Origin of the sequence: Acidithiobacillus sp. IBUN Pt1247-S3 (genome assembly GCF_041146875.1) — a bacterium.
Classification (GTDB): domain Bacteria; phylum Pseudomonadota; class Gammaproteobacteria; order Acidithiobacillales; family Acidithiobacillaceae; genus Igneacidithiobacillus.
This window is the reverse complement of the sequence record NZ_JBFRXP010000006.1, coordinates 56975-114645: the sequence shown is the minus strand read 5'-3', so window position 1 is coordinate 114645 and position 57671 is coordinate 56975. Positions and strand designations below refer to the sequence as shown.

General features: G+C 56.0%; 52 protein-coding genes, 3 tRNA genes and 1 pseudogene (2 of these 56 running past the window's edge). 44 read left to right on the top strand and 12 right to left on the bottom strand.

Annotation, left to right across the window (positions count from 1 at the left end):
- A protein-coding gene (locus AB4090_RS06085) for an ATP-binding protein (protein ID WP_369572974.1) crosses the window boundary here: on the top strand, positions 1–449 show its final stretch. It extends 868 nt beyond the left edge of the window; 449 of the gene's 1317 nt are visible here — the last part of the coding sequence; its start codon lies off the left edge, out of view; the stop codon is at positions 447–449.
- An 8-nt stretch (positions 450–457) separates the two neighbouring features.
- On the opposite strand, the gene AB4090_RS06080 is transcribed toward AB4090_RS06085, so the two are convergent.
- From AB4090_RS06080 to gnd, 3 genes are all read right to left on the bottom strand, one after another.
- Positions 458–751: an ArsR/SmtB family transcription factor gene (locus AB4090_RS06080; protein ID WP_369572973.1), complete on the bottom strand. Its 294-nt coding sequence runs from the start codon at positions 749–751 to the stop codon at positions 458–460.
- Positions 752–952: 201 nt separating this feature from the next.
- Positions 953–2419, bottom strand: a complete 1467-nt coding sequence (gene zwf / locus AB4090_RS06075; protein WP_369572972.1) for a glucose-6-phosphate dehydrogenase — start codon at positions 2417–2419, stop codon at positions 953–955.
- Entirely contained in the window at positions 2416–3339 is a 924-nt protein-coding gene (gnd, locus tag AB4090_RS06070; RefSeq protein ID WP_369572971.1) for a phosphogluconate dehydrogenase (NAD(+)-dependent, decarboxylating), read from the bottom strand. Before gnd ends, zwf begins: the two co-directional genes overlap by 4 nt.
- A 79-nt stretch (positions 3340–3418) precedes the next feature.
- Between gnd and purT the strand changes: the two genes are divergently transcribed.
- From purT to AB4090_RS06020, 10 genes are all read left to right on the top strand, one after another.
- A complete protein-coding gene (gene purT, locus AB4090_RS06065; RefSeq protein ID WP_369572970.1) occupies positions 3419–4612 on the top strand; it encodes a formate-dependent phosphoribosylglycinamide formyltransferase in 1194 nt (397 codons plus the stop codon).
- A gap of 97 nt (positions 4613–4709) precedes the next feature.
- Entirely contained in the window at positions 4710–5396 is a 687-nt protein-coding gene (locus tag AB4090_RS06060) for a hypothetical protein (RefSeq protein ID WP_369572969.1), read from the top strand.
- A gap of 338 nt (positions 5397–5734) precedes the next feature.
- Complete coding sequence (locus AB4090_RS06055; protein WP_369572968.1) at positions 5735–6928, top strand: tyrosine-type recombinase/integrase; 1194 nt, start codon at positions 5735–5737, stop codon at positions 6926–6928.
- Entirely contained in the window at positions 6925–7668 is a 744-nt protein-coding gene (locus AB4090_RS06050; protein ID WP_369572967.1) for a hypothetical protein, read from the top strand. Before AB4090_RS06055 ends, AB4090_RS06050 begins: the two co-directional genes overlap by 4 nt.
- Before the next feature lie 660 nt (positions 7669–8328).
- A complete protein-coding gene (locus AB4090_RS06045) occupies positions 8329–8538 on the top strand; it encodes a helix-turn-helix domain-containing protein (RefSeq protein ID WP_369572966.1) in 210 nt (69 codons plus the stop codon).
- Between the two features lie 243 nt (positions 8539–8781).
- Positions 8782–11799 carry a DUF927 domain-containing protein gene (locus AB4090_RS06040; protein WP_369572965.1) on the top strand — a complete coding sequence of 1006 codons (3018 nt, stop codon included), beginning with the start codon at positions 8782–8784 and terminating at the stop codon, positions 11797–11799.
- Positions 11800–12223: 424 nt separating this feature from the next.
- Complete coding sequence (locus tag AB4090_RS06035; RefSeq protein ID WP_369572964.1) at positions 12224–12553, top strand: IS66 family insertion sequence element accessory protein TnpB; 330 nt, start codon at positions 12224–12226, stop codon at positions 12551–12553.
- Positions 12544–12930 carry an IS66 family insertion sequence element accessory protein TnpB gene (tnpB, locus tag AB4090_RS06030; RefSeq protein ID WP_369572963.1) on the top strand — a complete coding sequence of 129 codons (387 nt, stop codon included), beginning with the start codon at positions 12544–12546 and terminating at the stop codon, positions 12928–12930. The genes AB4090_RS06035 and tnpB overlap by 10 nt, the downstream gene beginning before the upstream one ends.
- 291 nt (positions 12931–13221) lie before the next feature.
- Positions 13222–14856 carry an IS66 family transposase gene (locus AB4090_RS06025; RefSeq protein ID WP_369572962.1) on the top strand — a complete coding sequence of 545 codons (1635 nt, stop codon included), beginning with the start codon at positions 13222–13224 and terminating at the stop codon, positions 14854–14856.
- 169 nt (positions 14857–15025) lie between these two features.
- Positions 15026–15439: a hypothetical protein gene (locus AB4090_RS06020; RefSeq protein WP_369572961.1), complete on the top strand. Its 414-nt coding sequence runs from the start codon at positions 15026–15028 to the stop codon at positions 15437–15439.
- A gap of 149 nt (positions 15440–15588) precedes the next feature.
- Here the strand turns inward: AB4090_RS06020 and AB4090_RS06015 are convergent, their stop codons facing one another.
- The 6 genes from AB4090_RS06015 to AB4090_RS05990 form a co-directional block, all read right to left on the bottom strand.
- Entirely contained in the window at positions 15589–15843 is a 255-nt protein-coding gene (locus AB4090_RS06015; protein ID WP_369572960.1) for a hypothetical protein, read from the bottom strand.
- Positions 15844–16072: 229 nt separating this feature from the next.
- On the bottom strand, positions 16073–16438 hold the full coding sequence (locus AB4090_RS06010; protein ID WP_369572959.1) for a hypothetical protein: 366 nt from the start codon (positions 16436–16438) through the stop codon (positions 16073–16075).
- A gap of 16 nt (positions 16439–16454) precedes the next feature.
- A complete protein-coding gene (locus AB4090_RS06005; RefSeq protein WP_369572958.1) occupies positions 16455–17819 on the bottom strand; it encodes a hypothetical protein in 1365 nt (454 codons plus the stop codon).
- Positions 17761–18579: a hypothetical protein gene (locus AB4090_RS06000; RefSeq protein ID WP_369572957.1), complete on the bottom strand. Its 819-nt coding sequence runs from the start codon at positions 18577–18579 to the stop codon at positions 17761–17763. The genes AB4090_RS06005 and AB4090_RS06000 overlap by 59 nt, the downstream gene beginning before the upstream one ends.
- 2 nt (positions 18580–18581) lie before the next feature.
- Positions 18582–19529 (bottom strand): YqaJ viral recombinase family protein, encoded by a 948-nt coding sequence (locus tag AB4090_RS05995; RefSeq protein ID WP_369572956.1) that lies wholly within the window; start codon positions 19527–19529, stop codon positions 18582–18584.
- A 70-nt stretch (positions 19530–19599) separates the two neighbouring features.
- Positions 19600–20535 carry a DUF932 domain-containing protein gene (locus AB4090_RS05990; protein WP_369572955.1) on the bottom strand — a complete coding sequence of 312 codons (936 nt, stop codon included), beginning with the start codon at positions 20533–20535 and terminating at the stop codon, positions 19600–19602.
- 506 nt (positions 20536–21041) lie between these two features.
- Between AB4090_RS05990 and AB4090_RS05985 the strand changes: the two genes are divergently transcribed.
- The 9 genes from AB4090_RS05985 (at position 21042) to AB4090_RS05945 (ending at position 31351) form a co-directional block, all read left to right on the top strand.
- Positions 21042–21650, top strand: coding sequence for a hypothetical protein (locus AB4090_RS05985; RefSeq protein ID WP_369572954.1), 609 nt, complete (start codon positions 21042–21044; stop codon positions 21648–21650).
- A 71-nt stretch (positions 21651–21721) separates the two neighbouring features.
- The gene (locus AB4090_RS05980) at positions 21722–23590 is read left to right on the top strand and encodes an N-6 DNA methylase (RefSeq protein ID WP_369572953.1); all 1869 of its coding nucleotides are present in this window, start codon (positions 21722–21724) and stop codon (positions 23588–23590) included.
- Positions 23587–24471 (top strand): GIY-YIG nuclease family protein, encoded by an 885-nt coding sequence (locus tag AB4090_RS05975; RefSeq protein ID WP_369572952.1) that lies wholly within the window; start codon positions 23587–23589, stop codon positions 24469–24471. Before AB4090_RS05980 ends, AB4090_RS05975 begins: the two co-directional genes overlap by 4 nt.
- Positions 24468–25793, top strand: a complete 1326-nt coding sequence (locus AB4090_RS05970) for a restriction endonuclease subunit S (protein ID WP_369572951.1) — start codon at positions 24468–24470, stop codon at positions 25791–25793. The genes AB4090_RS05975 and AB4090_RS05970 overlap by 4 nt, the downstream gene beginning before the upstream one ends.
- A gap of 52 nt (positions 25794–25845) precedes the next feature.
- Positions 25846–26787, top strand: coding sequence for a DUF4268 domain-containing protein (locus AB4090_RS05965; RefSeq protein WP_369572950.1), 942 nt, complete (start codon positions 25846–25848; stop codon positions 26785–26787).
- 16 nt (positions 26788–26803) lie between these two features.
- Entirely contained in the window at positions 26804–27415 is a 612-nt protein-coding gene (locus AB4090_RS05960) for a plasmid pRiA4b ORF-3 family protein (RefSeq protein ID WP_369572949.1), read from the top strand.
- A 76-nt stretch (positions 27416–27491) separates the two neighbouring features.
- Positions 27492–27737: a type II toxin-antitoxin system Phd/YefM family antitoxin gene (locus tag AB4090_RS05955; protein ID WP_369572948.1), complete on the top strand. Its 246-nt coding sequence runs from the start codon at positions 27492–27494 to the stop codon at positions 27735–27737.
- Entirely contained in the window at positions 27734–28144 is a 411-nt protein-coding gene (locus tag AB4090_RS05950) for a type II toxin-antitoxin system VapC family toxin (protein WP_369572947.1), read from the top strand. The genes AB4090_RS05955 and AB4090_RS05950 overlap by 4 nt, the downstream gene beginning before the upstream one ends.
- Before the next feature lie 3 nt (positions 28145–28147).
- Entirely contained in the window at positions 28148–31351 is a 3204-nt protein-coding gene (locus AB4090_RS05945) for a type I restriction endonuclease subunit R (RefSeq protein WP_369572946.1), read from the top strand.
- A 33-nt stretch (positions 31352–31384) separates the two neighbouring features.
- Here the strand turns inward: AB4090_RS05945 and AB4090_RS05940 are convergent, their stop codons facing one another.
- A complete protein-coding gene (locus tag AB4090_RS05940; RefSeq protein WP_369572945.1) occupies positions 31385–31858 on the bottom strand; it encodes a hypothetical protein in 474 nt (157 codons plus the stop codon).
- Here AB4090_RS05940 and AB4090_RS05935 point away from each other — a divergent pair, their 5' ends adjacent.
- Positions 31859–32227, top strand: coding sequence for a hypothetical protein (locus AB4090_RS05935; RefSeq protein WP_369572944.1), 369 nt, complete (start codon positions 31859–31861; stop codon positions 32225–32227).
- A gap of 468 nt (positions 32228–32695) precedes the next feature.
- Here the strand turns inward: AB4090_RS05935 and AB4090_RS05930 are convergent.
- Both AB4090_RS05930 and AB4090_RS05925 read right to left on the bottom strand, forming a co-directional pair.
- Positions 32696–32771, bottom strand: a tRNA-Thr gene (locus AB4090_RS05930).
- A gap of 78 nt (positions 32772–32849) precedes the next feature.
- Positions 32850–34052, bottom strand: coding sequence for a class I SAM-dependent rRNA methyltransferase (locus AB4090_RS05925; RefSeq protein WP_369572943.1), 1203 nt, complete (start codon positions 34050–34052; stop codon positions 32850–32852).
- A 47-nt stretch (positions 34053–34099) separates the two neighbouring features.
- Here AB4090_RS05925 and mtnA point away from each other — a divergent pair, with 47 nt between their 5' ends.
- From mtnA to AB4090_RS05810, 23 genes and pseudogenes are all read left to right on the top strand, one after another.
- On the top strand, positions 34100–35179 hold the full coding sequence (mtnA, locus tag AB4090_RS05920) for an S-methyl-5-thioribose-1-phosphate isomerase (RefSeq protein WP_369572942.1): 1080 nt from the start codon (positions 34100–34102) through the stop codon (positions 35177–35179).
- A gap of 65 nt (positions 35180–35244) precedes the next feature.
- The gene (gene gyrA, locus AB4090_RS05915; RefSeq protein WP_369573025.1) at positions 35245–37788 is read left to right on the top strand and encodes a DNA gyrase subunit A; all 2544 of its coding nucleotides are present in this window, start codon (positions 35245–35247) and stop codon (positions 37786–37788) included.
- The gene (serC, locus tag AB4090_RS05910) at positions 37788–38873 is read left to right on the top strand and encodes a 3-phosphoserine/phosphohydroxythreonine transaminase (protein ID WP_369572941.1); all 1086 of its coding nucleotides are present in this window, start codon (positions 37788–37790) and stop codon (positions 38871–38873) included. Before gyrA ends, serC begins: the two co-directional genes overlap by 1 nt.
- Positions 38866–39951 (top strand): prephenate dehydratase, encoded by a 1086-nt coding sequence (gene pheA / locus AB4090_RS05905; RefSeq protein WP_369572940.1) that lies wholly within the window; start codon positions 38866–38868, stop codon positions 39949–39951. Before serC ends, pheA begins: the two co-directional genes overlap by 8 nt.
- Positions 39951–41036 carry a histidinol-phosphate transaminase gene (hisC, locus tag AB4090_RS05900; RefSeq protein WP_369572939.1) on the top strand — a complete coding sequence of 362 codons (1086 nt, stop codon included), beginning with the start codon at positions 39951–39953 and terminating at the stop codon, positions 41034–41036. Before pheA ends, hisC begins: the two co-directional genes overlap by 1 nt.
- Positions 41037–41039: 3 nt before the next feature.
- The gene (gene aroF / locus AB4090_RS05895; RefSeq protein ID WP_369572938.1) at positions 41040–42056 is read left to right on the top strand and encodes a 3-deoxy-7-phosphoheptulonate synthase; all 1017 of its coding nucleotides are present in this window, start codon (positions 41040–41042) and stop codon (positions 42054–42056) included.
- A gap of 1 nt (position 42057) precedes the next feature.
- Positions 42058–42939 (top strand): prephenate dehydrogenase, encoded by an 882-nt coding sequence (locus AB4090_RS05890; RefSeq protein ID WP_369572937.1) that lies wholly within the window; start codon positions 42058–42060, stop codon positions 42937–42939.
- A gap of 8 nt (positions 42940–42947) precedes the next feature.
- On the top strand, positions 42948–44246 hold the full coding sequence (gene aroA / locus AB4090_RS05885) for a 3-phosphoshikimate 1-carboxyvinyltransferase (RefSeq protein WP_369572936.1): 1299 nt from the start codon (positions 42948–42950) through the stop codon (positions 44244–44246).
- Positions 44243–44947 (top strand): (d)CMP kinase, encoded by a 705-nt coding sequence (gene cmk, locus AB4090_RS05880; RefSeq protein ID WP_369572935.1) that lies wholly within the window; start codon positions 44243–44245, stop codon positions 44945–44947. Before aroA ends, cmk begins: the two co-directional genes overlap by 4 nt.
- A gap of 60 nt (positions 44948–45007) precedes the next feature.
- Positions 45008–46720, top strand: coding sequence for a 30S ribosomal protein S1 (gene rpsA, locus AB4090_RS05875; RefSeq protein WP_369572934.1), 1713 nt, complete (start codon positions 45008–45010; stop codon positions 46718–46720).
- A 69-nt stretch (positions 46721–46789) separates the two neighbouring features.
- Positions 46790–47086 (top strand): integration host factor subunit beta, encoded by a 297-nt coding sequence (locus AB4090_RS05870; protein ID WP_369572933.1) that lies wholly within the window; start codon positions 46790–46792, stop codon positions 47084–47086.
- Positions 47087–47102: 16 nt separating this feature from the next.
- Positions 47103–48245 (top strand): tetratricopeptide repeat protein, encoded by a 1143-nt coding sequence (locus tag AB4090_RS05865; RefSeq protein ID WP_369572932.1) that lies wholly within the window; start codon positions 47103–47105, stop codon positions 48243–48245.
- Entirely contained in the window at positions 48242–48943 is a 702-nt protein-coding gene (gene pyrF / locus AB4090_RS05860; RefSeq protein WP_369572931.1) for an orotidine-5'-phosphate decarboxylase, read from the top strand. The genes AB4090_RS05865 and pyrF overlap by 4 nt, the downstream gene beginning before the upstream one ends.
- A 27-nt stretch (positions 48944–48970) precedes the next feature.
- Positions 48971–49576, top strand: a complete 606-nt coding sequence (gene pyrE, locus AB4090_RS05855) for an orotate phosphoribosyltransferase (protein ID WP_369572930.1) — start codon at positions 48971–48973, stop codon at positions 49574–49576.
- Positions 49577–49613: 37 nt separating this feature from the next.
- On the top strand, positions 49614–50930 hold the full coding sequence (gene tig, locus AB4090_RS05850; protein WP_369572929.1) for a trigger factor: 1317 nt from the start codon (positions 49614–49616) through the stop codon (positions 50928–50930).
- Positions 50931–50956: 26 nt separating this feature from the next.
- A complete protein-coding gene (gene clpP, locus AB4090_RS05845) occupies positions 50957–51601 on the top strand; it encodes an ATP-dependent Clp endopeptidase proteolytic subunit ClpP (RefSeq protein WP_369573024.1) in 645 nt (214 codons plus the stop codon).
- 20 nt (positions 51602–51621) lie between these two features.
- Complete coding sequence (gene clpX, locus AB4090_RS05840; RefSeq protein WP_369572928.1) at positions 51622–52896, top strand: ATP-dependent Clp protease ATP-binding subunit ClpX; 1275 nt, start codon at positions 51622–51624, stop codon at positions 52894–52896.
- 126 nt (positions 52897–53022) lie between these two features.
- Positions 53023–55431 (top strand): endopeptidase La, encoded by a 2409-nt coding sequence (lon, locus tag AB4090_RS05835; RefSeq protein WP_369573023.1) that lies wholly within the window; start codon positions 53023–53025, stop codon positions 55429–55431.
- A 120-nt stretch (positions 55432–55551) separates the two neighbouring features.
- Positions 55552–55839: pseudogene (locus tag AB4090_RS05830) on the top strand (HU family DNA-binding protein); the annotation flags it as partial.
- A gap of 11 nt (positions 55840–55850) precedes the next feature.
- Positions 55851–55926 (top strand) — tRNA-Val (locus tag AB4090_RS05825).
- A gap of 10 nt (positions 55927–55936) precedes the next feature.
- A tRNA-Asp gene (locus AB4090_RS05820) sits at positions 55937–56013 on the top strand.
- An 83-nt stretch (positions 56014–56096) separates the two neighbouring features.
- Positions 56097–57575 carry a SurA N-terminal domain-containing protein gene (locus tag AB4090_RS05815; protein ID WP_369572927.1) on the top strand — a complete coding sequence of 493 codons (1479 nt, stop codon included), beginning with the start codon at positions 56097–56099 and terminating at the stop codon, positions 57573–57575.
- Between the two features lie 51 nt (positions 57576–57626).
- Positions 57627–57671, top strand: partial view of a flagellar brake protein gene (locus AB4090_RS05810; RefSeq protein WP_369572926.1) — the start only. 765 nt of this gene lie beyond the right edge of the window; only the first 45 of its 810 coding nucleotides appear in the window; its start codon is at positions 57627–57629; its stop codon lies off the right edge, out of view.

Sequence of the window (57671 nt, the reverse complement as noted above, 5' to 3'; positions counted from 1 at the left end):
ATCTTGATCTTGTTGCCTTACTTGCGGTGACAGGAGAGGCGTTTACGCGGGCTGGTGGTGACTGGCAGGCGAAACTGCCGCGCCGTTACCCGTTTCGCGGTGATTACGAGGCCTTGCGCCGTCTGTTTGATAACCTGCTGGATAATGTGCGCCGGTATGCCGGTGAGCGGGTAGAAGTGACGTTGCGCAAAAAGGATGGGCGTGGGGTACTGTCGTTTTGCGACTTTGGCCCAGGCATCCCAGAGGACCGTGTAGAGGCGCTTTTGGAACCTTTCAGTCGCGGTGATAGTGCGCGAGGGCACAGTGAGGGTAGCGGCCTGGGTTTAGCTATCGCGCGTCAGATAGCGGAAGCACAGGGCTTGCAACTGCGCCTCTATAATCGAAGGGAGCCTGCCGGGCTTTGCGCGGAACTCTCTTGGGAGCTGCGCGCAGAGCCGCGAACACGATAACTATGTGGTCAGACGAGTACCTGACGGCTTTGCGCAAGAAGCTCAAGGGTGCGCCGATCTGCAAGGCGGTAGTAAACCTTCGTTGTTGCCTTGCGCATCATCACCAGTCCCTGTGCTTGTAGCAGGGCAAGGTGTTGCGCGGCGTTGCTGTGGCTTGTATGCACCGCGCGCGCAAGATGTTGTAGATTCATTTCTCCGCGACTGAGTAGGCACAGCATGTGGTAGCGAAGAGGGTGGGCGAGGGCGCGCAGCGCATTTGCCAAACGGTACATTTCTGTCTCGTTGAGAAGTCTTTCGGTCATGACAGTTGCCTCGTTAGGGAATAGGTATCAGACCGGTGAGCAAAACGCGTGCCACTTAAGAACTCGTTAGTATTTAACTGATTTATATCATATATAATTCCAGGCGTGCGCGTTCTCTGTCGACTTGCGGCTACATGTTTTCGCGCTGGGGGCATCTTTCCCATGGAGCAGCGTGCGCAAATGTCGTTTGCCGGCGACAGGCTACAACTGGTTACGCCAATATTGATCCTCCTTGTCCATAATGCGCGTGGCTTCTTCCGGCCCCCAGGTTCCCGCTGGATAGGTGATGATATAGTCCATTTCGCGCGCCCATCGTTTGATGAATGGGTCAACGGCACGCCAAGCCCACTCGACCTCGTCAAAGCGAATGAACAAGGCCTTGTCACCTTCCATTACATCAAGTAACAAGGCTTCATACGCATCTAGCTCCTTTTCTCCATCCTTCCGATAACTAGCGTTGAGTTGCGTGGGACGAATACGCATCTCCAGCCCTGGTTCTTTCACGTGCAGCTCAATCTTCAGGCTCTCGGGCTCGAGCGACAGGAGTATCCAGTTTGGCTCAATACGGTCGATGGGGGTTTCGCGAAAGAGCTGTTGTGGCGTGTGACGGAAGCGAATAGCGACGCTGGAACTCTTCGCAGGCATGCGCTTGCCGGTACGCAAATAAAAGGGCACACCACGCCAGCGCCAGTTGTCGACATAAAACTTGGCCGCGACAAAGGTCTCGGTGATGGAGTTGGGTGCCACGCCGGGTTCATCCGCGTAGCCTGGCACGTGCTGATGATCGACTACACCTGGACCATATTGGGCACGAATGGCATGGGCATGGATCGCCGTTTTCGGGATCGGCCTGATCGAACGCAAGACCTTCACCTTTTCATCCCGCAAGGCATCGGCCTCCAGGGATGGCGGGGGTTCCATGGCAACCAGGGTGAGGATCTGCATCAAGTGGTTCTGCACCATGTCGCGCAGGGCCCCGGCCTGATCATAGTAGCCAGCGCGGTTTTCCACCCCCAACTCTTCGGCTACGGTAATCTGCACATGGTCGATGAAGTTGCGATTCCATACCGCTTCGATCGGCAGGTTGGCAAAACGAAATACCATCAGGTTCTGGACGATTTCTTTGCCTAAATAGTGGTCAATGCGGTAGATCTGCTCTTCGCGGAAATGCCGATGCAATTGTTCGTTGAGCTGAATGGCACTCTCAAGGTCGTTACCAAAGGGCTTTTCGATAACGATACGGTAATCGCCATCGCGATTGAAGCCGGCCGCCGAGAGGTTCTGCATCACTGGAAAAAAATCCTGGGGACGGATGGCTAGATAAAAAATGCTGCGCTCCGGTTGCTGGGCACCCTCACGCGTAAGTTGCTTGGCGAGATTTTGGTAAAGCTCCGCTTCGTGCAATTCGCCCCGTACGTAGTGAAAGCGTGCGGCAAAGTTATCGAATTGTTCTTGCTGAAAATCTCCGGCAAAAGACTCCAGCTGTTCTTGTAAGAATTCCAGCCAACCCTGGTCATCCCAAGGTCTCCTTCCAACTGCTTGAATTTGCAGTTCTTTTGGCAACAACCCTGCACATTGTAAATGATAGAGCGAGGGCAGGAGCTTGCGCGAGGCGAGATCGCCGGTGGCGCCGAAGATAACAAACTGACAGATACAATCGTCGCTCATTTCGACTCCTTTATCACGGCATGGCCGCCAAATTGGTTGCGCATCATGGCCAAAAGCTTGGCTGCGTAATCGTCCTTGCCTTGACTGGCCCAGCGCATTTGTAGTGCCAGGGTGATCACCGGGGCGGGAATTTTTTGTTCCAATGCCGCTTGTGCGGTCCACAGACCCTCGCCAGAATCGGCCACGACCGGCGCAATATCATCCAATACCTGGTCTTTTTGTAGCGTGTCGGCGGTCAGGTCCAACAACCACGAACGTACCACGCTACCGTAGCGCCACATCTCCGCTACTGCTGCCAGATCGAGGCCGAATTCCGTCTTACCCTGCAGGATAGCAAAACCCTCGGCTAGCGCCTGCATCATTCCGTATTCGATGCCGTTGTGGACCATTTTCACAAAGTGTCCGCTGCCCACTGGCCCACAATGGAGCCAACCTTTGTCGGTGCCTGGGGCAAGTATTTTTAAGAACGGCTCGACCTTTGCCACTGCTTCCGGATTGCCACCCACCATAAGGGCATAGCCTTCTTGCAGGCCCCAAACGCCGCCAGAAACGCCGGCATCCACATACTCTACGCCATGGGCTTCAACTTCCTTGGCCTGGGCCATGGAATCGCCATAGAAGGCGTTGGCACCATTTACCAGGACATCGCCTTTGCCCAGTAGAGGAAGAACCTCGGCAATGTGCTCCGCGGTTGGCACACCCGCCGGTAGCATCAACCACAACACGCGCGGCGTGGGGAGTTGATCCACTAGCTCCTTCAGTGTGTTAGCGGCTTGCATCCCGGTTTCTTTGGCAAGCTCCTGAGCTTTTTCCACATGCCGATTGTAGGCCACCACCTCGGCACCATCCCGCTGTAAGCGGCGTGCCATATTGCCGCCCATCCGCCCCAAGCCCACCATACCGATCTTGCCGACTGTCATTGCCCACCTCCTGACGTTTGCCCCGTTACACTGCTATTCTCTCAGTATAGTCAGAAGATAAGAGTAGGGAAGGTTAGTAATGGAGATTTCATTAGGCACGCCCCTCGCGGCGGGGGCAACACGGCTCTTGCTGCTTGGCGCCGGGGAGTTGGGGAAGGAATTTGTCATCGCGGCCCAGCGCCTGGGGGTCGAGACCATTGCCGTGGATCGCTATGCCGATGCGCCCGCCATGCAGGTGGCGCACCGTAGCCATGTGATCGATATGACTGATGCCGAAGCGATTTTGGCATTGGTGGGGCGAGAGCGACCAGATTTCGTGGTGCCGGAGATTGAGGCGATTGCTACCCAGGCGCTGGCGCAAATAGAAGAGCGGGGTATCGCTACCGTGATTCCCACCGCGCGGGCGGTACGCTTGACCATGGACCGCGAAGGGATTCGCCGTCTTGCTGCCGAGGAACTCGATTTGCGGACTTCGCCCTATGCGTTTGCTGGCTCGGCTGCGGAGTTGGAATCTGCTGCGGCGAATATCGGCTTTCCCTGCGTGGTGAAGCCGGTAATGTCCTCCAGTGGCAAAGGGCAGTCGCTGCTGCGTAGCCACGAGGACGTTGTTGCGGCTTGGGAGGAGGCGCAGAGCGCTGGACGGGTGACTGGTCAGCGGGTCATTGTCGAGGGCTTTGTCGATTTCGATTTTGAAATTACGTTGCTTACTGTGCGCGGCTCAGGCGAGACGGTATTTTGCGAGCCCATCGGCCATCGGCAGGAGGCTGGGGATTACGTTGAATCCTGGCAGCCGCAGCCCGTGGCGGAGAGCACTTTGCAAACGGCGCAAGGAATGGCACGGCGGGTGACAGATGCCCTAGGCGGACGGGGAATATTTGGCGTTGAATTTTTTATTCGTGGCCAGGAAGTATTTTTCAGCGAATTGTCGCCGCGCCCGCATGATACGGGCATGGTGACGCTTATCAGTCAGCGTCAGAACGAATTTGAACTCCATCTGCGCGCTATTCTCGGCTTGCCCCTAGACCCCGGTTTTCGTCGGCCTTCCGCTTCGGTGGTGATTCGCGCGGCCAAGGTTGGCTGGGGGCCGAAATATGAGGGACTTTCCGCCGCGTTGTCGGTGCCAGAGAGCGACCTGCGTCTGTTTGGCAAACCACAGGCAGAGAAACTACGTCGTCTGGGTGTTGCCTTGGCCAGTGCTGATACGGCAGACGAGGCGCGACAGCGGGCGGAAAAGGTGGCGTCGGCAATACAGGTCACTAATTTCGCTGGATGAGCGCCGGGTTATTCGACGGTTGCTTTGTTTTGTTGATATCTTCATGTTTCTGGGCCAGTTTGTTGTGCGGAATGAGTTTTTATTGGGAGAATGGCAGATGAGCACGATTCACTTTGTTGGTGGTGAGAAGGGTGGCGTTGGAAAATCTGTTTTGGCACGCTTGTTGGCGCAGTATTTTATTGATCACGAGATGGCATTTGTTGCCTTCGATAGCGACCGCTCCCACGCTGCGCTGATGCGTTTTTACGCCGATTATACGACGAAGGTTTCGGCAGATAACTATGTCAGTCTGGACCGCATCATGGAGGCGGCTGCTGCCAGTGATCAGATGGTCCTGGTCGATCTCGCGGCACAAACCCGGGAATCGCTCACTACCTGGATGGACGAATCGGATTTGCTTGGGCTGGCAACAGAAGTGGGAGTGAATATCCGCTATTGGCATGTAATGGACTCTGGTAAGGATTCTGTGGACCTGTTGCGCAACCTGTTAGATCGCTTTGACGTTCGTATGCACTATGTGCTGGTCCTGAATCATCTGCGCGGTGATGATTTTAGCCTGCTGCGCGATTCTGGTTTATTGGCTCGGGCTCGCGAGCTTGGCGCTCAGGCGATGGAGCTAAAACGCTTGCACGCCAGCACTATGAATAAGATCGATGCCAAGAGCAGCAGTTTTTGGGCGGCGCGGCAGTCCGACCCAGAAGCAGGTCTCGGCCTCCTGGAGCGGCAGCGCGTAAAGACTTGGCTGCAATCCGGCTATCACGAGATTGCCCGGGTGCTGGCGTAGACCACCCTTGGCTCTGATAGCATCACTATATCCGGCGTATCGTTAGGGTGGGCAGCGGGATGACCCTGCTCAATCTGCATCAATGGCCTAGACTTTCGCCTAAGACCTTGTGTTATATGGTGCCGTTGAGGGGAATCGAACCTCTGACCTACTGATTACGAATTAGCCGTTAGCATGTTTTACCTTGTTTGACGCTCTTGCATGCTCTTGCAAATAATCATTATAAACATCCTGTTACAGAGCAGTCTTCTTGCACGGAGTTGGACATCGTTGGTTGTGTTTTCCTCCCAACCGTCTACTATGTGTCTACTACCCTGGATAGTCAGTAGGTCACAAACATGCCTGAACTCACTCGTCTCACTAAGCGTGCCGTTGATGCCGTTCCCTTCCAGCCCAAAGGCAAGCCCCCCGCGTTTTACCGTGACGGCGAGCTGACCGGCTTTGGTCTGAAGGTCACGTCCGAACGAAAAATCTTCATCGTGGAACGCCGGGTCAACGGCAAGCCCAAGCGGATTACGATTGGCGCCTACGGCCCTTGGACACCAGACAACGCCCGTACAGAAGCCCAGAAGCTCCTGGCAGAGATGGCGGGTGGGAGGGACCCCCTTCAAAAGAAACGGGAAGCTCGGCAGCATCGTGTTACCTTACGAGAAGCGCTGGACGCTTACCTGCAAGGGCGGGAACTGAGCCCTAAAACGGTCACGGAATACCAGCGGGTGGGGGTACTCTACCTCAACGACTGGGCCGACAAACCCATCACCCAGATCAGCCGAGAGAAGGTCAGCCAACGTTTTCAGTCACTCACCAGCAACAACGGAGCGGCCACCGCCAATGCCGTGATGCGGGTGCTGAAGGCGGTGCTGAACTTTGCCCAGCACCAGTACGGGACCGAGGAACATCCCCTTTTCATCAATAACCCCGTACAGATCCTCTCACAAACCCGAGTCTGGAACCGAATCCCCAGAAGACAGGGCCACCTAGGGCCAGCCGACCTGGGTCCGTGGTTTCGTGCTGTGCAAGACCTCCCCAATCCGGTGCTCCGGGACTATCTCCTGTTCCTGCTCTTTACCGGGATGCGTAGAGAAGAAGCAGCGGGGCTCCGGTGGTCCCAGGTGGATTTTGCCAATCATCTGCTCACGGTCACCCAGACCAAGAACCACGACCCGCTGGCGTTACCGTTGTCTTCCTTTCTCTACGGCTTGCTCCAGCAGCGGCAAGTCCAGGCCAACCCCGACAGTCCCTATGTTTTTCCTGGAAATGGTCAGACCGGCTATATTCAAGAACCCCGCAAAGCACTGGAAGCGGTGGGGAGACAGACCGGCATTCTCATCACCCCACACGACCTCCGGCGGACGTTCATCACGGTGGCCGATAGCCTGGAGATCAGCCCTTATGCTGTTAAACGGCTCGTGAACCACCGGCAGGATAGAGGAGACGTCACCGCTGGGTATATCATCACGGACGTAGAACGGCTACGGGAGCCGATGGAACGGATTAGCCAGAAGATTCTGGAAAGGGTAGAGGAAGGATGACTGATGCGGATGATGTATTGAGCGTTTATCAGTTGGCTCGGGATAACACATGGATACCTCCTATCCTGCTCACCTTATGGGAATTCGCCTGTTACCTGTCTGAGTTAGATCCTAATCGTCTGCAGATCGTCGCTGCCCCACCGTATCCTGGCGCTCTTCCCTCTGAGTATCGGTTTCTCTATGATTCCGCAGCAGATTTTGCCGATGTGATCTACGAAAGCGAAGAAGGAAACGTTGGTGATCACAATGAGTTCGTGGATCTCACGAGATCTGCATGGCAGCCGGTAACCTTTCCGGACCATCGGGAGAGAACGGTGATAACCAGGTACTCGGCGCTTATGGATGCCAGAGATGCTGAGCTCATACGGCCTCTACCCACCAGACCAAACCATTACCGGTATGAGGTTCTTCAGGCGTATGCCCGGACTCAGGGTTGGGAGATACCCAGCTATCTGGATACCCGGCAACGAGTGCTGGACCCTGCGGACGTGGGTTACACCGCCCCACTGTTAAGAATGCTCTTGAAAGTGTATGACACGCACTTTTCGAACCTGACGGACGATTCTCCCCACCCGGACTTGGGTGCCATTGAGGAGGAAATTCAAGAAATGTGGAACGACCCTAGATGGCTCAGACAATTTAGCCAACCTATCCATCCCTACACCAGCACCGATGCCCGCCACATCCTACAGGTACTAAAGCGTGAATCGGAGCGCCGGTCTGGAAGAAGGCCTGATTGATCTGGCGATGACGGCGGGGACGAAGCCCATTCCTGGCGGTAAACGAGGGCACTGATCTCCCCAGGGTGAACGGGGGGCGCCTTTCGCACTTTTGCTGTATAAATATACAGTCTTACCTGCGGTCTGGAACCCTCTCCATCCCCTCAGCCCAGAAAGCCAAAGTCTGCTGCAAAACCACTCTGCCAAGGCACGGCTGACCTGGCCGTGGTATGTGTGACAGGAACCCTTTTTTGCACTTGAAAAAGCCATCCCGTAAGGGAGAGTTGCGGCATAGAGCTAAGGGGAACTCAGCAAGAGCATAGTGGCGGACCAGGCGTGTGTCTGTCCCAACGCTTCCACCAAACAACCACTTCAAAGCAGCCAATCCTGTGGCGTACAGGTAGCAGATCAGGAACCTCTGCAGCAAAACCCTCCCCAGCACCCCCTCCCTTCATCTGTATATACAATATCTACTTTAAGACCATTCCTAATAGGTTGCGGATTATCTTGCATCTTATTGATTATACAGCATTTCCCCTTATAGCTCTTTCCGTCACGGAAAGCGCGCATTGCATAATATATATAACCTTTTCATATAGTTAGCTCTTTGTATTATGGCACACGATCAGCACGGTGCTGACCACAGCGCCCGCAAGGGCCAATGGATATGGAGATCATGAAATGGGTTTGCTAACAACATCGGAAGCAGCAGTAATGCTGGGGATTTCCCAGAGCTGGTTGGAAAAAGACCGCAGCCTGTACGGAAGGGTGCCGTTCATCAAGATCGGGAGGCGTGTTCGCTACGATAAAGACGACATTGAAAGATTCATCAAGCATCACAGATTTTCTTCTACTTCAGAGATAAGCGCTGCAACGTCTGGTGGTAAATAGCCGCAGAAAATAGCGAATGCAGCATTCACCTAAAATTGGTACAGATCTCCATGGATAATGATTTATTTTATGGATCTATTGTGATTGTATCTTGGCCAGGCTTGGCACAATCCACCAGGCAAGCTGAGCTTATTTGAATGTAACCAACGAGGACATAACGGTAATGAACGAAGCATATATTCAATTTTTAACAATGATGTACGAGACTGAATGTTTTTTTGATATGCGCAACGGAGATACAGAATGAGCCTGAAACTAACCGTCCTGGAAACTGCTTCACGCAACAAACTCTGCAAGACCTTCACCCTTAATGATGAGGGAAAGATTGCCGCAAAACCGTATGATATGGTGAAAACCTTTGACGTTGTTGCTCCGCCATGCAACACCATAGAGATCATTGACGATCTTTTTGCGCTCCTTTCGGTTCTGGCGATCCAGCCCAGAAGAGCTGTTATCCGGGGGGTTTACAAAGGTGGAGGTGATGGTAAAAAGGTAGCGCGAACACTGGATAATTTCGCGGAACCCGCTGAAGGTACGCGCTGGGTGATGCTGGACATTGATGGCGTTGAACCCCCAGAAGGCATGAATCCCCAGAGTTCCGAAGCGTTTGACTGGCTGATCCAGGAAAAGCTACCCGCATGCTTTCATGATGTCAGCTATGTGGCGCAGGTCAGCAACTCTGCGGGTATTCTGAATCCTGACGGAACCCCTTACCGGTCGGGGGTGCGGGTGCACTTGTGGTTTTTGCTTCAGCAACCCGTTCAGGGCGTGCTATTGTCCGCGTATCTGGAGGGATTTTGTTACGATACGGGATTCTACTCCCTTCGGGAGCGCGCTGGCATTGTTCCTTTGCCGGTAACAGGTATTGACCTGTCAGTCATCAAGAGCGCGGTACAACTTCACTATACGGCTAATCCGATTGTTGATAAGGCGATACGCACCAGCATCAGCGGCAGTGATCGGGTACGTTTGGTACCGCATGCACGTCCTGCTGTTGATCTACCAGACCTGCGGAGTTTGGATCCTCAGTCCGTTAGCGCGAAAAAGAAAGGGATTCGTGACGACTGGGCGAAGAAAAATGGTTATGAAACAGAGAAGATGCGGATTCGGGCCAACAAGAAGATCCAGGACCAGGAGTATTGGGCACCCCCTGCGGGTGAGCTGAAGACCGGCAGGGAACTGGTGAGCAACCGGCTAAAAATGGGAAAGACGGTGGTGCAACTTTTCTTTACCGATGAGAACACCCCTGGGTCCTGGTACGTGAAGAAGTCTGATCCGTGGTTTTCGTACCGGTACGGAGACGATGCTTGCATCCCGCTGAAGGAGCTGTCTGAGGGCGCTTACGCTTTGGTCCGGGACCAGCTGGGGTGGATCACAGAGGTGGACGTTGGGGTTGATGCTGAGTCTTACTTCCCCGACGGGATTAATTGGCCGGAGAACTTTTATCCATTTCAGGCTTACGCAGACAGGATATGGTTTATAGAGGATAGAAAGGACGGCGTCATATACCATCCGATGTGCTCGCCCATTTATGTACGGGACCGCTGGGAGCAGATGGGCAATGGCGCGTGGGGGTTAACGCTCACCTTACAAACCCCCACAGGAGAGTGGAAAAACCTGTTTTTGTCTAAAGGAGCCTTGTATGGACGCGAAGACTTCCGCAAAACACTGGCAGAGGCAGGTGCAAGTTTTTATGAGAAAGGGGACAAAGGCACCATCACCAATTATCTGGAGCGGTACTCTGTGCAAACACTCCGGCGCGTCTCAGAGCGTATCGGCTGGATAGGACAGCAATACGTCCTTCCCGCTGTGACCATCGGCACGCCTGATGGGGAGGAGTCCATTGGCTTTGCCGGAACCTTTCAGCCCGACCCCTTTGCCACAGGTGGGGAATTGGCCGAGTGGCAGCGGCTGGTATTCGAGACCTGTCAGGGAAACAGCAATTTCTTGTTGGCGCTTGCTGTGGCCTTTTGCGGTCCTCTGCTCACACCGCTACGCTTGCTGGAAGACAACATTGGCGTGTACCTCAGGGGCTCTTCAAGCTCAGGCAAAACGACCGCTCTGCGCCTGGCGGCTTCTGTCTGGGGGGACCCTGGGATCTTTGTCCAGAGTTGGCGGGCCACCAGTAATGCCCTGGAATCCATGGCCGAGGGGCGGAATGACAGCCTTCTGGTATTGGATGAGTTGGGGCAAGCGGGTCAGGACATTGGCGCGGCTGTCTATCTCTTAGGCAATAAGCAAGGCAAGGTCCGGCTCCGGCAAGATGCTAGCCAGCGTCCGGTGGCCCAGTTTCGGCTTGCATTTTTGGCCAGCGGTGAGGTGCTCTTAGCGGACTTGATGGAGTGGGCTGGTGACAAAGTGATGGCCGGGCAAGAGCTTCGCTTCCTGGACGTGGACGTGACCAATGGACGGTCTACAGGGGTGGTTCAGGCATTAAACGGTATGGGTAGTTCCAAGGAGCTCATTGACCGGATCAATGCTGGGGTGAGGATGCATCATGGTTGGGCGGGGCGGGTCTTCTTGGAGCGGTTTTTACAACTGCCGGAGGAGCGGAATCTGATGGACGAATACCAAAGCTTTCAGCAAAACTGGGCCACAGCGGAGCTGGGAGAGGCGGAGGTGGATGGTCAGGTCCGACGAGCAGCTTACAACTTCGGGGCTCTGGCTTTTGCTGGAGAACTAGCCATTGATTTGGGAGTGCTGCTGCTACCTGGTGGGAGCATTCGCTCAGCCTGCGCGGAACTCTTTCAGCTCTGGCGGGAAAATCGGGGCGGAGACGAATCGTCCGACCTTCTCCGGGCAGAGCTGGAGCTGAAACGAAAGCTCTTGGCCCAAGGACAACTTAAGTTCACATTTCCCGGCTATGGCAAACTAGCCGAGCAACGGCTCAGCGGGGAAATGTGGGGAGATTTCAAGTTCTACGACAAGGGAAAGGAAGACGGTCCAGAAGGCTGGTTCCGGATCCCCACGGAGGTCTTTCGGCGGGAATTTTGCCAACGGGTAGACCAGCGTGCCTTCACCAAATACCTGGCCGATAAAGGCATCCTCGAAAAGAGCACTGCAGAAACAGCCACCATAACCATCTTCGGTTCCGTTCGGTGTTTTAGGGTCCGGTCCTGGATGCTAGGTGATGTAGCCGAGGGCGAGCCGAAGGGAGAGACTAACGAGGATTGGCAAAAACAGGACCAGTTTGATCCTTTGCTAGACGACGATACGGTGGTGCCTTTTGGAAAAGGCCGAAAGCGGACGGCGGGAGGGTAAGTAGGGGGGGGTGGGGGTGCGTGGTAGGGGGTTTTGGACCTTCTACGCATTCGCCATCACGGGGTAAGAAATGACGTTATGACGGAAGCGTCATCTCCGCGTCACCTAAAAAAACCAATAGATTCAAAGGAAATGACGAAATGACGAAATGACGCCCGAAAAAGGGATACTGGCAGATAGAAACACGAACGCAGTGCAACTCCGAAGGGGGTATCAGTGTAATCATGAAAAAAACGCCTTACTCTTATCTTTTGGCGTCATTTCCGTCATTTCGTCATTTATATTATATATCAGTAAGTTACAAATGACGTTGAGGTGACGTTTTTGAAAAACCGTCATTTTCTGGTAACCGTTTAGCCAACCCACCTTCCCAAATTTTCTGACTTGACCGATCCTGATCCGCGTTCAGCGAGGAGGGATGGCTATGACGAAGGACGAGAAGACCGCTTATTGGCGGCAACAAGTAGACGGATTTCAGGCGAGCGGCCTTTCCGCCAAGAATTACTGTGCGCAGGAAGGGATCGCCGTAGCCACCCTGCATTACTGGCGCAAGCGATTTGCTGATGCGGTAGAACCGCGGCCGATGGTCCATGGAACCGAAGGGTTTTTGCCGGTCACTCTGGCACCGGTCCGGCCGTCTGTTTTGCCGGTAGAGATTATGCTGTTGTCGGGCCGCAGCCTGAAGCTGACGGCGCCGATGGATACCGGCTGGTTGCGCACCTTGGTGCGCGTCCTCGAAAGCCCATGTGGTTGAGTCCGGGCAGTCGCATCTGGCTGGCGGCAGCACCCGTGGACATGCGTCTGGGTTTTGATGGTCTGGCGGCCAAGGTCCAGGGGGTACTGGCAGCGGATCCCTTTTGCGGCCACGCCTTCGTCTTTCGCAACCGCCGCGGCGATCGACTGAAACTGTTACTCTGGGACGGTCTGGGTTTCTGGCTTATCTACCGCCGCCTGGATCAGGGTCGGTTGCATTGGCCCAAAGCCGATTCGGGTGCCGTAGAGCTATCGGCGGCGCAGTGGGCGATGTTGGTGGAGGGGCGGCCGTGGACCCCGTTGCCGACCCTGGAGAAATGCCTGCCTACCTTCGCTGCGAGCCTGGAGAGCGAAGCGAGGGCGAGTAGTCCCCGGTAGGCAACGCGGCGAGCTGCAACCGCCGGAGCGACCGCGAAGCTGGGAGTATAGGCGAGTGCTGTGCCGCATGGTTGCCGAAAAGTCATTTGGGAGACGAGTGTACCGTCTGCGCCCCAACGAGGGCGTGACGGTACGCCGGTGACCAGGACGGCCGGGGCTTATTATCTGGTCGGCAGCGCAAGGCCGATCGCGCAACGACGCGCGAAAAGGCCTGCTGAGCACGCCGACTCTCCAGGCTATAAGTGACGGAAATTGCTTGTATAAATACCCATTTTTTGGTACCATTCTTCCATGAATACAAGGACTTCCACCCCCATTCCTACAGAGCCAGAAGCGCTGCGCGATCTGGTGCTGAGCCTGCTGCAGAAGCAGGAAGAAAAAGAAGCGGAATGGGCAGAACGCGCCCGGTATATCGCCCAACAGGAACAGGCTATCGCCCTGCGCGATGAAACCATCGCCCGCCTGGAAAGCACCATCGCCAAACTGCAGCGCTGGCGATTCGGTCGCCGTTCGGAAAAACTCTCTCCCGACCAGATCAGTCTCTGGGAAGAAGCGCTGGATACCGAAATCGCGGCGATGGAAAGCCTCCTCGAAACCGTTCTGGAAGACAGTGCGGCGGTGACGGCTTCCCGCCCCGGCGAGGAGACACCGATTACCGTCCCAGCCCGTCCTCCCCGCCGCCACCCCGGGCGCATGCAGCTGCCCGACACCTTGCCCCGGGTGGAAGTGCATCACGATCCTCTGACCTGCACCTGCGGGCAGTGCGGCGGCCTCCTGGAAACCGTCGGGGAAGAGATCAGCGAAAAGCTGGATTATATCCCCGGACGCTTCCAGGTGATTCGCCATATCCGCCCCAAACTGGCCTGCCGTCCCTGTGGCACGATTGCAAGCCCGGCATTGCCGGCACAGGTGATCGACAAGGGTTTGCCCACGGCGCGCCTGGTGGCCCATGTGATGACGGCGAAACATGTGGATCACCTGACTTTGTATCGGCAGGAAACCCAGTACCTGCGGGCGGGTGTCCCGATCTCCCGCGCCACCCTCTGCAGCTGGCTGGGTCAGGGGGAGTACTGGATCAGCCTGCTCGCCGAAGCCTGCAAAATGGCTTTGCTGGAGGGCACCATCCTGCACGCCGACGAGACCCCCTTACCGGTGCTCCATCCCGGTAGCGGCAAGACGGACAAGGCCTATCTCTGGGTGTATCGCAGCCAGGCGGATGCCCCGCATCCCATCGTGGTCTTCGATTATGCCCCGGACCGCAAGGGGATCCACGCGCAACACTTCCTGGGCGACTGGAAAGGCGTCCTCCAGACCGATGACTATGGGGGCTATGATGCCCTCTACCGCAAAGGAAAGATCCTCGAAGCCGGATGCTGGGCGCATGTGCGGCGCCATTTCTATGACGTGGAGCAGCGGGGACCGAGCCCCGTAGCGCAGAAGGCCTTGGTCTGGATCGCTAAACTCTATGAGATCGAGGCGGACATCAAAGCCTCCCCGCCGGATCAGAAAACCGAAGCCCGCCAGCAACGGGCCGGCCCGCTGCTGGAATCCTTCCGAACCTGGCTCAGCGAAACCCAGATGCAGGTGGCGCCTAAAAGTGGCATCGCCAAAGCCATCGGTTATGCCCTGAACCGCTGGAAGGCGCTCACCCTCTACCTCAAAGAAGGTCAGCTCAGCATCGACAATAACCCGGTGGAGCGGGCGCTGCGGGGCGTGGCCATTGGGCGCAAGAATTTTTTATTTGTTGGCAATGATGCCGGTGGCGAGCGTGCCGCGTCCTTCTACAGCATCATCGAAACCTGCAAACTCAACGGCATTGAGCCCTTCGCGTACCTCTGCGACGTGCTCGAAAAGCTCCCCACTTGGCCCAACAAGCGGCTCCACGAACTTCTGCCGTGGAACTGGAAAAAAACCGCATTAGCCTGATCGGCGCCAACCCGCAAGGGTGGGTTGGCTGAACGTTTACATTTTCTGGGGGTCAGGAAGGAGGGACGAAAACACTCCCCACACCCCCACATCCACACCGGCGCAGCCTCCCCAAGGCTCCATGGATGCGCTATCTTTCCCAATTATATCAACCACCTGGAGATGACCAATGGATCTAGCAACCGTGGAACAGCAATACCAGCAGCTCCAAACCGAAGCTCAGGGAGTTTCCCAGGCTCTTCAAGCGTTGGCGTCCAAGATGCAGCAAGGTTCTGACAAGAACCCCGACGCTCGGGAGTGGCTTCTGGATCTCAAGCAACTCGCCCTGAACATCCAGCAGGAGCAGATGCAGGTCATGGCGGTCATGCAAGCCATGCACCAAGCCATGCAGAACGACATGATGACCATGCAGAACCCAGGTGGACAGTGGCAGCCCGGTTATCCTCAGACTCCCCAGCAAGGCTATCCGCAACAACAAGGTGGGGGATTCTTAAGCAGCCTGGAACACTCTGGTTTTGGTCAGGCGCTGATGATGGGCGCTGGGTTTGGGATTGGCGACGATATCATCAACAGCATTTTTTGAATGGGGAGGTTGGTGGTGAGCTGAAGGACATGGCTACCGCCGCTGCTCCTACCGTGCAAGGATATGGGTTGTGGGCCTTGGTGGGGTGGGTTTGTAACAGCACGGAAACGGTCTGTAACAGCGTTACGAGTTGTCACAGGAGAGAAGGATCAACCTTCACAGTCACCCGAAGGATGATGCTCATCATTCTTAACCTGCTCGCTCACTAAATCAATCACGTTATTCCCATTATTCATGACCGATGTTTTTTTTACTTCTTTTTCATCTCGAAGAAACGGAGAGATAACGAACCCCAGAACTGTTATTATTAATGCAACCGGCAGAATCCATGGGGCAAGAGGCAAAATAAATATCACCCCGATAGCTCCAATTGTCGCCTTGAGGAACGGGTGGTTGTCTTTCATGACTCCTCCACCAAACATGGACTGCATGTGGTACACAGTTGCTGCGCAATTCTATTTATAACATCATGGACAAACTAATCATAACAACACGGCGGCCTTCACCAATTGAACAATTGCGTTTATCGGTGGTCAGCAATACAAGCCCGCCTGACGAGCTAAGAGTGGAGGCCACGGAACCCCTGCACTGTTCCTGCCCTCCTGTCTGCGCAAAACGCAGGAAAACCTACTCTCACTTAAAAAACTTTGCATGGAAACCTGTTGCTGACGGGATAATCTGCTCGGTTATCTGACCATTCTGGGTAACATCCAGACCACCTTGCAGATTAGGATGTGATGAGGCAATAAAATGCCCGGAGGCGTCAAATACATCAAATCCTCCCGTTATATTATGGTGAAGAGACTCTGCAACATGTCCATTAACTATGCTGTCCACTCCTCCGAAATGATTGGGATCTACTTGTCCCAATATATGTCCGTTTGAGGTTAAGTCTACTCCGCCGACTAGGTTTTGATGAGCCTGTAAAATATCTTGACCGTGCTCTGTCACATCAAAACCACCAAGAATATTACTTACAAGGTCTACTATGTGGTCCATTTTGTAATCCTCCGTTTTATTTGTCAAATATTGACTTCAAAAATCCTATACCAACACCCACTAAGTTTGCTATATCATAGCCCATCAAGCTTTTCTTAAATTCTTCAATATTTTTATTATATTCGGTTTCTAAATTTTCAGCTTCCTTTTTAAAAAACTGAACTGATGATTGCAACCATAATGTAATGTCATAGCCCATTTCTCTTGCATCATTTATACATTCCATGAGCGCTCCGCCAAGTACTTCATTTATTTTTTCTCGGGCATAAGACTCGGACTTTGTTGAGTCGTTATTGATTTGATCCGCTAATTCATCTATCAAAATATTCATTCTATCAAAAACATTAACATACGTTTCGACTGCGCTTGCTTTATTTTTGTTATGAGTGTTTATTCCATCCATGGTCATTAACCCACTCGCGACCCCAATCAAAGGGTTTACCACCAGAAGCGCTCCCGATGCTGCGGCTTTGAACATATGGGCTAGATCAGTAAAATCAAAATCCTTTGCTGCCGCTTCTTGATTCTTTGCTAAAAAAAGTATGCACTCCTCTAGCTTATTAAGAATTTCAAAAGATCCGTTATAACAGGAAATAATACTCGTTCTAATTTTTTCTTGCTGTTGAACTTTTACCTCCGCTGGCAAAAAATACTTTTTCAACCTCTTATCTTCGTTGCAATAATTATATAGATCTTTGACGTGCCATTCATACTCCTCTAACAAATAATCAGAAAATCCTTGTGTTGTTTCTTTTAAAATTAAACCTAAATCATACAACGTATAACCTAATGCTATGCTTGCACATGAGTCAACAAGCTCCTTCGAGCCTTTTTTCCCACCGTTATACAGCATAGAGTATTTTGCCGAAAAGTTCTTTTGTTCTTTTATGAAATATGATTCTATATTAAATTTACGAATAGAGCACAGCCAATAAGAAAGTTTATCAATTTCCGATGTTAATATTTTTCCTAAGGATTTCATTTTTTTGTCTATCGCATTGGTAGAATCTTTATCATTTTTTGTTAAGACAACTGTGTTCCGTGTATCTTTGTATTCATCTTGGATGACAATTATGTTCTTATCATCTGAATCGGCTGATACTACAGGCTCATATCTTATCTGTTTTCCTATGCGTTTTTTATGCGCCACTAAAAAGATTTTAAAGCCCAATAAGAAAACGATGACTAGGGCTATACCAACGGCTAAAAGCTCAGTTTCAAATGATGATATGTGGTATAACACACCCTCACCCTCCCAGACTTTAGAAAAATGATTTGTGGCATGGAGGGGCCTCCTCTTCTTGAATCCCCCCCAACCCTTCTTAAGCCACCCGTTCCACCTCCACTGGCGGATAGAACTCCTCCACCAGCTCCGGCCCATCTTCCAGGGTCTCCTCAAAGGCCCCGTTCGCCAACCCTTCTCTGGCAACGGATTCCAGCAGACTGTCATCCATAGCCTGAGTTTCTCCCTGTTTCTTAACGTCCGTCAAGGCATCCTCCAGGCTCACCCCCTCCCGTATCACCAGGTCCACAAAGTACACCGGTGCCCGGTGGCTCTGGGTGGTGCTTTTGGCCCGTAACTTCAAGGACAAGGGCAGGTGCCGTGCCTTGTTCTGACTGATGGCATTCAGATACTTTAGCCGTGCCGCCAGGGTGCGGATGCTGTTATAGCCCGTGGTGCGGAAGATGAAGGTCCCCAGCTCATCCTCCTGACCTTCAATCTGGACATTAAGCCGCCCATAAGGTTTGCAGCCCATCTCTTGCCCCAGAAGGCAAAGGTCTGGGCCTGGGCAAGAGATGGCCTTATAGCCTTCCTGGGTGCTTCGCTTGGCGGTCTCACCATTGCCCACACATAAAGGTCTGCCGGTCTGGCGGTCAAACAGGCTGTACTGGGCACGGAGATTCAGGTCCGGATCATTGAAAAGCAACGTGACGGGAATACTCCGCAGCTTGCTGCCCTCTTTCTGGGACAAGAGCTGATTGTGCAGGGGATGTAGGAGCCATTCTCCGCGCTGCTGCACCAAGGTGGTGATGGTGAAGGCGTCATCCTTCTCTGGTAGACGCTTGCCGTTTTTCTCAACCACTTTACCAATGGCAATACGCCCAATAACGGGCGGGGTGATGGATAATCCTTTTAACATGGCTATTCTCCTTCCTGTACGGTAAAACGACGAGAGCCCGGCTTCTCAACCCAGTAAGGGGCCAGCAGCTCGGGGTGATGTTGTTGCAAGGCTGTGGTGTCCAGAAACTTTCGGGGCTGGGTGCTTTTCCAGAGAGCCTTGCCGGTGGCAAAGATGGCACCTTCCGCAGTGCCAATGGCTTCTTTCACCCGTTGCTCCAGGAGGCTTTCGGTCTGTTCCGCCGCCTTGGCCGTCTTCCGCGCACGGAGCAGCTTACCAAAGAGCCGATTCATGTCCTCCCGGTCCTGGTAGTCCACGAGGATGCTGGAAGACTGGGGATACAGCGCCGCCAGCGCCCGGTTACAGGACTCTGAGCCATCCACTTCTGGGGGAGTGTTGCCCTCTACATGCTGCCAGAAGGCTTGCTCCTGGGTGACAAGGGTTTTGAGTTGCTCCTGGGTTGGTTCCAGCCGGTAGATCCGCAGCTCCTGCCCGCCCAATAATACGGCCACCTCTGCCCAGGCTTTGCCGGTTACGGCCAGCTGATGGAAGACCTGCATCTGATAATGTAACGGTACGCTTTCTGCCCAGAGCTTTTCACTGCGCAATCCAGCGGTCTTGATTTCCAGGATACCGCCACCTTCTATCTGCCGGTCCAGGTTAGCCAGCATAAAGGGGTACTGTGGATGCTGGAGCACGGCCTGCACCCGACGAACCTTTTTGCCCGTCCGTTCGGAGTAGGCTTGGGCAATGAGGGGCTCCAATAACGTGCCCCAGTAGACGGCTTCTTTGCTGGATAGATCCTCTGGTTCAACCTGACCCGTCTTTTCCAGCCAGAGGGCTAGCGGGGATTGATAGGGAGAGAGACCCACAGCGGCAGCAGCATCACTGGAACCGATACCCTGCCGACGCCACTGCAACCATTCCTCTCTGGGCATATCTCGGGTAGAGACCAAACGTAAAGCACTCATGATGACCTCCAAATATGAAAAAAGGCCCAGACCAGAACGGTCTGAGCCATTGCGGTGATGGTGACGGCGCTCAAGCCACCAGCTTCAACGCCTGCATCCATGCCTTTTCCTTGATCTGGGCACCTTGCCCAAACCAGGCTGAGTCCAGACGGGTATCCTGGCTCTTGGCACGACGGTGATGATCCACGTACTCGGTGACGGCATTGACCAAACCCCAAGCTGTACCGTTGGCCGCCTGGAGACCACTGCCCTTGCCTTGTCCCGCAAAGAGTTCAATGACGGTCTTGAGGGCCTTGGCGTTCGGCTGATCGGCAATGGGAGCGTTCCGATTCCCCAGAACTTCAATGACGTACTTGGTGACATCCAGCCGGTTCACCTTCCGTTGGGACAATTCCTGCGCCAATCCCGCAAACTCGTTCCAGGCGGTGTGACCAATCCCCAGGCTTTCCTTGACGGACTCTGGATTGAAAGTAGTGGAATGGGGCACCTTGACGGCACCCGTGCCACCGTCCACGGCCAACTGCAGGGTGTTGTTACAGACCACTCGCACGGAGGTGAACTGTGCCACCGTAGCCAAGGTCCCATCACAGGACGTGGCCAGGAGCAGATAGCCTTTGACCCGGTCACCACCCGCCAAAAGCATTTCCTCACCGGTACGGGCCAACGCCCAGAGCTTCTTGCCACTCTTCAAGACTCCTGCTGTCTCCAGCTCAAAGCCTCCCACCGACACGAGATCCCGGTAAAACTCCAAAATCTCCCGTGGCTGGACAATCTGATAGCGGGGAGATACCACGGAAAGGGGTGCCTTGGTATCGGAACGATACAGCACCTTGGCTTCCGGGTTGGCCTGCACGGCAAAGCGTTCCCCGCCTCCTATCTGGTAGAGGACATCAGAGCTCTCAATCTGCCAGTCCATTCCCGCTGCCTGTAACCAGACCTCCAGGGACTGCTTCTCGGGTAGACGGTTGCCCAGCCCATGCCAAGGGGTTTCACGAACAAATGCCATTGTTTCTACGAAATGTGCCATGTCAGTAATCCTCCTCACGCTGCAAGAAATGCCCCACAACCTTGAGCACCAAGGTCACCCAGAATTGCACCCTATAAAGCATATTCATGGCTGTTCTCCTGATAAACGAAGCAATATCACTTCATACTGCTTATACCAGGAAACTGGGCAGTTTTTCAGAATATGGGGAGCCGGAAGCATACACACTAAAATTCATGCAGGAAGAGAATGGTTCTCCTCCGATTTCTGCTGGATTGTTATTCCAGCACTTTGTTTACCATTCACTGGAGTGATTCATCTATGGACACATCATCCATAAACCAGAGAGCCAATTCTGCCGTGGCACTTAGGCAGATTGTCAACAAACTCGGTGGGCCGACTTTTGTAGCCAGGCAGCTGAGGATATCTGTTTCCACTTTACACGGGTGGCTCCGGCAGAACCGGATACCCAATATGCAGAAACGCATTGAGATACATGAACTAGCCAATAAGCTAAAGGAGTTGTTATGAAGATTGTCACCCTGCATTGTTCCGATGGATACTCTGTCCGCGAAAGCGATAGGCTACAGCCAGAGTATGATTTTTACATTACTCCGATGACAGAGCTCGGTAACCTTAAAGAAGCCGAGAAGGTAATTCTTTGGGCCATGAAGAGAATAGAGGGCGTGAACACGAAAAGCCGGCCATTCAACCAGCTCGAATGTTTCCGGAACTGGTCTAACAGATTTCCTTACGCCATCTTAAAAAAAGACCATGGATATCCCCGCATGATCATAAATCGTGAGAATAGGAATCTGCTTGAAACGATGAATGACTACGGCCATTATCCACCGGTTGATGCCAGCCTGGCGGGCTTCTCGCTTCAGGTGCCTGAGATCGCTGATTGGGCAAGTGACGTTGTGGCAGACTATTTGTACCTAGACGACTGCCACCCCTGGATGTCTATTGAGGATGCGTTAGACTATTACTCCCGCCTGGAATACTTGTTGGAAGCGGTACGGGCGCGGATCCAGACCTTGGAAGCAAAAGGGGAAGTGGATGGCTTTCGGTCGGCCACACCCCAAGAGTGCAACCGTCTGGCTTTTTGGGCTCTTCGGATTAAGCGCCCCCGTTAACATTGCGTTGCACCCCTTCTCCTCTGGCGGCATACTTCGGGCAAGCCCAATAATAAAGGTTTGCCTGCCGTATGTCCGCCAACACCCCCAACCTTTCTGCCCTGATCTGGGCCGTGGCCGATCTGCTCCGGGGGGACTTTAAGCCCCATGAGTATGGCCGGGTCATTCTTCCCTTCACCGTCTTACGCCGTCTGGATTGTGTGCTGGAACCCAGCAAGGACGCCGTGCTGCGGGTTCTTCAGGAGCATAAGGGCGCCAGTGACGCCATCATTGATCCCTTTGCCCGCCGGGCTACCGGGCAAAACTTCTACAACCGCTCCCCCCTGACCCTGAAGAAAATCCTGGGTGATCAGGATCACGTCCACTCCAACCTGCTGGGCTATATCAATGGCTTTTCCCGTGAATTGCGGGGCATCTTCACCCGCTTTGATTTTGCCACGGTGCTGGACCGACTCTCCAAGGCCAATCTGCTCTACCTAGTGCTAGAACGTTTCACAACCATTGATTTGCACCCCGACACCGTCAGCAACTACGAGATGGGGCTGGTCTTTGAGGAACTGCTGCGCAAGTTCTCGGAGATGTCCAACGAGACCGCTGGAGAACACTTCACCCCTCGGGAAGTCATTCGGCTCATGGTGGAGCTGCTCTTTGTGGAGGATGACCAAGCTTTGCGGGCAACGGGCACCGTTCGCACCCTCTATGACCCCACGGCGGGCACGGGCGGCATGCTGTCGGTGGCAGAGGAATACCTCCGTAGCCTCAACCCCAATGCCCGTCTGACCCTGTATGGCCAAGAGCTCAACGACGAGTCCTACGCCATCTGCAAGGCCGACATGCTGGTCAAGGGACAAGACATTGAGCACATCGTCCCCGGCAACACCCTCTCTGACGATGGCCACAAGGGCAAACACTTTGACTACCTGCTGTCCAATCCGCCTTTTGGCGTGGAGTGGAAGAAGGTTGAGCGGGAGGTCCGGGCGGAGCATGAGCGGCTGGGCTTTCAGGGCCGCTTTGGACCGGGCCTGCCTCGGGTGTCCGATGGTTCCTTGCTGTTTCTGCTGCATCTACTCTCCAAGATGCGCAAGCCCGAAGAAGGTGGTAGCCGGATGGGCATCGTCCTCAACGGTTCCCCTCTCTTTACCGGTAATGCCGGTTCGGGAGAAAGTGAGATTCGCCGTTACCTGCTGGAGAACGACTGGGTGGAGGGTATTGTGGCCTTGCCCACGGATATGTTCTTCAATACCGGCATTTCTACCTACGTCTGGATTCTGAGTAACCGCAAACCCGAACACCGCCGGGGGCAGGTCCAGCTCATTGACGCCTCTGGCCTGTTCCAGAAGATGCGCAAGAGTCTGGGCTCCAAACGCAAGGAACTATCACCAGAGCAGATACAAGAAATCACCCGAGCCTTTGGCAGCTTTCAGGAACTCAAGCAGGCCGTGGTGCTGGACGCCCAGGGCAAAGAGCTGGAACGGGTCACCCTCTGGGAAGGCACATCCACGCCCACGCCTCCTGAAGACGGCAAGATCAAGGTGGTGCCCTTTAGCCGTATATTCCGCAATCAGGACTTTGGCTTCCGAGTGCTGACCATTGAACGGCCCACGGGGGACGAGCAAGGCAACATCGTCCTAGGGGAACGAGGTAAGCTCAAAGGCAAGCCCATTCCCGACAGCAACCTGCGGGACACGGAGACCATTCCCCTGGACGCCGACTGGCGGGAGTATTTTGAGAAGGAAGTCAAACCCCACGTGCCGGATGCCTGGGTGAATGAAGAGAAGCGGGACCCCAAGGACGGCAAGGTGGGTGTTGTGGGCTATGAGATTCCCTTCAACCGCCACTTCTACGTTTATGAGCCGCCCCGGCCCCTGGAAGAGATTGACCGGGACCTGGAGCAGAGCTTTGAGCGGATTCGGACCATGATGCAGGAGTTGGGGATATGAGCAAACCTCTGACCCTGCAAATCTACCTGCCTACGGGGGAGCCCCAAGGCACCCGTATAGCCAATCTGACTACCAGAACGGTCACTGTCTTTGATGTGCCCAGGCGGGAAATAGAGGCGTTCTTTCAGCGCAAAGAAGCGGATCAGGTAGCCGTCTATTATCTCTTTGGAACGGGAGATGAAGACGAGATCCCCAGTTGTTACATTGGCCGCACCTCAGCCGCCCGCCAGCGTTTTCGTGAGCACCTACAAAAAGAGGATAAGCGCTTCTGGACCCGTGCCCTCATCGCCGTCTCCAGCACCAACAGCAAGACCGATACCCATGCTGGTTACCTGGAGTGGAAATCCATTCAGGCTGCCCAACAGGCTGGACGATATCAGCTGGTCAACGCCAACGCCGGATCACGTCCTCACACTACAGAGCCCTTGCAGGCGGAATGTGAAGAGATTTTTGAGACCATTTCCATTCTGATCTCTACCCTGGGGTTCCTGCTGTTCCAGCCTCTCGCCACACAAGCACCAAAGTCCCAGGATATTGTGGTGTTTTGCAAAGGCAGGGGCGCGGACGCCAAAGCAATCTACAGCACCGATGGGCTGACCGTTTTTGCTGATTCTCGTTGTGCACTTGAACCCACATGCAATGACCCAACCACTGCGGGACGGATAAGAAAGAAACGGGATGAATTGCTAAAGACGGGACATTTGCAAACGAGTGGAGAAGGGGTGATCTTCCAAAAGGACACGCTCTTCCCTAGCCCCAGCCAAGCCTCGGCGGTCATTCTGTACCGCAGCTCCAACGGCTGGAACGATTGGAAGGATCAGGCCGGTAAGACACTAAACCAGATCATCCGAGGTGATGACCACGTAGAGGACCCAGCATGAGCATGCAGTATCCCCGCTATCCGGCTTATAAGGACTCGGGTGTGGAGTGGTTGGGGGAGGTGCCTGAGCATTGGGAAGTACTACCAGTAAAATGGATCGGAAAGATTATTAATGGCGCCACACCAGACAGCAAGGAGCCAAGATTCTGGAATGGTGATATCCAATGGTTTACACCAGTAGACATACCGGATGATAAGGTCGGAGTCCTGTACCACTCAAGCCGATCATTAACTCAAGATGGGCTGTCAAGCTGTGCCGTACGTATAGCACCACCAAACAGCGTGATTCTTACTACTCGTGCCCCAGTAGGCAATGTCGGTGTCACCACCGTACCATCTACAACGAACCAGGGCTGTAGAGCACTGGCTCCGTATCAGTTTAATGAGGCGTTATATGTGGCCATGGTTTTATTGATATGCCGATCTGAGCTATTAGTAAGAAGCAACGGGACCACGTTCCTGGAATTATCCTCTGAAAAACTGGGATCTTTTCAGCTGCCCACACCACCACCCCAAGAACAATCCACCATCGCCACCTTCCTAGACCACCAAACCGCCAAGATAGACGCCCTCATAGCCGAGCAGCGCCACCTCATAGAGCTTCTCAAAGAAAAGCGTAGCGCACTCATCACCCATGCCGTGACCAAGGGCCTGGACCCCAACGTCAAGATGAAAGACTCGGGTGTGGAGTGGTTGGGGGAGGTGCCGGAGCATTGGGAAGTACTACCAGTAAAATGGATCGGAAAGATTATTAATGGCGCCACACCAGACAGCAAGGAGCCAAGATTCTGGAATGGTGATATCCAATGGTTTACACCAGTAGACATACCGGATGATAAGGTCGGAGTCCTGTACCACTCAAGCCGATCATTAACTCAAGATGGGCTGTCAAGCTGTGCCGTACGTATAGCACCACCAAACAGCGTGATTCTTACTACTCGTGCCCCAGTAGGCAATGTCGGTGTCACCACCGTACCATCTACAACGAACCAGGGCTGTAGAGCACTGGCTCCGTATCAGTTTAATGAGGCGTTATATGTGGCCATGGTTTTATTGATATGCCGATCTGAGCTATTAGTAAGAAGCAACGGGACCACGTTCCTGGAATTATCCTCTGAAAAACTGGGATCTTTTCAGCTGCCCACACCACCACCCCAAGAACAATCCACCATCGCCACCTTCCTAGACCACCAAACCGCCAAGATAGACGCCCTCATGGCAGAAGCCGAACGCTCCATCAGCCTCATGCAAGAACGCCGTAATGCCCTAATTTCCGCAGCGGTGACGGGGAAGATTGATGTCCGAGGATTGGTGGATGCCTGAACTGCCCCCCGCCAAACCCTTACCATTCATGACCTTCCTAGATGAGGCACCCATGACCACCCCGCAAATCGGCAAGCTGCAGCGTGTCCCTCTCCGAGAAGTCTGGAGGCACGAAGCCAAAGATTTTACTCAATGGCTTCAGGACAACATGGATGTCCTGAACTCGGTGCTGGATATCACTCTGGTCAATGTAGAACGGGAGCAAGCCGCTGGCTCTTTCAGCATTGACCTCGTGGCTGAGGAAGAAGGTGGGGGCACGGTCATCATTGAGAACCAGCTGGAAAAAAGCGATCATGATCACCTTGGCAAGGTCATCACGTATCTTACTGCCATGAGCGCTAGGGCCGCCGTCTGGATTGTTTCTGAGCCTCGCCCGGAGCACGTGGCCGCCATTGTCTGGCTGAATGAATCCACCAGCGCGGATTTCTATCTGGTCAAGGTAGAAGCCGTTCGCATAGGGGATTCTCCCGCCGCTCCCTTGCTCACCGTTATTGTCGGTCCCTCTGCAGAAACCAAGTCTGTAGGGGTTCAGAAGAAAGAACGGGCCGAACGCTATGACATTCGCCGCCAATGGTGGGTCCGTTTAGTGGCCAGGCCAGACGCAAAACTGCACGCTCATATCACGCCAGGTCAGTATTCTTGGATTAGTATCTCTTCCGGCATACGTGGCATGCTGCTCATCTATACAGTTGGCCAGAATGAATCCACGGCTGAGCTCTATATAGACCGGGGCAAGGACGCCGACAATGAGAACAAAGCCATTTTCGACCAGCTCTACGCCATGCGGGAGGACATTGAGCGCAATCTCTCCAGCAAGCCCTCTTGGGAACGCCTGGATGACCGCCGTGCTTCTCGTATCCGGATACGAATCAAAGGCGGTTACCGCTCTCCAGAGGAACAATGGGACAGTATCCAAGGGGAGATGGTCAAGGCCATGAATGAACTGGATGAAGCCTTGAAGCCCGCCCTCAAGAAGCTAAAGATTGGCAATTGACTCAATAGGAGCGCCCATGCCCACCGTAAAAGCCACCAAACTCCCAAAAACCAAGCACCGTGCCTACCGCCTGGAAGTGGAGCTGATCTTTATTGAACCCCGCATCTGGAGAACGGTCTGGGTGGAGAGCAACATGACCCTCCACATGCTGCACCATATTCTGCAAGCCGCCATGGGCTGGACCGACGCCCATCTCCATGAGTTTACCATCAACGGCAAACACTACGGCCTTCCGGACCCGGAGGACATGCGAGATGTTCCGGTGATTGATGAACGTAAGCAGAAGCTTGGAGACCTGTTAGAGCCTCACCTGGAGTTTTCCTATATCTACGACTTCGGGGACGATTGGGTGCACAAGGTTCTGGTCAAAGAGACCGAAGCCTTAGACCAGCCCAACGGTTCCGCCTTTGTGGAAGCGGGAGCCGGAGCCTGCCCACCAGAGGACTGTGGTGGCATGCCAGGCTATCAGCAGTTTCTGGATAAGCTACGGCAACATCCCAAGAGCAAAGAGGTCAAGGAGTTCCTCCGTTGGGCGAGGGAGGACTTCAACCCGGACCTGTTTGACCGCCATGCCGCCAATGCCGCCCTGTTGAGGATGGCTTGGAATGGGTGGGTGTTGGCGAAATAAGCTCGGAGGAGGATGGTGCTTGCTGCACCTGGACGACCGGACTAAACTGGACCAAGAAAAACTTTCGGAGCCAAACATGACCATCGTCAACATCCACGAAGCCAAAACCCAGCTTTCCCGCTACGTAGACCAAGCCGCTGCGGGAGAAGAGATCATCATCGCCCGTGCCGGGAAGCCGGTGGCACGGCTGGCACCGTTATCCCCACCTCAGCAACCCCGCCCTCTGGGACTGGGGGCAGGAAAGTTCTCCCTTCCCGAGGATTTTGACGCGCTCGCTCAGCAGGAGATTGAAGCTCTGTTCTACGGCACAACAGCAGAATGAACGTGGCGCAAAGGATTTTGCTGGATACCAACGTGCTCCTGGCCATGCTGTTGCAGCCGGAGCGTTTACCTCAGGAAACCCAAGCGGCACTCATGGACCCCAGCAATCTGGTCTGGTTCAGCGCCGCCAGTATTTGGGAAATTGCCATCAAAGGTTCCCTGGGAAAGGCCCAGTTCTCTTTCCGTCCAGAAGACATTCACCAGTTGGCCTTAGCGTCAGGTGTGACGGAGCTGCCGATACAAGCGGAGCACACCTTTCTGGTTGCCACGCTGCCCTTGCACCACAAAGACCCCTTTGACCGCTTACTGGTGGCACAAGCCATGACCTTACCCGCACATTTCTGGACCACGGATGCTGCTCTGGCGGCATATTCGCCTCTGGTCCGCACCATAGCCTGGAACGCCTGACACATGCCCATCCACAACGAAACCGCTCTCGAAACCGAAATCTGTTCCGACCTGTCTGCCCGTGGCTGGCTGTACACGCCTCCACAAGGCAGCCATATCAGCCCAGACGATGACCAGTATGACCGTGGCCGTGCCCTCTTTACCCCAGACCTCACGACCTGGATCAAGGCCACTCAGCCCCAGAGCTGGGAGCAGCTAGAGAAGGCCCATGGCAGCAACGCCCAAACGGTACTGCAGGACCGTCTCCGGCAAACCCTGGACCAACATGGCACTCTTCACGTCCTGCAGCATGGGGTGGAGATCTTGGGATTACGTCGGCCTTTGTCTCTGGTCCAGTTCCGCCCGGCCATGGGCCTCAATGCTGAGCTCTCGGCCCGCTACGCCGCTAACCGTTTGCGGGTCATCCGTCAGCTCCACTACTCTGCCCACAACCAGAACAGCATTGACCTGGTGCTTTTCCTCAACGGCTTACCGGTGGCCACGGTGGAGATCAAGACCGACTACACCCAGTCCATTGATGACGCCGTCTACCAATACCAAAAGGACCGAAAGCCCGTAGATGAGCAGCGCCGGGTGGAGCCGTTACTGCAGTTCCCTGGTGGGGCTTTGGTGCATTTTGCCTTGAGCAACTCCGAAGTACGGATGAGCACCCGCTTACAGGGGCTTGGTACCCGTTTTCTGCCCTTCAATCAGGGGAGCAATGGCCCTGGTGCCAGTGGCGGAGCCGGAAACCCCGCATCCTCTCATGGCATTGCCACCCGTTATCTTTGGCAAGAGGTTTTGCATCCCGATGCCTGGCTGGAGATTCTGGGCCGCTATGTGGTGCCGGTCCGTAACCGTAAGCAGCAGCTGCAAGGCATTATCTTCCCCCGTTTCCACCAATGGGACGTCACCCGAAAACTCATGGCGGATCTTCGTTCCCAAGGTCCCGGAAGACGCTATCTCATCCAGCACTCTGCCGGTTCCGGCAAGACCCACTCCATTGCCTGGACAGCGCAGTTTCTGGCGGATCTGCACAACGATCAGGAAGAGAAGGTCTTTGACAGCGTTATTGTCATCTCTGACCGGACGGTGCTGGACGACCAGCTTCAGGAGGCCCTGCAGGCCCACGAACGGAATCGGGGCGTGGTGGCCTACATCAAAGGGGAACGGGAGGCCAAAAGTGCCGAGCTGGAAGCAGCCTTGGGACTCGAAAAGAAGATCATCGTCTGTACCCTGCAGACCTTCCCGGCCTTGCTCAAACGGATTCGGGAGCTCAATGCCAGCCAGTCTGAACGAGGCGAACGCCCCCGCCGCTTTGCCGTGATTGCCGATGAGGCCCATTCCTCTCAGACCAACCAGACCGCGAGTACCCTCAAGGTAGTCTTGGGGAAAGACCTGCAAGGAGAGATAGTAGAGGAAGAAGAAGACTGGCCAGCCGAAGATGCCCTGGACCAGGCCATTGCCAAGGAGATGGAAGCCCGTCTGGCTCCACTGACCTACATTGCCTTTACTGCCACCCCGAAAGACAAGACCCTGCAACTCTTTGGCACGTTGCCGGATTCCGAGCAACCGCCCTCAGCAGACAATCTTCCCCGGCCCTTTCACGTCTACTCCATGCGGCAGGCTATTGAAGAGGGTTTCATCCTGGATGTGCTGCAGAACTACTTGCCTTATAAGCTCGCCTTTCAATTGGCCCATCAGCCCCAGAAGTCCCTGCCGGCACAGGAAATAGATGAGGATAGCGCCAAGGCGGCGGTCATGAAGTGGGTACAGCTGCACGGATACAATATCAGCCAGCATGTACAGATTGTGGTGGAACACTTCCGGGAGCACGTCCAGCCCTTGCTGGAAGGCAAGGCCAAGGCCATGGTGGTAACCAGCAGCCGCCTGGAGGTCACCCGCTGGCAGAAGGCCATGCAAGCCTACATAGCCCAGAAAGGCTATGACCTACGCACCCTGGTGGCTTTCTCTGGAGAAGTGATAGACCCTGATGACCCCACCACGGAACTGCACCCGCTGACCGAAACCAGCCCCCGGCTCAACCCCGGGCTACACGGACGCAGTATTCGGGAAGCCTTTGCCGTGGTTCGGGGCGGGCAGGAGGCAGACTATGCCTTGCTTCTGGCCGCCAACAAATTCCAGACGGGGTTTGATGAACCCTTGCTCTGCGGCATGTACGTACACAAGATGCTCAAAGGAATTGCCGCCGTGCAGACCCTGTCCCGCCTGAATCGGTCCTATCCCGGCAAGGACACCACGTATATCCTGGACTTTGTGAACGAACCCGAAGAGGTCCTCAAAGCCTTCCGGACCTATTACGAAACTGCAGAGCTGGAAGACGTCACCGATCCCAACCGGATCTTTGATTTGCGGGTCAAGTTAGATGCCCAGGGCTGGTACACGGAAGAAGATGTTGATGCCGTGGCCCGTCTGGTGCATGAAGGGGGCAAGCAATCGGCCCTGGACAAGATCCTGGTGCCCATTGCCGGGCGCATCTTGAGCGCCCACAAAGCCGCCAAGCAACGCTTCCAGCAGGCAGAGCCCAACAGCACGGCCCAAGCCGCAGCAAAAGACGAGATGGAGAGCCTACAACTCTTCAAAAAGGACATGGGCAGCTATGTCCGGCTCTACGGTTTCCTAAGCCAGATCTTTCCCTATGGCAACACCGCCCTAGAGAAAAGGGCTTTGCTCTACCGTCTACTGGAGCGTCTACTGACCTTTGACCGGGAGATAGACACGGTGGACCTGTCGGCATTGGAATTGACCCACCACACCCTCAAGGCGCTGCAGCCCCAGAAGATGACCCTGGCCCAAGGAGAGCTCCTCAAACCCAGCAATCCGGGCGAGGGTATGGTAAGAGATCGGCACAAAGAGACCCTGGACGCCATCTTACGGGCCATCAACGAAATCTTTGTGGGGGAAATAGATCCCAAGGATCAGTTGGTTTATGTAAATGATGTCATCAAGGGGAAGCTCCTGGACTGTGAGATCCTCGTCCAGCAGGCCATAGCCAACACCAAGGAACAGTTCGCGGCCTCCCCAGACCTGGACCGCCAGCTCCGGGACGCCATACTGGATGCCCTTGCTTCCTTCACCGATATGAGTAAGCAAGCCTTGGAGTCTGCTCAGGTCTTTCAGGACATCAAGAGTGTGCTGCTGGGACCGGTGGGGCTGTATGAGGCGTTGCGGGGGAGGGCGGGGGAAGGGAAAACAGAGCCTGCGTAACTTTATCAACCCACAAGAAACCGCTGCCGTGAACTAGCAGCGGAATACTTTTGTGGGAAGAACATCGTTACTAGGGTTGCGGCGGACCACCGTTTGGAGCACCGGGACCACCAGGGCCACCGGGGTGGGGACCTTGAAATCCACCGGGACCACCAGGACCACCAGGGCCACCGGGGTGGGGACCTTGAAATCCACCGGGACCACCAGGGCCACCAGGGCCACCAGGGTGCGGACCTTGAAATCCACCGGGACCACCAGGGCCACCGGGGTGGGGACCTTGAAATCCACCGGGACCACCAGGGCCACCAGGACCACCAGGGCCACCAGGGTGCGGACCTTGGAATCTACCGGGACCACCGGGGCCACCAGGGCCACCAGGACCACCAGGGCCACCAGGGCCACCAGGGCCACCAGGGCCACCAGGGCCACCAGGGCCACCGGGGTGGGGACCTTGAAATCTACCGGGACCACCGGGGTGGGGACCTTGGAATATAGCCCCGTGGTCACGTGGGCCTCGGAACTGTGGCCCTCGGAACCGAGCCGCCCATAGCCACCTTCCAGGAGCTGGCCGGAATTGGCCCGGCGGGGGCGGTGGAGGTGGTGCCACCCCCAACACCCGGAAGTAATTTGCCGGCGGTGGTGGTGGCGGTGCTCCGTATGGTGGCGGTGGCGGTGGCGGAGCTCCGTATGGTGGAGGCGGCGGCGGGGCAGAGTAATATTCGTAGTAAATCTGTGGGTAGTATTGCCAGAGCACGTATTGGGAATACAAGGGCGCTGGATAGTACGCTAAGTAGCTTGATGGCGGTGCCAGGTAGGTATACTCGGGCACGTTGGAAAAACCAATGTTGTATCCTGGTCCCCCCAGATCCAGGCTGAAGTTTAGATGTGCCCAAGCTGGGGTAGAGGCTCCCAAGGCACACACTGCTACAGCAATCATCCAGGTTTTGGGTTTGCGGTATCTCATTTTTGATGTACCTCATCCGTCTGTCTCGGTCGGAAGCATAGGCGCTTCATGCCTGAGAAAAACCAAGCATATATCATGCCAGACTGGATGCGCATGGGTATTAGGAGTGTTCTGGTTTGGGGGATGTAGCTGCATGGCTACAGAGTGCTGGTGACGAACAGGATTACTCTTTTGCAAGAGGTCAATTACCAAGAGAATTTTTTGTTTCGATGACCTGTGGTGAGCCCACGACAGGATTCTGACTCAAGTATGTTGTGGCACTTTCCCGGAGCAAGGTTGTTCTTGCACGCTATTAGATGATGTTTGACGCCAACCGTCTACTATGTGTCTACTGGCCAGAAAAAAGGCACCTAGCGAACTTGCTAAGTGCCTGTTTTATATGGTGCCGTTGAGGGGAATCGAACCTCTGACCTACTGATTACGAATCAGTTGCTCTACCGACTGAGCTACAACGGCAAAACCTACATTTATAGCGCCGGCAATGGTAGCGACAAGCGGATGGCGCTGTCAAAATCATTCGCTCGGCGGTTCTGACTAAGTATCTTCTTGCGGATACTCCGGCCGTTGCAGCAGGAATGCCTTGAGATAACGGCTTTCTGGTACTGCGGGGGCGACGGGGTGGTCGAGATCCTGACCACCCTCGGCGAGGATGACACTCGGGCTACGCAGCGCGGCGTGGCTGATTTCCCGCAGCAGCATCTCGCGCTGCATATGGAAAGAGCAAGAGGCTGAGAAGAGCAGGCCACCGGGGCGCAGCAAGCGTAGGGCAAGGTCATTCAAGCGGCGATAGGCTTGAACGCCTTCCTTTACATCTTTACGTGATTTGATCAGCGCCGGAGGGTCGAGAACGATGAGGTCGAAGCTTTCGCCCTGGTCACGTAGGAGGCGCAGGCTTTCCAGGGCATCGCTCTGTTGCGTCTGAATCTGTGCAAGGCCGTTCGCCTCCGCATTGCGCTGCAAGAGCTCCAGGGCGGGGGCAGACGCATCCACGGCTATTACTTCATGCGCCCCGGCGCGCGCCAGGGGCAGGGCGAAGGCCCCGCTATAGCTGAAAAGATCGAGTACCCGCCGTCCCGAAGCAAAACGTTGCAACAGACGGCGATTGGCGCGGTGATCGTAAAACCAGCCAGTTTTTTGTCCATGATACGGGTCGATCCAGAAGCGACAGCCGTTTTCTTCGATCTCAATCTGTGCCGGAACCTCGCCAGAAAGCACTTCGATACGATCGGCTAAGCCCTCGATCTTGCGTGCTGCACCGGTGGCCTTGAGCAGGATGCCACGCGCGGGGATCTCCGCCTGTAACGCATCGACAATCAGGGGCAGATCGCGTTCCATGCCCTGACTGCCAATTTGCAGCACCAGAGTATCGCCGTGGCGGTCGATGATCAGTCCCGGCAGTCCGTCGCCCTCGCCATGCACCAGTCGGTAGTAGGGTGAGTCTAGCAGGCGGGCACGCAGGGTCAGCGCGGCGGCGAAGCGACGTCGATAGAAGCGGGTATCGATTATCTCCGCAGCGTCGCGCGTTAGCAGGCGGGCGCAGAGCAGCGAATGGGGGCTGACGTGGGCCAGCCCCAAGGCATGCCCGTGGCTGTCCTCCACCTGCGCTACGGAGCCTGCCTCCAGTTGACTGATAGGCGTATGCGCGGTGTCGATCTCGTTGCTATAGAGCCAGACGTGGCCAGCGCGCAGGCGGCGTTCTTCGTTGCGGCGTAGGCGCAGGGGAGGGTAGCTGGACATGGGGAGGTTCCTGAGTCGTTGTTGTCTGTGGCAATTTTACAGACTCGTTGGCGCTTCGTATATTGGCGCCTTTCGATCGCCCCGGAGAGACCCCCATGCGTGCCGAGATTCGCCCCATTCGTTGGCAAGACCATCAGTTGCAGTTGCTCGATCAGCGTCGTCTACCCGCCGAAGAGACCTACCTCGCACTCAGCGATTATCGGGCCGCCGGGCAGGCAATCACTGATATGGTGGTGCGTGGCGCGCCGGCCATTGGCATTACCGCCGCCTATGCCATGGTTCTGGCGATGGACAGTGTACTGAACAAAAGCGATTGGCAGGCGGCGCTGGCATCCGCCGCAGAGGAATTGCGTACCGCACGTCCCACCGCGGTGAACCTGGCCTGGGCTATCGACCGGCAATTGGAGCTGGCGCGCGCGCAAAGCAGCGCGCAGGATGCCCGTGCGGCTTTGCTACAAGCCGCCCACGACCTGCTTGCCAAAGACATTGCCGATAATCAGCGCATGGGGCGTTTTGGCGTGGAAGTCTTGCCGGAACGGGGTGGCATTCTCACCCATTGCAACACCGGCAGCCTGGCTACGGGCGGCTATGGCACGGCACTGGGGGTGATTCGCGCCGGGTTTGCTGCAGGGCGGGACTGGCAGATTTATGCCGATGAAACGCGGCCGTGGTTGCAGGGCGCTCGCCTGACGGCTTGGGAGCTGCAAAAGGAAGGCATTCCGTTTTTTTTGAATGCTGATGCCGCCGCTGGCCATTTGATGGCGACCGGCAAGATTCACGCAGTAATCGTCGGTGCCGATCGCATTGCTGCCAATGGCGACGCCGCCAACAAGATCGGCACCTATAGCCTCGCGGTCCTGGCGCAGTATCACCAGATCCCTTTTTTCGTCGCCGCACCCCTCAGTACGGTGGACTTTGCCATGCCGGACGGCAGCCAGATCGTCATTGAAGAGCGTGCCGCGGAAGAGGTGCGCCGCTGTGGTGGCCAGGAAATGGCGCCGGCGGGCGTAGCAGTGCGCAATCCCGCCTTCGACGTGACGCCAGCCGGCCTCATTGCGGGCATCATTACCGAGTGTGGAGTGGCGCGGGCGCCATTTACCCAAGCTTTGGCAGCGCTGCGCACCTGAGCGAGTGCGTTAGTGGGCGAATGCTGGCATAATCTCGCGATGTTTTGTCGTTGGAATTGCGCTACATGGTAGATTTCGCCAAGGAAACCATCCCCGTCAGTCTCGAACAGGAGATGCGGCAGTCCTATCTGGACTACGCCATGAGCGTCATTGTCGGACGCGCCCTGCCCGACGCCCGCGATGGCCTCAAGCCCGTGCATCGGCGCGTACTTTTCGCCATGCACGAGATGAACAACGACTGGAACAAGCCATACAAGAAATCCGCGCGTGTGGTTGGTGATGTGATTGGTAAATACCACCCGCATGGAGATACGGCGGTTTACGACACCATCGTGCGCATGGCGCAAGACTTCTCCATGCGCTACCCACTCATCGACGGGCAGGGTAACTTCGGTTCGGTGGATGGCGACAGCCCTGCCGCCATGCGTTACACCGAAGTGCGCATGGCGCGTATTGCGCACGAGATGCTCGCCGACATCGACAAGGAAACCGTCGATTTCGGGCCGAATTATGACGAGAAAGAAGTCGAGCCGCTGGTGCTGCCGGCGCGCATTCCCAACCTGTTGATCAATGGTTCGGCGGGTATTGCGGTGGGTATGGCGACCAATATCCCGCCACATAACCTGACGGAAGTCATGAATGCCTGTGTTGCCTTGGTCGATGATCCAGAGCTGTCAGAGGAAGACCTTTTCGCGCTGGTGCCGGCGCCAGATTTTCCTACCGCCGGTATTATCCTTGGGCGGGCAGGTGCGGTAGAGGCCTATCGCAGCGGCCGTGGCCGGGTGGTGATGCGCGCCCGTGCCGAGTTTGAAACCGACAAGAAAACCGGGCGGCAGAGTATCATTGTTACCGAGTTGCCGTATCAGGTGAACAAGGCCAAGCTCATTGAGCGCATTGCCGAGATGGTCAAGGAAAAGCGCCTGGAGGGCATCTCTGACCTGCGCGACGAATCAGACAAGTCCGGTATGCGCATCGCCATCGAACTCAAGCGCGATGCCAATGGCGATGTGGTTTTGAACAATCTCTATCAGCACAGCGCTATGCAAAGCGTTTTTAATATCAACGTTGTTGCCCTGCTCGACGGCGCGCCGCGAACCCTAGGGCTGCGTGACCTATTGCAGGCCTTTTTGCGTCACCGCCGCGAGGTGGTCACGCGGCGCAGCATCTTCGAGCTGCGCAAAGCGCGCGATCGCGCTCATATTCTGGAAGGCCTCGCCGTGGCCCTCGCCAATATCGACCCGCTGATTGCTCTGATTCGCGCTGCTGCTAGTCCGGCGGAGGCTAAGGCGCAGATGCTGGCACGGGCCTGGCAGGCGGGTATGGTCGAGGCGTTGCTACGCGAGCGCGGCGAGCCCTCGGCGGGCTTGCAGCCAGATGGATACCATCTTTCCGAAGCCCAGGCCCAGGCCATTCTTGATTTGCGCCTGCATCGCCTTACCGGTCTGGAGCAGGACAAGATTCGCGACGAATACCTTGCCCTCTTGGAGCGCATTGGCGAACTCCTCGCCGTCCTCGGCTCCGAGGCGCGCCTGATGGCGGTGGTGCGGGAAGAGTTGGTTGCCATCCGTGATCAATATGGCGATGCTCGCCGCAGCGAGATCGTCGCCGACACCGGCAACATCAGCAATGAAGACCTGATTGCCGAAGAAGACATGGTGGTCACCTTTACCCACGCCGGCTACATCAAGGCGCAGCCGGTAACCGTCTTCAACGCCCAGCGGCGTGGCGGGCGCGGCAAGGTGGCAACGACGACCAAGGAAGAGGACTTTGTCGAACGGATGTTTGTCGCCTCAACGCACGCCTACGTGCTCTTTTTCAGTAATCTGGGCAAGGTCTTTTGGGAGAAAGTCTACCAGCTCCCGCAGGCGGGGCGTGGCGCGCGTGGCAAGCCCATCGTCAACCTGCTCTCTTTGGCGCCCACAGAGCGTATTACCACCGTGTTGCCGGTACGCGAGTTCCAGGAAGGCTATTATGTGTGCATGGTGACGGCGCATGGTGTGGTGAAAAAGACGCCACTGATGGATTACTCCCGCCCGCGTAGCCAGGGTATCAATGCCATCAACCTCGACCCCGGTGATCGCCTCGTGGCGGTTTGCCTCTCCGATGGGCAGCGCGAGTTCATGCTCTTCACCCGCGATGGTATGGCGGTGCGTTTCCCGGAAGAAAAAGTCCGCCCCATGGGCCGCACCGCCCGCGGCGTGCGCGGTATTTCCCTCGCAGAAGACGATCGCGTCATTTCCGCGCAACTGGTCGAGGAAACCCAGGTGATCCTGACGGCGACCGCCAATGGCTATGGTAAATTGACACCGGTGGGCGACTATCGCCGCACCAATCGCGGTGGCAAGGGCGTTATCGCCATTCAGAGCAATGCCCGCAACGGCAAAGTTGTAGGTGCTCTGGCAGTGCAGAACAGTGATGAACTCATGCTAGTTTCCGACGGTGGCACTCTGATTCGCATGGCGGTGAAGGAGATTCGCCGTACCGGTCGCAACGCCCAGGGCGTGCGCCTGATTAACCTGGGGGATGGCGAGCATCTGGCGGGCCTGGCCCTGATCGCCGATACGGAAGACGACGAGGAAGGGCAGGGAGAGCTGCCCATCGATGCATAATGAAACACGAGATCTATAACTTTAGCGCTGGTCCGGCAGTATTGCCAAAGCCGGTCCTGGCGCAGGTGCAGGAAGAACTGCCCAACTGGCATGGCAGCGGCATGTCGGTAATGGAAATGAGCCATCGTGGCGCCGAGTACACGGGCATTATCGCCCAGGCCGAGGCCGATCTGCGCGAGCTTCTCGCCATTCCTGAAAATTACCGTGTTCTGTTTTTGCAGGGCGGCGCTAGCCAGCAATTTGCCATGGTGCCCATGAACCTGCTCGCTGGAGGGAAGGCCGCCTACGTCGAGACGGGTATCTGGTCGCGCAAGGCGAGCAGCGAGGCGAAGCGCTTCGGCGAGATCGACATCGTTGCCAGCAATGCCGAGGCTGCCGACCATGCCGTGCCGCGGCAAGAGACCTGGCAGCTTCGCTCGGACCATCGCTACTGCCACATTGCTGACAATGAGACCGTTGATGGCATCGAGTTTGATTTCCTCCCTGAGCTGGGAGACCTACCCCTGGTTAGCGATGCCTCTTCCAATATCCTCTCCAGGCCTCTGGATGTCAGCCGTTTTGGCTTGATCTATGCGGGTGCGCAAAAAAATATCGGGCCGGCCGGCCTGACCCTGGTCATTGTGCGTGATGACCTCCTCGGGCAGGCGGGCCCGCAAGTGCCGACCATGCTCGACTATGCCGTGCATGCCGAGAACGATTCGATGTACAACACCCCACCGACCTTTGCCATTTATGTGGCTGGACTGGTTTTCCGCTGGCTTTTGCAGCAGGGTGGTTTAGCTGTCATGGCCGACCACAATGCGCGCAAGGCGGCCTTGTTGTACGGCGCTATTGATGGGTCCAGTGGTTTTTATCGAAATGACGTCGCTGTGGCCAATCGCTCGCGCATGAATGTGCCCTTCTTTCTCCGCGACTCCCGTCTGGATGCAGCGTTTTTGCAGGAGGCCGCGAGCTGGGGGCTATTGCAGCTCAAGGGACACCGTCTGCTTGGTGGCATGCGCGCCTCGATCTATAACGCCATGCCAGAGACCGGAGTGCTTGCCCTGGTGGATTTCCTCAACGATTTTGCCCGCCGCCATGGCTGAAGCAGGGGATGGGCAACTCCTCCAGTTGCGGCAGGAGATCGACCGCATCGATGGCGAAATTTTGCATTTGCTCTCAGAACGTGGTCGTCTGGCACATCGGGTGGGGGAGTACAAACAGGCTGCGGGCAGCATGCAGTTTTATCATCCCGACCGTGAGGCAGAGATTCTGCGCCGGGTGATGGCAGACAATCCTGGCCCTTTTTCCGCCGAACAAGTTGGCCGGATTTTCCGGGAGATCATTTCTGCGGGCTTAGCCTTGGAGCAACCGTTACGGGTGGCTTACTTGGGGCCGGCTGGAACCTTTTCCCAGCTCGCCGCGGAAAAACAATTTGGACACTCGGCTTGCTTTATTCCGGTGAGCAATATTGCCGAGATTTTCCGCCAGACGGATAGTGGTGCCACCCAGTTTGGTGTGGTGCCGGTAGAAAACAGTACGGAAGGTGCCGTTAACCAGACCCTGGACCTGATGCTCGATTACCCCCTGCAAATCTGTGGCGAGGTGGAGCTGCGTATCGTCCACAATTTGGTGTCCGCCATTCCACTGGAAGCTATCCGCCGTGTGCATGTCCACTATCAAACACGTGCCCAGTGCCGGCAGTGGTTCGCCCAGAATCTCCCAAGAGTGGAGCTTTGCGATGCCCCGAGCAATGCCGAGGCAGCACAGCGTGCAGCAGCCGATCCGCAAGCGGCAGCCATTTCCACTTTGGCCGCCGCCCAGCATGCTGGTCTCGAAGTCCTCGCGCAGGGGATTGAGGATAATCCGGAAAACAGCACCCGTTTTTGGGTGATTGGTAAGATTCCCACGCGTAGCACTGGCACCGACAAGACCAGTATTGTTGTGGGAGGCGCCCACCGTGCCGGTAGCCTGCATGCCTTGCTTGCCCCCTTTGCCCAAGCAGGCATCAGCCTCACCCGGATCGAATCGCGGCCCGCACGGAGCGCGCGTTGGCAGTATGTCTTCTATCTCGATTTTCTCGGTCATCAGCAAGACGCAGACGTACAGACAACTTTGCAAGTTCTGCAAGAGCAGGCGGCCTTTCTGCGTATTCTCGGTAGCTATCCCAAGGCGGTGTACTGATGTCCGTGCAGCCCATGCCCTGGGTCCAGGGTCTGCAACCCTATCAGCCGGGCAAACCCCTGGCGGCGTTGGAGCGGGAATTAGGCATCCGCGATGCGATCAAATTAGCCTCCAATGAAAACCCCCTGGGCACCAGTGTGCTCGTGCAGGAAGCCATCAGCGCCGCTTGTCGTGTGCTTGGCCGCTATCCCGAGGGCGCCGCGCCGGAATTGCGCGCAGCCCTTAGTCGTAAGCTCACAGTGACGGAAAATCAGATCCTCCTCGGTAATGGTTCCGATGAGATCATCACCATGCTCTGTCGTTGTTTTGCCGGACCAGGGGTGGAGGTGATCGTTTCCCAATATGCCTTTTCCGCCTATGCCATTGCTGCGCGCTCGGTGGGTGCGGAGCTTATCCAGGTGCCGGCCACGGAGTACGGCCACGATCTCGACGCCATGGCGGCGCGGATAGGATCGGCCACGCGTCTGATCTTTCTCGCCAATCCCAATAACCCCACGGGTACGCATTTTTCTGCGGCCGCCTTGGATGCCTTCCTGGCGCAGGTGCCCGAACAGGTCTTGGTAGTGCTCGACGAGGCCTACGCCGAGCTGATGCCGGCTGAAAATTACCCCAATGGTTTGGAGCGCTTGTCGCGTTATCCCAATTTGCTGGTCACCCGTACCTTCAGCAAGGCCTACGGCTTGGCGGGTTTGCGTCTGGGCTACGCCATTGCGAACCCGGAACTCATCGCCCTCCTGGAACGTCTGCGTTTGCCCTTTAACGTCAATAGCCTGGCGCAGGTGGCGGCGATCGCTGCCCTCGCCGACCATGAGCATTTGCAGGCCACTTTGACAAACAACCGTATCGGCCTCGCGCTGCTCGAACAAGGTCTGAAAAAGTTCGGATTGACAACGCTGCCGGCAGCGGGCAATTTTATCACCTTTTTTACCCCCGGCTTGGCGCAGCCTCTGTATGAGGCCCTGCTGCAACGCGGGGTGATTGTGCGGCCGCTGTTACCTTATGGTTTGCCTTCCCAGCTTCGGGTAAGCGTGGGTAATCCACAGGAAAATCAGCGTTTTTTACAGACTTTGGGTGAGGTACTCTGAATCATGATCGTTATCGTCAAACCCCAGGCCACGACAGAACAACGCGAACAGTTGCTGCGTCGGATCCGTGAGCTCGGCCTGCAGCCTATGGTCAGCAATGGCTCCGAGCGCACCGTGGTGGGTCTTATCGGCGACGAACGTCTGATTGCCGAGGGAATGTTGGAGTCCTTGCCCGCCGTGGAACAGGTTATGCCCATTCTCAAGCCCTACAAACTGGTCAGCCGGGAATTCAAGGCGACCGATAGCATCATTGACGTCCGTGGTATCCCCTTTGGTGGCAAGCAGATTCAGGTCATCGCCGGCCCCTGTTCGGTAGAAACGCCGGAGCAGATGCGCCAGGCAGCGGCAGCGGTGAAGGCTGCCGGTTGCCGCCTGATGCGCGGCGGTGCCTTCAAGCCGCGCACCAGTCCTTACACTTTTCAAGGTGTCGGTGACGAGGGGCTCGACTTTTTCCGTGACGCTGCTGATGCCTACGACCTGCCCATCGTTACGGAACTGATGGACGTGCGCAAGATTGACGTCTTCCTCGAAAAGCGGGTCGATGTTATCCAAATTGGCACGCGCAATATGCAGAATTTCGATCTACTCAAGGAGGTGGGCCGTTTGGATGTGCCCATCATCCTCAAGCGTGGCATGAGCGCGACGGTAAAAGAGTGGTTGATGGCGGCAGAGTATATTGCTGCCCACGGCAATCACCGCATTATCTTTGCCGAGCGCGGTATCCGCAGCTTCGAGACCAGTTACCGCAATATTCTCGACGTTACCGCGATCCCGTTCCTCAAAAAAGAGACCCACTTGCCAGTTATCGTTGACCCCAGTCATGCCGGCGGCAAGACCTGGCTGGTTCCTGCCCTGGCCAAAGCCGCCATTGCCGCGGGGGCAGATGGCTTGCTGGTCGAATCACATCCCTGCCCGGAAGAGGCTTGGTGTGACGCTGATCAGGCGCTGAGCCCGGAACAGCTAATGACGTTGATGGGTGATTTGCGCAAGCTCGCCGAGGCCATTGGTCGCGAACTCTGAGATGGCAGCGTTTCCCTTCCGGCGGATTGCCATTATTGGCTTGGGATTGATGGGAGGGAGCCTAGCCTTGGCGCTGCGGGCGCAGGGATTCTCGGGAAGCTTATTGGGGGCGGGCGGCTCGGTCAACGATCTACAATTGGCACGCGCTGCACAGCGTGCCAAAGCTGGCGTTGTCTTTGATCTGGTCAGCGAGGATCCCGCTGATCTGCCTCTGAGCGATGTCGATTTGTTGATCTTGGCGGTGCCACCGGCGTATTTGCCCACGTATTTTGCTTTGGCAGCACAGGCATTACCCGGCACTGCGGTCGTTACCGATCTGGCGAGCGTTAAGGGGGATAATGTAGCTGCGGGGGAAGCCCTGCTGGGTGCGCGCTATTTGTCTTCGCATCCCCTCATTGGCGCCGAGCAGCACGGCTTTGCAGCAGCGCGCGCCGATCTCTACAGCGATTATCGTTGCGTGCTATGTCATGCCGGGGCTCCAGACGCGGAGGTCGAGGCAAGGCTTTCGCAGTTTTGGGAGTCTCTTGGTGCCGAGTTGTTGTTGATGGATGCCGCCGCCCATGATGAGGCGCTGGCGGCCACTAGCCATCTGCCGCATCTGCTGGCCTTCGCCTACTTGGATATGTTAGGCGAAGAGCCTGATCTAACTCGGCTTGCTGGGGGAGGGCTGCGCGATTTCAGCCGCATTGCCGCCAGCGATCCAGAGCTTTGGGCCGACATCCTCTGGCAAAACCGTGCTGCTGTGCAGCGTGGTCTGCGCCGACTGCAGAAGCATCTTGCGCTATTCGATGCGGAACTGACCCAGGCAAATCCCTCGGCTTTGGCCACTAGCCTCGCGCGTGGGCAGCACGCACGGTCGCGCTTTCGCTTTCCTTCGCAATGAGGTCGACCATGGAGTATCTCGTTCAACCTGGTGGCTCTCTGCGCGGGCGCATCCGCGTACCGGGCGACAAATCCATTTCCCATCGCTCGGTCATTCTGGGTGCCTTGGCCGAGGGGGTGACGGAAGTTTCCGGCTTGCTGGAGGGCGCCGACGTCCTCGCGACCATCGCCGCGTTCCGCGCCATGGGGGTGCAAATCGAAGGGCCGGAGAATGGCCGCTTGCGTATCCACGGAGTCGGCTTGCATGGTTTGCAGGCACCCTCGGAGCCGCTGGATTGCGGCAATTCCGGCACCGCCATGCGTCTGCTGGCCGGGGTGATGGCCGGACAACGCTTTGCTAGCACTCTGATGGGTGATGAAAGTCTACAGCGTCGCCCTATGGGAAGAGTGATCGACCCCTTGCGCAGCATGGGTGCAAAGATTGACGCTCAAGGTGGCAAGGCACCGCTGCATGTCGATGGCGCACCGCTGCACGGGATCGATTACACCCTGCCTATGGCCAGCGCCCAGGTGAAATCGGCCATTCTGCTTGCCGGGCTCTATGCCGATGGCAAAACCTGCGTGAGCGAACCGGCGCCTACCCGTGATCATAGCGAGCGCATGCTGCGCGGCTTTGGCTATGCCGTGGAGCAGGAATCCTTGCGCGCTTGCCTGCACGGTGGTGGACGACTCAGCGGACAAAGTATCGACGTGCCGGCGGATATCTCCTCGGCGACCTTTTTCCTCCTGGGTGCAAGCATTGCGCCGGATTCTGATTTGTTGTTGGAAAATGTGGGCATCAACCCCACCCGCACTGGTGTCATCGAAATCCTTACGCGCATGGGCGCCCGGATCGACCTCACCCAGCTGCGCGAGGTAGGTGGGGAGCCTGTGGCTGATATCCGCGTACGTTCTGGCAAACTGCGGGGCATCGCCATTCCACCGCGCCTGGTACCGCTGGCCATTGACGAATTCCCTGCTATTTTTATCGCTGCCGCCTGTGCCGAAGGACAAACACGGGTGAGTGGTGCTGAAGAGTTACGGGTCAAAGAGAGCGATCGCATTGCGGTGATGGCGAGGGGGCTATGCAGTCTGGGAATTGCGATCGAGGAAACGGTAGATGGTGCGGTAATCCACGGCGGCGAACTGCAGGGCGGTACCGTAGACAGTCATGGTGATCATCGCATCGCCATGTCCTTTGCCATGGCGGCCTTGCGCGCTCAATCAGCGATCGAAATTAGGGATTGTGCCAACGTCGCTACCTCTTTCCCAAATTTCCCCGAGCTTTCTCGCCAGGCTGGGCTGCATTTGCAGGAGTTCGACAAATGAGTTCGATCCCGGTTATTGCCATTGATGGCCCGGGAGGCGTTGGCAAGGGCACGCTTAGCCGCCTCTTGGCGGCACGTCTGGGCTGGCATCTGCTGGACAGTGGTGCCATCTATCGTGCCATGGGCCTGGCAGCGGCAGGTGCCGGACTGCTGAAGGCCGGGCAGGCAATGGATGAAGCCGCGCTTACCGCTCTGGCGCGTGATTTACCCTTACGCTTTGCCGAGCAGGATGGACAGACTCGCGCCTATCTGGGAGCCGACGACATCACCGAAGAATTGCGCAGTGCCGAGGCGGGTCAGCGCGCCTCGCAAGTTGCCGTTATTCCTGCCCTGCGCGCCGCGCTCCTGCAACGGCAACGGGATTTTCGTCGCATGCCAGGACTGGTTGCGGACGGGCGCGACATGGGTACAGTGGTCTTTGCCGACGCCCCTCTCAAGATCTTCCTCACGGCGAGCGTCGAAGAGCGTTCCAAGAGACGGCTAAAACAGTTGCTAGAACAGGGAGCTAGTGCTACTCTCGCACAGGTTGAAACGGAGATTGCCGAGCGTGATCGCCGTGATCGCGAACGCAGCGTGGCGCCCCTGTTGCCGGCACCTGATGCGCGTCTTTTGGACAATAGCGGTCAGAACATTGAAGAGACTTTTCGGGTCCTCGAAGGGTGGGCGCGTGACACCCTCGGGGAGTTTTTTTGTTGCCAGTGATGGCATTTGCAGAATGTATTGGAGCAGCACACGGCTCCGTAAAGAGGTTTAGTGAATTTTATGACCACCCCACACAGTGAAGTGCAGTCCGAACCCAGTTTTGCCGAACTCTTCGCCGCCAGCGAGAGTTCGCAAGGTCTCAAGCCCGGTGACTTGCTTGTTGGTACCGTAACGCGTGTCGACAACGATATTGTTATGGTCGATGTGGGCCTTAAGTCCGAAGGGCCAATTCCGGCCGAGCAGTTTCGTAACGCCGAGGGCGGCTTGGAAGTCCAGGTTGGCGACCAAGTAGAGGTTTGTCTTGAATCGGTGGAAGACGGCATGGGCGAGACCCGCCTCTCCCGCGAAAAGGCGCGACGTGCCAAGACATGGGTGGATCTGGAAGGTGCTTTTGCCGACAACGCGGTGGTCAAGGGTTTCCTTACCGGCAAGGTCAAGGGTGGCTTTACCGTCAGCATCGACGGAGTGCGCGCCTTCCTGCCTGGTTCTTTGGTGGATGTACGCCCGGTACGCGATGTTGCTTATCTCGAAGGCAAAGAGCTCGAGATGAAGATCATCAAGCTCGATCGCAAACGCAACAATGTTGTCGTTTCGCGGCGCGCAGTCGTGGAGCAGGAACAGAGTGCTGAGCGTGGCCAATTGCTGGAAAGTATCCAGGAGGGTGCCATTCTCGAGGGTGTGGTCAAAAACCTCACCGATTATGGCGCGTTCATCGATTTGGGCGGCATCGATGGTCTGTTGCACATCACCGACATGGGTTGGCGCCGCGTCAAGCATCCCAGCGAAGTGGTTAATGCCGGTGACGAGGTCAAGGTGATGGTGCTCAAGTTCGATCGCGAGCGTGGCCGCATCTCCTTGGGTATGAAGCAGTTGGGTGCCGACCCGTGGCAAGATATCGCTCGCCGTTATCCAGAGCATATGCGGATCTTTGGTAAGGTCACCAACATTACCGATTATGGCGCGTTCGTCGAGATCGAAGATGGTGTCGAAGGCCTGGTGCATGTTTCCGAAATCGACTGGACCAACAAAAATGTCAATCCAGCCAAGGCGTTGCACCTGAGTCAGGAAGTGGAAGTGATGGTGCTCGATATCGACGAAGAGCGGCGACGCATTTCCCTCGGTATCAAGCAGTGTTTGCCGAATCCGTGGGAAGATTTCTCCGATAACTTCCAGAAGGGTGACCGGGTGTCCGGGCAGATCAAGAGCATTACCGATTTCGGGGTATTCATTGGTCTCGATGGTGGCATCGACGGCCTGATCCACCTCTCTGACTTGTCCTGGGAACGCGCTGGGGAAGAAGCCGTACGCGACTTCAAAAAGGGCGATTCAGTAGATGCGGTGGTGCTGAGCATCGATCCAGAGCGGGAACGCATCAGTCTGGGCATCAAGCAGCTCGAAAACGATCCATTCCTGCAGTTTGTAGCGGCGAATGATAAAGGCGAGATGCTGGACGGCGAGATTCTCTCTGTGGATGGCAAGGGTGCCTTGGTACGTCTCGCCGAAGGGGTCGAAGGATTCCTCCCGACCCGCGAGATCGCCAAAGGAACACACTTGGAAGAGGGGGGTAGTGTGCGCGTGGCAATTGCCATGGTGGATCGGAAAAATCGCAGCCTGACCCTGGGTAGTAAGGCACGCGAGGCCGTCCACAGCCAGTCGCCCGAGGATCAGTCAGCACTGGTGCAGCAATATGCGCGTAGCGCCGCAACCGGCACCACGAGTCTGGGCGACCTGATCAAGGAGCAGCTCAAGCGTAAGCAGGAAGAAGAGGGTTAATCGTGCCTTCTGGGCCATTCAACGCGCGGCGTTGGGTGGCCTTTTTCCTGTAGATTGGGAGGATTTCCGATGACAAAGTCAGAATTGATCAAATACATTAGTGCGCAACACCCATTGTTACCGCCGCGCGATATCGAAAATGCCACCCGGCACATCCTCGATTACCTGAGCGACGCCTTGCAGCAGGATGAGCGCATCGAGATTCGTGGTTTTGGCAGTTTTTCGCTGCATATTCGTCCCGAAAAATTGGGCCGTAATCCCCGCACTGGCGAATCGGTCATGGTGCCGGAAAAGCGTGTGCCACATTTTAAGGCCGGCAAGGAATTGCGCGAGCAGGTCGATTACGCCCCTGAGTCGGTGAGCTAGGATTGCAGTCGTTGCCATGGGTAACCTAACCCTGGCGCTGTTCCTGCTGCTTCCGCTCGCGTTTCTGGCTGGCTGGCTGATTTCCGCGCGCGTTAAAGGTCGTCGGTCACCAGTTCCTATCCCGCGCATCTACGTGCAGGGCTTGGGTCACCTTCTTGGCGAGCGCAATGACGAAGCGGTCAAAACCTTTCTTGATGCACTGCGTCGCTACCCGGAGAGCTCCGAACTTTTGCTTGCCTTAGGGCGCCTGTTTCGGCGTCGCGGTGAGCTCGAGCGCGCGCTCAGTATTCATCAACATCTGCTCGAACAGCAAGAGTTGGACCTTTCAGGTAAGCAGGAAGTGCTGTTGGAAATGGCACGAGACTATCTCAAGGCGGGTATCCTCAATCGTGCCGAATCCATTTTGTTGGACTTGCTGCAAAAAGATGATCCTTCCCTGGCGGGTCGGGAACTCTTGGCAGAAGTCTATGAGCTGGGCGGCGATTGGAGTCAAGCCATAAGGGTGCGTCGTGCGCTGCGCGAAAGTGGCAGAATGGGGCAAAACAGCATTATCGCGCTCCTCTACTGTGAACTTGCTGAAGAAGGAATGCGGCGCAACGAAGCGGTAGAGTCTTACCTAGTGGATGCCGAACGTGCTGACGCACAGTGCCCCCGGCTCGCCCTATTGCGGGGGCAGATTGCCCATGCGCAACAAGACTGGGAAGCTGCGGCGCAATATTGGTCAACGTTGTTACGTGCAGATAGTATTGCCGTCCTCGCTCAGGTACTCGAGCCGTATTTAGAGAGCCTGCGCAATTGCGCGTCATCCGCCAATTGCCGTGCCTGGCGCGCCCAATTGATGTCAATGGCGGAAGGCACATCTGTCTTGTTGCCTCGCCTCATTGACGCCTTACGGCACGTGGAGGGAAGCGCGGCAGCCATTGATGTTCTCCGTGACAAACTGCGACGGAATAATGATCTCTTGGCCCTTCAACTCTACCTGCGTGCTGGCGGTGATGCTGCTGCGGTACTACCGGAGATGCAACAGATGGTAGCCAAGCTGCCTCTGTCCGAGGGGCTCTTCCAGTGTCATCATTGTGGATACCAAACAGCAGAGTTTTATTGGCGCTGCCCCAGCTGTCGGCATTGGGGTACTTTTCGAGGAGGATTGGCAGCATGACCCCACTCATCGTCGCTCTCGATTTCCCAGATGCACAAGCTGCCCTGCGGATGGCCGATCGTCTTGATGCACGGCAGTGCCGGGTGAAGGTTGGTAAGGAACTCTTCACCAGGGCTGGTCCGGCCATCGTGGAGTCGCTGCAACAGCGCGGGTTCCAGGTATTTCTCGATCTGAAATTTCATGATATTCCAGCGACGGTCGCCGGCGCTTGTCGGGCTGCGGCCGATCTTGGGGTGTGGATGGTGAACGTGCATGCCAGCGGCGGTCGGGCGATGCTGGAAGCCGCACGCGATGCGATCGATGTCAAGATAGGCACGCCGCCCCTGTTGATTGCCGTCACCGTCCTTACCAGCCTCAATGCATCGGGTCTGGCGGAAATTGGCTGTACTGCCAACCCCACCGCGCAGGTGATCCGGTTGGCCGGGTTGGCCGCCGATGCTGGGCTCGACGGAGTCGTCTGTTCCGCCCAAGAGGCGACGGAGTTGCGCCAGCATTGGCCCACGCTGCTCCGCGTCACTCCGGGTATTCGCCCGGCCGGCGCTACCGCTGATGACCAGCGGCGTATCGTTACGCCGTCCGCTGCCTTGGCGCAAGGCGCCGATTATCTAGTGGTAGGACGCCCGATCACGGCGGCTGCCGATCCTGACGCCGCAATGGCAGCGCTCATTGCAGAAATGGGCCCGGCAAGTGTACGGTAGGGCCGCATCATTCCGGAGAATCTGATAATGTCGAAAACATTGCTTAGCGCAGATCAACTTGTCGCCCTGTATGAGGAGGATGCGGCGCTTTTGCACGGCCATTTTCTGCTCTCCTCGGGCCTGCACAGCGATACCTATTTGCAGTCGGCCCGGATACTGCAGTACCCCAAGCACGCTGCGCAGGTGGCGGAGGCTATGGTCGCAGGCATTCCTGAGGCCCTACGCGAGCAGATTACCGCCGTTGTTGGCCCGGCAATGGGCGCAGTGATCGTTGCGCAGGAGTGCGGGCGGGCCCTGGGGGTGCGCGCATTTTTTACCGAGCGGGAAGGTGGACAGATGACCCTGCGCCGTGGCTTTGCCCTGGAACCTGGCGAGGCGGTCCTGGTGGTCGAAGATATTACCACTACCGGTGGCTCCACCCGCGAGTGTATGGCGGTGGTGCGGGCCAGTGGGGCAAGAGTTGCGGCAGTGTCGGCGATCATCGACCGCAGTAGTGCGGGCATTCCCGATTTTGACGGAGTGCCGTATTATCCCCTGCTTCGTTTGCCCGTGCAGACTTGGGAGGAGACGGATTGTCCTCTCTGTGCCGCTGGCTCGCAGGCAGTCAAGCCCGGGAGTCGGGGTTTACGTTGAACTTGAGCGAAATTGGTCGAGGTCTTAGGATGATCCTATGGCCGTGGAAAATCTGCAGAGAAAGGACAAAGTCATGGAGTTGAATACCCCCGCCGATGCGCCGTTGGAGCGGCACATGCGTTTTACCGTACCCGCCGCCGATGTCGAGATGCACTACAAAGAATCCCTGCGGCAAAAGGCGAAGCATGCGCGCCTGCCCGGTTTTCGTCCTGGCAAGGTGCCGATGCCAGTCGTTGAACGTCAGTTCGGACGCGATGCCCTGCTTGAGGCCTTCGACGAACTGATCAATGAGCATTATGCCGATGCCCTGCGCAGTCATGAACTGCGTCCGGTAGCGCGGCCTGAGGTCAACGTCGAACAAGGAGCGCCGGGTCAGGATTTGATCTTCACCGCAGTGGTGGAAGTCTACCCAGAATTTACCCCGCAGGTGCCGAGTGCTTCTCTAACGCGCAAGGTGGTAGAGATTAGTGATGCTGACGTGGAGCGCACGCTGACGGTCATGCGCCAACAGCGGCAGGATTACGTCACAGTGGAGCGGGCAGCGCAGACAGGTGATCGGGTGTTGCTCGATTTCCAAGGCAAGATTGATGGTGAACCCTTCGCCGGTGGAACCATGGATGACTATCCCGTGCTCATCGGTGCTGGCCGCCTTTTGCCGGAAATGGAAAATGCACTAATTGGGATGTCAATGGGAGAGGGAAAAGAGGTTGCTGTGCCTTTTCCCGAGGACTATCAGGTGGCGGAGTTGGCAGGCAAGACGGCAGAGTTTCTCGTGCGAGTTAAGGACGTTGCCGAGCCGCGCTTACCCGATCTAGACGCGGATTTTGCCCGCTCTTTGGGTATTGACGATGGTGATGTAGCAACCTTGCAAGCGGAGGTGCGGGCGAACCTGGAGCGTGAAGCCGAGCGGCTCAGTCGCCAGCAGGTTAAGACGGTGCTGATGGAAGAGATGTTGGTCGTCAATCCCATCGAGTTGCCCAAAGCGCTCCTGCAGCAGGAAGAGGAACGGCAGAAGCAAGGCCGGGAGGGCGAGCTTAATGAAGCGCAACACAATGAAGTCGAGAGGCGGGTGCGTTTGGGACTCGTGCTATCTGAGCTTGCCCGCCAGCAGCAACTGCGTGCATCGACGGCAAAAATGGAACAAGCTTTAGTGGAAATGGCAGAACAGTACGAAGACCCTCGCGAGTTCATGGCCTGGTATCGCAAGGACCGTGAACGTATGGAGAACCTGGAATCGATGGTTCTCGAAGATGTGGTAGTGGACTGGTTGCTCGAGCGTGCTACAGTGAAAGAAGATAAAGTCGGGTTTCAGGATCTGATTGGTGCTCGCGCTGCTGCAGGCAGTGAGAGCTAAAGCAGGAAAACGAGAGGGCAGTGGCGATGAAGCTGGGATTACAGGACGAACATATGCAGGAAACGCGGGCTTTGGGTTATGTGCCCATGGTCATCGAGCAGACCGGTCGTGGTGAGCGTGCCTTTGACATCTACTCGCGCTTGCTCAAGGAGCGGGTCATTTTTCTGGTCGGCCCGGTCGAAGACATGATGGCCAATCTGGTAGTCGCCCAACTGCTGTTTTTGGAGGCGGAAAATCCCGAAAAGGACATCGCTCTGTACATCAATAGTCCTGGCGGTTCGGTCACTGCAGGATTGGCGATTTACGACACCATGCAGTTCATCCGTCCGGCGGTGAGTACTGTGTGCGTAGGGCAAGCGGCCAGTATGGGAGCGGTGCTCCTCGCGGCGGGTGCCGAGGGTAAGCGTTATGCCCTGCCCAATGCACGGATCATGTTGCACCAGCCCTCGGGTGGTTTTCAGGGAGTCGCCCACGATATCGACATTCACGCGAAAGAAATCCTGCGGATTCGCGAACGCCTGAATGAGATCCTGGTGCATCATACAGGTCAGGAAAAAGAACGCATTGAACGCGACCTGGATCGGGACTTTTTTATGTCCGCCGGCGAAGCGAAGGATTACCGTTTGGTTGATGCCGTCATAACCCATCGTGGCGATGACGAGAGTGCCTGAAGACAGGCGGGAGTGTAGCGATGTCTGGAAAAAATGAGAGCAGTGGTGACAAAAACCTCTGTTGTTCCTTTTGTGGCAAAACGCAACACGAAGTACGCAAGCTGATTGCCGGACCCAACGTCTTCATCTGCGACGAATGTATCGAGCTCTGTAATGACATCGTCAAGGATGAATCTTTGGACGAAAATGCCAGCAGCCAAGACCAAAAGCTGCCCAAGCCGATGGAAATTCGCCAGACTCTCGACGATTATGTGATCGGCCAGGAAGTCGCCAAAAAGGTGTTGTCGGTGGCAGTTTATAACCACTACAAACGCTTGGAGCACGGCGGCAGCGGCGCTGATGTGGAACTCGACAAAAGTAACATCCTGCTCATTGGCCCCACCGGTTCGGGCAAGACCTTGCTTGCGCAGACCCTGGCCCGTTTGCTCAATGTGCCTTTTGCCATGGCCGATGCCACGACGCTCACCGAGGCCGGTTATGTTGGTGAGGATGTCGAGAACATCATTCAGAAGCTCTTGCAGAAATGCGACTACGACGTCGAGAAAGCGCAGACCGGTATTGTCTACATCGACGAGATCGACAAGATCTCCCGAAAATCCGAAAATCCTTCCATTACCCGAGATGTGTCGGGTGAGGGCGTGCAACAGGCCCTGCTCAAGTTGATCGAGGGTACGGTGGCATCGGTACCGCCTCAGGGCGGGCGCAAGCATCCACAACAAGAGTTTTTGCAGGTCGATACCCGCAACATCCTCTTTATCTGTGGTGGCGCCTTCGCCGGTTTGGAAAAATCCGTTGCCAGTCGCTTGGAAAAAGGTGGAATTGGTTTTGGGGCGAAGATCAAAAAGGGTAAAGAAAATCTCGCCACGGCAACCATGATGGAAAATCTCGAGCCCGAGGACTTGGTGCGCTATGGTCTGATTCCAGAATTTGTTGGGCGTTTGCCCATCTTGGCGCTGCTCGAAGAACTGGACGAAGACGCCTTGGTGACCATCCTTACCGAACCCAAGAACGCACTCGTCAAACAGTACCAAAAGCTCTTTGCCCTAGAGGGTATCCAGCTCGAGATTCGTCCCGAGGCCCTGCGCGCCATCGCTAAGAAGGCGCTCACGCGTAAAACTGGCGCCCGTGGCTTGCGCTCCATCCTTGAGCACATCCTTCTCGACACCATGTATGAGCTACCTTCCATGACAGGCATCAGAAAGGTCGTGGTCGATGCAGGTGTGGTCGAAAATGGCAACAAGCCACTATTGGTTTATGACGAAGCGGCCAAGATAGACGCTTCTCATCCGGCCTAGATTGTACGAATCCGACGCCGTTGAAAACGGCGGCGTCGGTCCCCATTTCCTCCTTGTTGGGGAGAGATTTTTCTCCTCCCGTTTACCGTGGAGTGAAGCGTGGCTGAATCCAAAACGAGTTCTCTGATGAGCGAAGAATCCCTGATTGTCCCCGTCCTGCCGTTGCGCGATGTGGTCGTTTTTCCCTTTATGGTCATCCCTCTCTTTGTCGGGCGCCCCAAGTCTATTCGCGCCTTGGAGGATGCTATGACCGGCGACAAGCAGATCCTGCTCGTTGCCCAGCGCAATGCTGCCGACGACGATCCTGAGCCAGATCGTATCTTCCGCATGGGGACAGTCGCCACCATCCTGCAATTGCTAAAGCTCCCCGATGGCACGGTGAAGGTCTTGGTAGAGGGCACCGATCGTGCCCGGATTCAGACCTTTCTGCCTGCCGACGAAACCTTGCGCGCCCAGGTCGCCGTAGTACGTTCGGGTACCGCGAGTGACCGGGAATTGGAGGCTCTGCTGCGCTCGGTGCAGGCACAGTTTGAGGCCTACGTAAAACTCAACAAAAAGATCCCACCGGAAATCCTACAGACCCTGGCGAGTATTGATGATCCGGCGCGTTTGGCGGATACCGTTGCTGCCCATCTCAACCTCAAACTCGAAGAAAAGCAAGAAATCTTAGAGAAGGCCGAAACACGTGCGCGGCTTGAGCACCTGCTGGGTATGATGGAGTCCGAGATCGACTTGTTGCAGGTGGAAAAACGAATCCGCGGGCGCGTCAAACGGCAGATGGAAAAGAGTCAGCGCGAGTACTACCTCAATGAGCAAATGAAGGCCATCCAGAAAGAACTCGGCGATCTTTCTGATGAGGGTGGTAATGAAGCTGACGAGCTAGCGCGCAAAATTCAAAAAGCGGGTATGCCCAAAGACGTCCGCGCCAAGGCGGAAGCAGAGCTGAAAAAGCTGCGCATGATGAGCCCGATGTCGGCAGAAGCCACAGTAGTGCGTAATTACATCGACTGGCTGGTCGCCGTGCCGTGGAAGAAGCGTAGCAAAATTGCACAGGATCTGGCCCGTGCCAAGGAAATCCTTGATGCTGACCACTACGGTCTGGAAGACGTTAAAGAGCGGATTCTCGAGTACCTTGCGGTGCAGCAGCGGGTAGGGAACAGCCATGGCCCGATCCTCTGTCTGGTGGGCCCGCCAGGGGTCGGCAAGACCAGCTTGGGTCGCTCTATCGCGCAGGCGACGGGACGCAAGTTCGTGCGTATGTCTTTGGGAGGGGTGCGTGACGAGGCGGAAATCCGTGGTCACCGTCGCACCTACATTGGCGCGTTGCCGGGTAAGATCGTGCAGAGCTTATCTAAGGTTGGCACCCGCAACCCGCTCATGTTGCTCGACGAAGTCGACAAGATGGCGATGGATTTTCGCGGTGATCCCGCGTCTGCTCTGCTCGAGGTCCTGGACCCGGAGCAGAACAATACCTTCAACGATCATTATTTAGAGGTGGATTTCAATTTGTCTGAGGTCATGTTCGTGACTACGGCCAATACCCTGAATATCCCTGCGCCGCTGATGGATCGTATGGAGGTGATCCGTATCTCGGGTTACACCGAGGATGAGAAGATCCACATTGCCAATCAATATCTTCTGCCTAAGCAGATTGAGAAGGCCGGGCTAGGTAAGGACGAAATCAGTATTTCCACTGCCGTAATTCGCGACATCATCCGCCACTACACGCGGGAGGCTGGTGTACGGAATCTCGAGCGCGAGCTGGCACGCCTTTGCCGAAAAGTCGTCAAAGAACTACTCCTCGATAAAAAGCGCCAGAAGGTACAAATCAGCGAGCGGAATCTGGATAAATACCTTGGCGTACGACGCTTTGATTTTGGCAAGGCGGAGAAGGAAAATCGCATTGGTGAAGTCACCGGATTGGCCTGGACCGAGGTCGGCGGCGAACTGCTCAGCATCGAAGCGGTGGTCGTTCCAGGGCGAGGTAAGTTGTTGATTACCGGAAAATTGGGTGATGTGATGCAAGAGTCCATCCAGGCGGCAATGAGCGTGGTACGCGCCCGTTCTGGCATTCTCGGCATCCCGCAGGATTTTTATCAGAGCAAGGATGTGCACATTCACGTGCCCGAGGGCGCGACGCCAAAGGACGGTCCTAGTGCCGGAATTGGTATGGTGACAGCCTTGGTGTCAGCACTTACCGGTATCCCGGTGCATGCCAGTGTTGCCATGACGGGTGAAATCACGCTGCGTGGCGAAGTGCTTCCGATCGGCGGACTGAAAGAAAAACTGCTGGCAGCGCATCGGGGTGGGATTAGCACGGTATTGATTCCGGCAGAAAATGAAAAGGATCTGCAGGATATTCCAAAAAATGTGCGTGATGCCCTTACCATCAAGCCCGTGCGTTGGATTGACGAGGTCTTCGCCATTGCCCTGGAGCGGGTGCCAGAGCCGCGTGCCGACACTGAGGATAGCTCAGTGGCACCGACTAATGTCGCCGTCGAGGAGGGCTCTGGTAAGCGCGGCGCAGCGCACTAAGCCTAGAGGTAGCTCCAGAATCAAATCTGGAGCTACGATTTTGTCGGATGTTCTTGACACCGCTTTTTTTGTCCTGCTATAAAACTCGAGCCTTAACAGTAATGCTTTACCGCACACACTCAGGAGATAAGGAATATGAACAAATCCGAATTGGTCGAAAAAATCGCAGAAGAAGCCGATGTTTCCCGCGCAGCTGCCAGTCGTACACTAGATGCAGCGATTAAGGTCGTTACCGAGGCTCTGCAGGCGGGTGACCAGGTAACCTTGGTGGGTTTTGGCTCCTTCGTGGTTGCTGAGCGTGAGGCACGCAAAGGTCGTAACCCGGCAACGGGAGCGGAGATCATGATCCCTGCCAGCCGCTCGCCCAAGTTCAAGGCTGGAAAAGCGCTACGGGATGCGGTAAACTAGTTCTTCTGGTCGGGCGGTTAGCTCAGTTGGTAGAGCGTCGGCTTTACACGCCGAATGTCGGGGGTTCGAGCCCCTCACCGCCCACCATAGCTCTTGCGGGGTGGTAGTTCAGTTGGTCAGAATGCCGGCCTGTCACGCCGGAGGTCGCGGGTTCGAGCCCCGTCCACCCCGCCATAAACGCAGGCGACCCCGCTGGGGTCGCCTTTTTTTATAGTTCATCGGGCGTCGTGCCCGGCCCAAAAGTTTGAGGTTGTCGCATGCTTGATGTCTTTCGTGGTCTGGCCCAATCCTGGGTGGCAAAAATTGGGATGCTCGTTATCGCCTTGTCTTTCGTGCTCTGGGGGGTGAGCGGCTACCTTTTTGATCAGAGTAACTCCTCTGAGGTAGTTGCCAAAGTGGACGGCGAAAAGATCAGTAGCAGCCTCTTCCAGCACCGCTTGCAACAGGCCACGGAGCAGTACACCCATGTTTTTGGCAGCGAGACGGCAGATAAGATTACCAAGACCCCGGCCTTTGCGCAGCAAGTCCTAGATAGCATGATTGATGACCTGCTCCTTGCGCATGAGGCGAGTAAGTTACATTTGCAGGTACCCGATGCTGCGTTGCGCGCCAAAATTGTGGCAATGCCGGTTTTTGCCGATCAGGGCAAGTTTTCGCGCGCGCGCTATGACCAGCTTCTACACGAAAATGGTCTGACTCCCGCCGAGTTCGAAGCGCAGTTACGTCAGGGGATGATCCTGGAGCAACTGCGGTCCCTTCCGCAGATTCTTGCCAGTGCCTCACAGCAAGACGCGCAAGGCGTTTGGCAGTGGTCGCAGGAATACCGTAACGTTTATGTGTTGACCTTGCACAATGACCAGTTTGTGAAGCAGGTGCACCCCAGTGCGGCAGAAATCGACAGTTATTACCAGACGCATAAGGCAGAATTTCAGCAAGCTGCGCAGATGCAGGTGAGTTACGTCGTCATTGGAAAAAAAGATTTTACCGATGAGCTGCAATTTGAAGCGCAGATCGACAACTTTAAGAACTTGCTGTTTAGTAGCTCCGATCTCCAGGCGGTAGCGAATAAGTATCACCTAAAGATTGAAGAGAGTGGAACCCTGCAGGAGGGTAAAACCGGGAGCGCGGTATTTAGTGATCCTGCAGCCGTTGCCTTGGCATTCAGTGCTGCGGTGCGCGCTGGTAAGAATAGTAGTGCATTGCGCCTTGCCAACGGCGATCTTCTCGCTGTCCACGTGGTTCATTATCAGCCAGCCCATGCGCAAACATTGCAGGCAGTCGATGCTCAGGTACGTAGTGCAGTGAAACAACAACAAGCAATAGATTTGCGGGAAGCGAGCGCAAAGCAATTGCTGGCAACGGCGCAAAAGGAACAGAGCGTTGCATCTTGGCAGAAAGAGTACCAAGCGGAGTTAAAGAATTATCCGGAACTCTCGCGTCGGGCAGCGAATGGCCTCTCATCGCCGTTACTTAACAAAATTTTTCTTGCGCCCGCGCCATCCGCTGGCAAAGTCTCTGCCGGATCTGTGGAGAACTCTGCAGCGACTACTCTTTATGCCGTCGCTGGAGTGGTCTTGCCTAGTCCGGATTTGCTCAATCCCTCAGTACGCGACGAAATTCAGAAGTCTCTGTCCGAGCAGCAGGTGCGGCTACTAAGCCGTGCCTATTTGCAGGCCCTGCGGACTCATAGCAACGTGAAGATTTATCAGAAAAACGTGGAGCAGGCGAGTAGCTAATCGTCTGATCTTCCTCGTGTTAGTTTTTAGGCGTATAGGGAGGCGAGCGGAATGTCTGAAAACCTTCAGGATGTACGACAGAGATTATTCTGCAAA

Bases quoted from the DNA above. Each gene is read 5' to 3' on its own strand.
- AB4090_RS06080 (WP_369572973.1), bottom strand. From the start codon at position 751: ATGACCGAAAGACTTCTCAACGAGACAGAAATGTACCGTTTGGCAAAT.
- zwf (WP_369572972.1), bottom strand. From the start codon at position 2,419: ATGAGCGACGATTGTATCTGTCAGTTTGTTATCTTCGGCGCCACCGGC.
- gnd (WP_369572971.1), bottom strand. From the start codon at position 3,339: ATGACAGTCGGCAAGATCGGTATGGTGGGCTTGGGGCGGATGGGCGGC.
- purT (WP_369572970.1), top strand. From the start codon at position 3,419: ATGGAGATTTCATTAGGCACGCCCCTCGCGGCGGGGGCAACACGGCTC.
- AB4090_RS06060 (WP_369572969.1), top strand. From the start codon at position 4,710: ATGAGCACGATTCACTTTGTTGGTGGTGAGAAGGGTGGCGTTGGAAAA.
- AB4090_RS06055 (WP_369572968.1), top strand. From the start codon at position 5,735: ATGCCTGAACTCACTCGTCTCACTAAGCGTGCCGTTGATGCCGTTCCC.
- AB4090_RS06050 (WP_369572967.1), top strand. From the start codon at position 6,925: ATGACTGATGCGGATGATGTATTGAGCGTTTATCAGTTGGCTCGGGAT.
- AB4090_RS06045 (WP_369572966.1), top strand. From the start codon at position 8,329: ATGGGTTTGCTAACAACATCGGAAGCAGCAGTAATGCTGGGGATTTCC.
- AB4090_RS06040 (WP_369572965.1), top strand. From the start codon at position 8,782: ATGAGCCTGAAACTAACCGTCCTGGAAACTGCTTCACGCAACAAACTC.
- AB4090_RS06035 (WP_369572964.1), top strand. From the start codon at position 12,224: ATGACGAAGGACGAGAAGACCGCTTATTGGCGGCAACAAGTAGACGGA.
- tnpB (WP_369572963.1), top strand. From the start codon at position 12,544: ATGTGGTTGAGTCCGGGCAGTCGCATCTGGCTGGCGGCAGCACCCGTG.
- AB4090_RS06025 (WP_369572962.1), top strand. From the start codon at position 13,222: ATGAATACAAGGACTTCCACCCCCATTCCTACAGAGCCAGAAGCGCTG.
- AB4090_RS06020 (WP_369572961.1), top strand. From the start codon at position 15,026: ATGGATCTAGCAACCGTGGAACAGCAATACCAGCAGCTCCAAACCGAA.
- AB4090_RS06015 (WP_369572960.1), bottom strand. From the start codon at position 15,843: ATGAAAGACAACCACCCGTTCCTCAAGGCGACAATTGGAGCTATCGGG.
- AB4090_RS06010 (WP_369572959.1), bottom strand. From the start codon at position 16,438: ATGGACCACATAGTAGACCTTGTAAGTAATATTCTTGGTGGTTTTGAT.
- AB4090_RS06005 (WP_369572958.1), bottom strand. From the start codon at position 17,819: ATGGGCCGGAGCTGGTGGAGGAGTTCTATCCGCCAGTGGAGGTGGAAC.
- AB4090_RS06000 (WP_369572957.1), bottom strand. From the start codon at position 18,579: ATGTTAAAAGGATTATCCATCACCCCGCCCGTTATTGGGCGTATTGCC.
- AB4090_RS05995 (WP_369572956.1), bottom strand. From the start codon at position 19,529: ATGAGTGCTTTACGTTTGGTCTCTACCCGAGATATGCCCAGAGAGGAA.
- AB4090_RS05990 (WP_369572955.1), bottom strand. From the start codon at position 20,535: ATGGCATTTGTTCGTGAAACCCCTTGGCATGGGCTGGGCAACCGTCTA.
- AB4090_RS05985 (WP_369572954.1), top strand. From the start codon at position 21,042: ATGAAGATTGTCACCCTGCATTGTTCCGATGGATACTCTGTCCGCGAA.
- AB4090_RS05980 (WP_369572953.1), top strand. From the start codon at position 21,722: ATGTCCGCCAACACCCCCAACCTTTCTGCCCTGATCTGGGCCGTGGCC.
- AB4090_RS05975 (WP_369572952.1), top strand. From the start codon at position 23,587: ATGAGCAAACCTCTGACCCTGCAAATCTACCTGCCTACGGGGGAGCCC.
- AB4090_RS05970 (WP_369572951.1), top strand. From the start codon at position 24,468: ATGAGCATGCAGTATCCCCGCTATCCGGCTTATAAGGACTCGGGTGTG.
- AB4090_RS05965 (WP_369572950.1), top strand. From the start codon at position 25,846: ATGACCACCCCGCAAATCGGCAAGCTGCAGCGTGTCCCTCTCCGAGAA.
- AB4090_RS05960 (WP_369572949.1), top strand. From the start codon at position 26,804: ATGCCCACCGTAAAAGCCACCAAACTCCCAAAAACCAAGCACCGTGCC.
- AB4090_RS05955 (WP_369572948.1), top strand. From the start codon at position 27,492: ATGACCATCGTCAACATCCACGAAGCCAAAACCCAGCTTTCCCGCTAC.
- AB4090_RS05950 (WP_369572947.1), top strand. From the start codon at position 27,734: ATGAACGTGGCGCAAAGGATTTTGCTGGATACCAACGTGCTCCTGGCC.
- AB4090_RS05945 (WP_369572946.1), top strand. From the start codon at position 28,148: ATGCCCATCCACAACGAAACCGCTCTCGAAACCGAAATCTGTTCCGAC.
- AB4090_RS05925 (WP_369572943.1), bottom strand. From the start codon at position 34,052: ATGTCCAGCTACCCTCCCCTGCGCCTACGCCGCAACGAAGAACGCCGC.
- gyrA (WP_369573025.1), top strand. From the start codon at position 35,245: ATGGTAGATTTCGCCAAGGAAACCATCCCCGTCAGTCTCGAACAGGAG.
- serC (WP_369572941.1), top strand. From the start codon at position 37,788: ATGAAACACGAGATCTATAACTTTAGCGCTGGTCCGGCAGTATTGCCA.
- pheA (WP_369572940.1), top strand. From the start codon at position 38,866: ATGGCTGAAGCAGGGGATGGGCAACTCCTCCAGTTGCGGCAGGAGATC.
- hisC (WP_369572939.1), top strand. From the start codon at position 39,951: ATGTCCGTGCAGCCCATGCCCTGGGTCCAGGGTCTGCAACCCTATCAG.
- aroF (WP_369572938.1), top strand. From the start codon at position 41,040: ATGATCGTTATCGTCAAACCCCAGGCCACGACAGAACAACGCGAACAG.
- AB4090_RS05890 (WP_369572937.1), top strand. From the start codon at position 42,058: ATGGCAGCGTTTCCCTTCCGGCGGATTGCCATTATTGGCTTGGGATTG.
- aroA (WP_369572936.1), top strand. From the start codon at position 42,948: ATGGAGTATCTCGTTCAACCTGGTGGCTCTCTGCGCGGGCGCATCCGC.
- cmk (WP_369572935.1), top strand. From the start codon at position 44,243: ATGAGTTCGATCCCGGTTATTGCCATTGATGGCCCGGGAGGCGTTGGC.
- rpsA (WP_369572934.1), top strand. From the start codon at position 45,008: ATGACCACCCCACACAGTGAAGTGCAGTCCGAACCCAGTTTTGCCGAA.
- AB4090_RS05870 (WP_369572933.1), top strand. From the start codon at position 46,790: ATGACAAAGTCAGAATTGATCAAATACATTAGTGCGCAACACCCATTG.
- AB4090_RS05865 (WP_369572932.1), top strand. From the start codon at position 47,103: ATGGGTAACCTAACCCTGGCGCTGTTCCTGCTGCTTCCGCTCGCGTTT.
- pyrF (WP_369572931.1), top strand. From the start codon at position 48,242: ATGACCCCACTCATCGTCGCTCTCGATTTCCCAGATGCACAAGCTGCC.
- pyrE (WP_369572930.1), top strand. From the start codon at position 48,971: ATGTCGAAAACATTGCTTAGCGCAGATCAACTTGTCGCCCTGTATGAG.
- tig (WP_369572929.1), top strand. From the start codon at position 49,614: ATGGCCGTGGAAAATCTGCAGAGAAAGGACAAAGTCATGGAGTTGAAT.
- clpP (WP_369573024.1), top strand. From the start codon at position 50,957: ATGAAGCTGGGATTACAGGACGAACATATGCAGGAAACGCGGGCTTTG.
- clpX (WP_369572928.1), top strand. From the start codon at position 51,622: ATGTCTGGAAAAAATGAGAGCAGTGGTGACAAAAACCTCTGTTGTTCC.
- lon (WP_369573023.1), top strand. From the start codon at position 53,023: ATGAGCGAAGAATCCCTGATTGTCCCCGTCCTGCCGTTGCGCGATGTG.
- AB4090_RS05815 (WP_369572927.1), top strand. From the start codon at position 56,097: ATGCTTGATGTCTTTCGTGGTCTGGCCCAATCCTGGGTGGCAAAAATT.